This window comes from Blastococcus sp. SYSU D00868 (assembly GCF_054050575.1).
The window spans coordinates 1-45,786 of the sequence record NZ_JBJGZO010000037.1; the positions used below are offsets into that span (position 1 = coordinate 1).

General features: G+C 76.0%; 44 protein-coding genes. 25 read left to right on the forward strand and 19 right to left on the reverse strand.

Going from position 1 to position 45,786, the window contains the following annotated elements; all coding sequences use genetic code 11:
- Nucleotides 1-238 precede the first annotated feature (238 nt).
- The gene (locus ACI79F_RS21690) at nt 239-802 is read left to right on the forward strand and encodes a TetR/AcrR family transcriptional regulator (protein WP_456547280.1); all 564 of its coding nucleotides are present in this window, start codon (nt 239-241) and stop codon (nt 800-802) included.
- A gap of 19 nt (nt 803-821) precedes the next feature.
- Here ACI79F_RS21690 and ACI79F_RS21695 read toward each other — a convergent pair whose 3' ends face one another.
- The 3 genes from ACI79F_RS21695 to ACI79F_RS21705 all read right to left on the reverse strand — a co-directional run bounded on the left by ACI79F_RS21695 (nt 822) and on the right by ACI79F_RS21705 (nt 3,673).
- Nucleotides 822-1,700 carry an alpha/beta hydrolase gene (locus ACI79F_RS21695; protein ID WP_456547281.1) on the reverse strand — a complete coding sequence of 293 codons (879 nt, stop codon included), beginning with the start codon at nt 1,698-1,700 and terminating at the stop codon, nt 822-824.
- 154 nt (nt 1,701-1,854) lie between these two features.
- Nucleotides 1,855-2,586 carry a glutamine amidotransferase gene (locus ACI79F_RS21700; protein ID WP_456547282.1) on the reverse strand — a complete coding sequence of 244 codons (732 nt, stop codon included), beginning with the start codon at nt 2,584-2,586 and terminating at the stop codon, nt 1,855-1,857.
- A 10-nt stretch (nt 2,587-2,596) separates the two neighbouring features.
- On the reverse strand, nt 2,597-3,673 hold the full coding sequence (locus tag ACI79F_RS21705; RefSeq protein WP_456547283.1) for an NAD(P)-dependent alcohol dehydrogenase: 1,077 nt from the start codon (nt 3,671-3,673) through the stop codon (nt 2,597-2,599).
- An 87-nt stretch (nt 3,674-3,760) separates the two neighbouring features.
- Between ACI79F_RS21705 and ACI79F_RS21710 the strand changes: the two genes are divergently transcribed.
- The 4 genes from ACI79F_RS21710 to ACI79F_RS21725 all read left to right on the forward strand — a co-directional run bounded on the left by ACI79F_RS21710 (nt 3,761) and on the right by ACI79F_RS21725 (nt 7,722).
- A complete protein-coding gene (locus tag ACI79F_RS21710) occupies nt 3,761-4,441 on the forward strand; it encodes a TetR/AcrR family transcriptional regulator C-terminal domain-containing protein (RefSeq protein WP_456547284.1) in 681 nt (226 codons plus the stop codon).
- The gene (locus ACI79F_RS21715) at nt 4,438-5,643 is read left to right on the forward strand and encodes an MFS transporter (protein ID WP_456547285.1); all 1,206 of its coding nucleotides are present in this window, start codon (nt 4,438-4,440) and stop codon (nt 5,641-5,643) included. Before ACI79F_RS21710 ends, ACI79F_RS21715 begins: the two co-directional genes overlap by 4 nt.
- A gap of 64 nt (nt 5,644-5,707) precedes the next feature.
- Entirely contained in the window at nt 5,708-6,169 is a 462-nt protein-coding gene (locus ACI79F_RS21720; RefSeq protein WP_456547286.1) for a universal stress protein, read from the forward strand.
- Nucleotides 6,170-6,264: 95 nt separating this feature from the next.
- A complete protein-coding gene (locus ACI79F_RS21725; protein WP_456547287.1) occupies nt 6,265-7,722 on the forward strand; it encodes a PP2C family protein-serine/threonine phosphatase in 1,458 nt (485 codons plus the stop codon).
- A gap of 9 nt (nt 7,723-7,731) precedes the next feature.
- Here the strand turns inward: ACI79F_RS21725 and ACI79F_RS21730 are convergent, their stop codons facing one another.
- Nucleotides 7,732-7,968: a hypothetical protein gene (locus ACI79F_RS21730; protein ID WP_456547288.1), complete on the reverse strand. Its 237-nt coding sequence runs from the start codon at nt 7,966-7,968 to the stop codon at nt 7,732-7,734.
- 173 nt (nt 7,969-8,141) lie between these two features.
- Between ACI79F_RS21730 and ACI79F_RS21735 the strand changes: the two genes are divergently transcribed.
- Nucleotides 8,142-9,026, forward strand: a complete 885-nt coding sequence (locus ACI79F_RS21735) for a universal stress protein (protein WP_456547289.1) — start codon at nt 8,142-8,144, stop codon at nt 9,024-9,026.
- A gap of 32 nt (nt 9,027-9,058) precedes the next feature.
- A complete protein-coding gene (locus ACI79F_RS21740; RefSeq protein WP_456547290.1) occupies nt 9,059-11,899 on the forward strand; it encodes an FAD-binding and (Fe-S)-binding domain-containing protein in 2,841 nt (946 codons plus the stop codon).
- Here ACI79F_RS21740 and ACI79F_RS21745 read toward each other — a convergent pair.
- Nucleotides 11,896-13,455: a sensor histidine kinase gene (locus ACI79F_RS21745; protein ID WP_456547291.1), complete on the reverse strand. Its 1,560-nt coding sequence runs from the start codon at nt 13,453-13,455 to the stop codon at nt 11,896-11,898. The genes ACI79F_RS21740 and ACI79F_RS21745 overlap by 4 nt on opposite strands.
- A gap of 136 nt (nt 13,456-13,591) precedes the next feature.
- Here ACI79F_RS21745 and ACI79F_RS21750 point away from each other — a divergent pair, with 136 nt between their 5' ends.
- Nucleotides 13,592-16,126, forward strand: a complete 2,535-nt coding sequence (locus tag ACI79F_RS21750; RefSeq protein WP_456578943.1) for an HAD-IC family P-type ATPase — start codon at nt 13,592-13,594, stop codon at nt 16,124-16,126.
- Nucleotides 16,127-16,165: 39 nt separating this feature from the next.
- On the opposite strand, the gene ACI79F_RS21755 is transcribed toward ACI79F_RS21750, so the two are convergent.
- On the reverse strand, nt 16,166-16,747 hold the full coding sequence (locus ACI79F_RS21755; RefSeq protein ID WP_456547293.1) for an AAA family ATPase: 582 nt from the start codon (nt 16,745-16,747) through the stop codon (nt 16,166-16,168).
- A gap of 169 nt (nt 16,748-16,916) precedes the next feature.
- Entirely contained in the window at nt 16,917-18,248 is a 1,332-nt protein-coding gene (locus ACI79F_RS21760; protein WP_456547294.1) for a DUF222 domain-containing protein, read from the reverse strand.
- 225 nt (nt 18,249-18,473) lie between these two features.
- On the opposite strand from ACI79F_RS21760, the gene ACI79F_RS21765 reads away from it, so the two are divergent.
- The 6 genes from ACI79F_RS21765 (at nt 18,474) to ACI79F_RS21790 (ending at nt 23,973) form a co-directional block, all read left to right on the forward strand.
- Complete coding sequence (locus tag ACI79F_RS21765) at nt 18,474-19,118, forward strand: hypothetical protein (RefSeq protein ID WP_456547295.1); 645 nt, start codon at nt 18,474-18,476, stop codon at nt 19,116-19,118.
- Between the two features lie 56 nt (nt 19,119-19,174).
- Complete coding sequence (locus ACI79F_RS21770) at nt 19,175-20,203, forward strand: AAA family ATPase (RefSeq protein ID WP_456547296.1); 1,029 nt, start codon at nt 19,175-19,177, stop codon at nt 20,201-20,203.
- Nucleotides 20,200-21,138: a DUF58 domain-containing protein gene (locus ACI79F_RS21775; protein ID WP_456547297.1), complete on the forward strand. Its 939-nt coding sequence runs from the start codon at nt 20,200-20,202 to the stop codon at nt 21,136-21,138. Before ACI79F_RS21770 ends, ACI79F_RS21775 begins: the two co-directional genes overlap by 4 nt.
- Nucleotides 21,135-22,091 (forward strand): VWA domain-containing protein, encoded by a 957-nt coding sequence (locus ACI79F_RS21780; RefSeq protein WP_456547298.1) that lies wholly within the window; start codon nt 21,135-21,137, stop codon nt 22,089-22,091. The genes ACI79F_RS21775 and ACI79F_RS21780 overlap by 4 nt, the downstream gene beginning before the upstream one ends.
- An 86-nt stretch (nt 22,092-22,177) precedes the next feature.
- Nucleotides 22,178-22,750 carry a hypothetical protein gene (locus tag ACI79F_RS21785; RefSeq protein WP_456547299.1) on the forward strand — a complete coding sequence of 191 codons (573 nt, stop codon included), beginning with the start codon at nt 22,178-22,180 and terminating at the stop codon, nt 22,748-22,750.
- 398 nt (nt 22,751-23,148) lie between these two features.
- Nucleotides 23,149-23,973: an alpha/beta fold hydrolase gene (locus ACI79F_RS21790; protein ID WP_456547300.1), complete on the forward strand. Its 825-nt coding sequence runs from the start codon at nt 23,149-23,151 to the stop codon at nt 23,971-23,973.
- Nucleotides 23,974-24,048: 75 nt separating this feature from the next.
- Here the strand turns inward: ACI79F_RS21790 and ACI79F_RS21795 are convergent, their stop codons facing one another.
- From ACI79F_RS21795 to ACI79F_RS21805, 3 genes are read right to left on the reverse strand one after another with little or no spacing between them, the layout of a single operon-like run.
- Nucleotides 24,049-25,827 carry a carbohydrate-binding domain-containing protein gene (locus ACI79F_RS21795; protein ID WP_456547301.1) on the reverse strand — a complete coding sequence of 593 codons (1,779 nt, stop codon included), beginning with the start codon at nt 25,825-25,827 and terminating at the stop codon, nt 24,049-24,051.
- Nucleotides 25,824-26,606, reverse strand: coding sequence for a polyphosphate polymerase domain-containing protein (locus ACI79F_RS21800; protein WP_456547302.1), 783 nt, complete (start codon nt 26,604-26,606; stop codon nt 25,824-25,826). The genes ACI79F_RS21795 and ACI79F_RS21800 overlap by 4 nt, the downstream gene beginning before the upstream one ends.
- The gene (locus ACI79F_RS21805) at nt 26,603-27,229 is read right to left on the reverse strand and encodes a DUF4956 domain-containing protein (RefSeq protein WP_456547303.1); all 627 of its coding nucleotides are present in this window, start codon (nt 27,227-27,229) and stop codon (nt 26,603-26,605) included. The genes ACI79F_RS21800 and ACI79F_RS21805 overlap by 4 nt, the downstream gene beginning before the upstream one ends.
- Before the next feature lie 173 nt (nt 27,230-27,402).
- On the opposite strand from ACI79F_RS21805, the gene ACI79F_RS21810 reads away from it, so the two are divergent.
- The 4 genes from ACI79F_RS21810 (at nt 27,403) to ACI79F_RS21825 (ending at nt 30,414) form a co-directional block, all read left to right on the forward strand.
- Entirely contained in the window at nt 27,403-28,338 is a 936-nt protein-coding gene (locus ACI79F_RS21810; protein ID WP_456547304.1) for a phosphodiester glycosidase family protein, read from the forward strand.
- An 11-nt stretch (nt 28,339-28,349) separates the two neighbouring features.
- Nucleotides 28,350-29,408, forward strand: a complete 1,059-nt coding sequence (locus ACI79F_RS21815) for a glycosyltransferase (protein WP_456547305.1) — start codon at nt 28,350-28,352, stop codon at nt 29,406-29,408.
- Nucleotides 29,409-29,495: 87 nt separating this feature from the next.
- On the forward strand, nt 29,496-30,128 hold the full coding sequence (locus tag ACI79F_RS21820) for a PadR family transcriptional regulator (RefSeq protein WP_456547306.1): 633 nt from the start codon (nt 29,496-29,498) through the stop codon (nt 30,126-30,128).
- Nucleotides 30,121-30,414, forward strand: coding sequence for a DUF2218 domain-containing protein (locus ACI79F_RS21825; RefSeq protein ID WP_456547307.1), 294 nt, complete (start codon nt 30,121-30,123; stop codon nt 30,412-30,414). Before ACI79F_RS21820 ends, ACI79F_RS21825 begins: the two co-directional genes overlap by 8 nt.
- A 20-nt stretch (nt 30,415-30,434) precedes the next feature.
- On the opposite strand, the gene ACI79F_RS21830 is transcribed toward ACI79F_RS21825, so the two are convergent.
- Nucleotides 30,435-31,253 (reverse strand): alpha/beta hydrolase, encoded by an 819-nt coding sequence (locus ACI79F_RS21830; protein ID WP_456547308.1) that lies wholly within the window; start codon nt 31,251-31,253, stop codon nt 30,435-30,437.
- Between the two features lie 121 nt (nt 31,254-31,374).
- Between ACI79F_RS21830 and ACI79F_RS21835 the strand changes: the two genes are divergently transcribed.
- Nucleotides 31,375-31,590: a hypothetical protein gene (locus ACI79F_RS21835; protein WP_456547309.1), complete on the forward strand. Its 216-nt coding sequence runs from the start codon at nt 31,375-31,377 to the stop codon at nt 31,588-31,590.
- Nucleotides 31,591-31,878: 288 nt separating this feature from the next.
- The gene (locus tag ACI79F_RS21840) at nt 31,879-32,280 is read left to right on the forward strand and encodes a hypothetical protein (protein WP_456547310.1); all 402 of its coding nucleotides are present in this window, start codon (nt 31,879-31,881) and stop codon (nt 32,278-32,280) included.
- On the opposite strand, the gene ACI79F_RS21845 is transcribed toward ACI79F_RS21840, so the two are convergent.
- The 3 genes from ACI79F_RS21845 to npdG are packed head-to-tail and all read right to left on the reverse strand — an operon-like array spanning nt 32,264 to nt 35,159.
- A complete protein-coding gene (locus ACI79F_RS21845; RefSeq protein ID WP_456547311.1) occupies nt 32,264-33,313 on the reverse strand; it encodes an acyl-CoA dehydrogenase family protein in 1,050 nt (349 codons plus the stop codon). The two genes, ACI79F_RS21840 and ACI79F_RS21845, sit on opposite strands and share 17 nt — an antisense overlap.
- Nucleotides 33,310-34,473 carry an acyl-CoA dehydrogenase family protein gene (locus tag ACI79F_RS21850; protein ID WP_456547312.1) on the reverse strand — a complete coding sequence of 388 codons (1,164 nt, stop codon included), beginning with the start codon at nt 34,471-34,473 and terminating at the stop codon, nt 33,310-33,312. Before ACI79F_RS21850 ends, ACI79F_RS21845 begins: the two co-directional genes overlap by 4 nt.
- Nucleotides 34,470-35,159, reverse strand: coding sequence for an NADPH-dependent F420 reductase (gene npdG, locus ACI79F_RS21855; RefSeq protein WP_456547313.1), 690 nt, complete (start codon nt 35,157-35,159; stop codon nt 34,470-34,472). The genes ACI79F_RS21850 and npdG overlap by 4 nt, the downstream gene beginning before the upstream one ends.
- An 85-nt stretch (nt 35,160-35,244) precedes the next feature.
- On the opposite strand from npdG, the gene ACI79F_RS21860 reads away from it, so the two are divergent.
- The gene (locus ACI79F_RS21860; RefSeq protein ID WP_456547314.1) at nt 35,245-36,492 is read left to right on the forward strand and encodes an MFS transporter; all 1,248 of its coding nucleotides are present in this window, start codon (nt 35,245-35,247) and stop codon (nt 36,490-36,492) included.
- Here the strand turns inward: ACI79F_RS21860 and ACI79F_RS21865 are convergent.
- Nucleotides 36,438-37,622, reverse strand: coding sequence for an NAD(P)/FAD-dependent oxidoreductase (locus ACI79F_RS21865; protein WP_456547315.1), 1,185 nt, complete (start codon nt 37,620-37,622; stop codon nt 36,438-36,440). The genes ACI79F_RS21860 and ACI79F_RS21865 overlap by 55 nt on opposite strands.
- A 4-nt stretch (nt 37,623-37,626) precedes the next feature.
- Entirely contained in the window at nt 37,627-37,821 is a 195-nt protein-coding gene (locus tag ACI79F_RS21870; protein ID WP_456547316.1) for a ferredoxin, read from the reverse strand.
- 113 nt (nt 37,822-37,934) lie between these two features.
- On the opposite strand from ACI79F_RS21870, the gene ACI79F_RS21875 reads away from it, so the two are divergent.
- From ACI79F_RS21875 to ACI79F_RS21890, 4 genes are all read left to right on the forward strand, one after another.
- Complete coding sequence (locus ACI79F_RS21875) at nt 37,935-39,212, forward strand: cytochrome P450 (protein WP_456547317.1); 1,278 nt, start codon at nt 37,935-37,937, stop codon at nt 39,210-39,212.
- 88 nt (nt 39,213-39,300) lie between these two features.
- Nucleotides 39,301-40,140 (forward strand): mycofactocin-coupled SDR family oxidoreductase, encoded by an 840-nt coding sequence (locus tag ACI79F_RS21880; RefSeq protein WP_456547318.1) that lies wholly within the window; start codon nt 39,301-39,303, stop codon nt 40,138-40,140.
- A gap of 143 nt (nt 40,141-40,283) precedes the next feature.
- The gene (locus ACI79F_RS21885; RefSeq protein ID WP_456547319.1) at nt 40,284-41,549 is read left to right on the forward strand and encodes a cytochrome P450; all 1,266 of its coding nucleotides are present in this window, start codon (nt 40,284-40,286) and stop codon (nt 41,547-41,549) included.
- 138 nt (nt 41,550-41,687) lie between these two features.
- Nucleotides 41,688-42,098, forward strand: a complete 411-nt coding sequence (locus tag ACI79F_RS21890; RefSeq protein WP_456547320.1) for a nuclear transport factor 2 family protein — start codon at nt 41,688-41,690, stop codon at nt 42,096-42,098.
- A gap of 60 nt (nt 42,099-42,158) precedes the next feature.
- On the opposite strand, the gene ACI79F_RS21895 is transcribed toward ACI79F_RS21890, so the two are convergent.
- The 3 genes from ACI79F_RS21895 to ACI79F_RS21905 are packed head-to-tail and all read right to left on the reverse strand — an operon-like array spanning nt 42,159 to nt 45,513.
- A complete protein-coding gene (locus ACI79F_RS21895; RefSeq protein ID WP_456547321.1) occupies nt 42,159-42,983 on the reverse strand; it encodes a mycofactocin-coupled SDR family oxidoreductase in 825 nt (274 codons plus the stop codon).
- 41 nt (nt 42,984-43,024) lie between these two features.
- Nucleotides 43,025-44,581, reverse strand: a complete 1,557-nt coding sequence (locus ACI79F_RS21900; protein WP_456547322.1) for a sugar ABC transporter ATP-binding protein — start codon at nt 44,579-44,581, stop codon at nt 43,025-43,027.
- On the reverse strand, nt 44,578-45,513 hold the full coding sequence (locus ACI79F_RS21905; RefSeq protein ID WP_456547323.1) for an ABC transporter permease: 936 nt from the start codon (nt 45,511-45,513) through the stop codon (nt 44,578-44,580). Before ACI79F_RS21905 ends, ACI79F_RS21900 begins: the two co-directional genes overlap by 4 nt.
- Nucleotides 45,514-45,786 lie beyond the last annotated feature (273 nt).

The window sequence follows — 45,786 nt, forward strand, 5'->3', positions numbered from 1 at the left end:
CCGCGCGGCGGGGGGGGGGGGGGGCGGGCGGGGGGCGGCGGCCCCCCGCCCGCGTCCCCGTCCACCACCGCCGCTCCCCGGCGCGGCGGCACGGGGGTCGCGGGCATCGGGGGTCCTCCGGTCGGGCGCGGTTCCACTTCTAAGTGGCAGTCTCTGCCACACGGCAGACCATGCCAGATTTCGACGACCTTCGACAGGATCCGGCGGACGCCGGTCGAGCACGACGAGGTGAGCGGCCATGGAGGGACTGCGGGAGCGCAAGCGCGCGCACGCGCGGGCGGCGACGGTGGACGCCGCGCTGGCGCTGTTCGCCGAGCACGGCTACGACAAGGTGACCGTCGCCGACATCTGCGCGGCGGCGGCGATCGCCCCACGCACCTTCTTCCGCTACTTCCCGTCGAAGGTCGACGTCCTCGCCGCCCCGGTGCAGGACCTCGCCGACCGGCTCATCGAGACCATCACCACCGCCCCGCTGGGCGTCGACGACATCGAGGTGCTGCGCCGCGGGCTGCGCGAGGTCGGCGAGCGCATCGTGGCCGAGGAGGGGTCGATGGCCCTGCTCTTCCGGCTGGTGCGCAACGCGGAGGAGGTCCGCACCTCGCCGTGGATGTCGCTGGAGGACCACGAACTGCGGATCGCCGGCTTCCTCGCCACGCGCCGCGGCGGCGCGACCCCGGACTGGCGCATGCGGGTCGACGTGGCCCGGCTGCTGGCGTCTTTCCGGATCTGGCTCAGCGACTTCGCCGACCAGGTCTCGGCCGATCCGCTGGTCCACCTCGACGAGGTGCTGGCCCACCGCTGAGCCGGGTCGCGCGCGCGGCTCAGGAGGCCCCGCCGGCGCGGCCGGCGAGGCACTGCTCGCCGAAGGCCAGCACGCGCAGGTGGTAGGCGCGCGCCGTCCGGCCGAGGCTGATGTTGTGGCCGGCGCCGGGCTCGATCGCCGTCTCCACGACGGGCGCCGCGGTGAACAGGGCCGCCACCTCGGCGAGCGCCGCCCGCCCCGGCGACCACCAGGCCTCGTGCTCGGCCAGGACGTAGCGGGTGGGCACGCGCACGCGCGGAGCCAGCCGGGGCAGCTCCTCACCCCAGCCGCCGATGTCGGTCCCCTCGCTGAGCGCGCCGGCCGTCGCCGGCCGCACCGCGCGGCGGCTGCCCGGCGGGTAGAGCTCCTCGTGCCCCCAGATCAGCCGGCCGAGCTCGGTGCCGTCGGGCCGGCCGTCCCCCGGCGACATGACCGCGGAGGCGGCCGGCGACCGGTGCAGCCCGGTGCCGGAGAACTCCAGGCCGAGCAGGTCGCGCGCGCGCCGGTCGGCCGCCATCCGGATCGCGGAGATGCAGCCCATCGAGTGGGCCAGCAGCAGCACGCCGCCCCCGCGGTCGCGGCCGTCGAGGACGGTGTCCAGGACGGCGTACAGCAGGTCGGTCCGCCGCTGCGGCGGCATCGCGGACGCGCCGTCACCGGGGACGTAGCCGGGGCGGTCGGGCGCGACGACGGTCCAGCCCAGGGCCGGGCCCAGCCGCAGCAGCGACAGCCCGGGCTCCAGCGGGTGGTCGAAGTACTCCTTGCCCGAGCCGCCGCCGTGCAGGGCGTAGACGACGCCCCGCGGCCGCTCCGCGTGCGCGACCAGCACCGACACGGGGGTGCCGAGGACCTCGGCGTCCACCCGCTGCGGCGCCGGGCCGGCCGCCACCGCGGTCACGCCCGGAGCCCCCGCGCCTCGTCGAGCACCGCGGCGCCGGCGATGCCGCCGCCCTCGAGCACCAGCGCGCGGCTGTCGGTCCCGGCCATGCCCCGTGGTCCTCCCGCCGCCGCTCCAGCCCCCGGTCACGCTAGGGCACGCGCCGGGGCGCCGGTCAGCGGTAGCGGTCGACGAAGGTCGCGAGCATCCGGCCCGGCTCGGTGACCACCGCGGTCGAGATGCGGGCGACGAGCTCCTCGAGCTCGGCCGGCGGGAAGTACCCCGCGTGCTGGTAGACCCGGGCGCGGGTCACGATGCCGGCCACGTCCAGCTCGGGGTGGAACTGGGTGGCGTAGACGTTGCGGCCGACGCGGAACATCTGCACGGGGCAGGCCGGCGAGCTGGCCAGCAGCACCGCCGACGACGGCAGCACCCGGCAGGCCTCCTTGTGCCCGACGAGGGCGTCGAAGACCTCGGGCATCCCGGCCAGCACGGGGTCGGCCCGCCCGGCCGGGGTCAGCGCGATCGGCACGCACGACACGGGCTCGCCGTACGTGCGGTCGACGACGCCGCCCTGGTGCACGCCGAGGGTCCCGACGCCGTAGCAGGCGCCGAAGAACGGCTTGTCGGCCGGGACCACCCGGTCCAGCAGCGCGGCCAGCTCGGCCTCGACCCGCCGCTGCACCGCCGACTTCTGCGCGTCCGGGTCGCTGGAGGTGAACGGGCTGCCGCCGACCAGGATCCCGGCGTAGTCGTCGAGGTCCACGTCGGGCATCGGCGCGGCCTCCAGGCGCACCCGCCGCAGCTGCGACTCGGTCAGCCCGGTGACGCGGAGGAAGGCGGCGTACTCGTCGTCGGCGGCGGCGTCCTCGGCGCGGGTGGCCAGGAGGAGGAAGGGCCGGCGCACGGCCGCGATGCTAGATCTCCCCGCCCGGTCCGTCGTCGCCGCCGGGAGCGACCGCGACGACCACCTTGCCGCGGGCCGCGCCGTCGAGCAGGTGCCGCAGCGCCGCGGCGGTCTGCTCCAGCGGGAACACCCGGTCGACGGCCGGGGTGACCCGCCCGGCCTCGAGGTGCCCGCGCAGCACCGCCAGGTCGGCGGCGTCCTCGGAGGCGATGAACGTGCCCAGCCGCTGGCGGGTGAACGGGGAGAGCAGCTGCGCCCGCAGCTGGCGACGGATCCCGAGCCAGCGGCCGGCGTCCTCGCCGCCGACGATGACCAGCCGCCCCCGCGCGGTCAGGGCGCGGCGCAGGTCGGTCAGCCGGCGGTTGCCGCCGGTGTCGAGCACGACGTCGTACCGGCGCCGGCCGTCCAGGAACTCCTCGCGGCTGTGGTCGACGACCGCGTCGGCGCCCAGCGACCGGACCAGGTCCAGCTTCGCCGGGCCGGCCACCCCGGTGACCCGGGCCCCGGCCGCCTTGGCCAGCTGCACGGCGAAGCTGCCCACCCCGCCGGACGCGCCGATCACCAGCACCGACTCCCCCGGCTGCACGCGCGCCCGGTCCCGGACGGCCTGCAGGGCGGTGAGCCCGGAGACCGGGACGGCGGCGGCCTGCACGGCGGTCAGGCCGGCCGGGGCGGCGGTCAGCTTCGCCGGCCGCGCCCGCGCGTACTCGGCCAGCGCCGCCTCCCCCACGCCGTAGACCTCGTCACCGGGCCCGAGGCCGGTCACCCCCGGGCCGACGGCCACGACCGTGCCCGCCAGGCTCCGCCCCGGGTTGGCCGCCCGGGGCCGGCGGACGCCGAAGCCGGCGAGCCGGATCGCGTACGGTTCCCCCGCCATCGCGTGCCACGTGCCGCGGTCCACGCTGGCCGCGCGCACCCGGACCAGCACCTCGCCGTCCCCGATCGCCGGCCGCCCGACCTCCGCGACGGCGAGCACGTCCTCGGGCTCGCGACCCCAGCGCTCCTGCACGACCGACCGCATGGGCTCCCCGCCCAGCGCCCGCGACGGCGTCCCCTGCTCGGCCACGACCGACCGTCGTCCTCGCACGGTGCCCTCCTCGAACGCGCCGTTCCTTACGCCGTAAGTCTGGACTTACGCCGTAAGGTCCGTCAAGGACCGAGGAGAGGAGACCGCATGGCGCCGGAGGCACGCAGGGCGCGCGCCGCCCTGAGCCGGGAGCGGGTGCTGTCCGCGGCCGTCGAGCTGGCCGACGGCATCGGCGCGGAGGCGCTGAGCATGCGCCGGCTCGGGGAGGCCCTCAGCGTGGAGGCGATGTCGCTGTACAACCACGTCGCCAACAAGGACGACCTGCTCGACGGCATGGTGGACGTCGTGTTCGGCGAGATCGACCTGCCCGCGCCGGGCGAGCGCTGGCGGGCGGCGATGCAGCGGCGGGCGGAGTCGATGCGGGCGGCGCTGACCCGGCACCGCTGGGCGATCGGGCTGCTGGAGTCGCGCACCTCGCCGGGCGCGGTGACGCTCCGCCAGCACGACGCCGTGCTGGGCTGCCTGCGGGGCGCGGGCTTCCCGGTCGCCCTGGCCGGGCACGCCTTCTCCGCGATCGACAGCTACGTCTACGGCTTCGCCCTGCAGGAGCGGTCGCTGCCCCTCGAGAGCCCGGAGCAGACCGCGGAGCTGACCCGGGCGATGCTGGCGCGGTTCCCGGACGGCGCGTACCCGCACCTGGCCGAGTTCATGGTCGAGCGGACGACGGAGCGCGACTACGACTTCGGCGACGAGTTCGGGTTCGGCCTCGACCTCGTCCTGGACGGCCTGGAGCGGGCCCTCGCCGACGTCCCCGCGCGCGCCTCGTGACGGCCTCCGCCCCGCCGTCCGCCCCACCCCGCCCGGTCCGCGCGGCCCGCGCCGCCGTCGCCGCCTGCTTCTTCACCAACGCCGTGCTGTACGCGGCGCTGGTGCCGCGGCTGCCCGAGGTCAAGGACCGGCTCGACCTGAGCAACTCCTCCCTCGGCGCCGCCCTGGCCGCCCTGCCGCTGGGCGCGCTGCTGGCCGCGCTGTCCTCGGCCGCCCTGATGCGCCGCTTCGGCTCGGCGCGGGTGGCGTCGGCCGGCCTGGTGGCGCTGGCCGCGGCGATCTGGGCCGCCGGCGTGGCGCCGTCCTGGGGCCTGCTGGCGGCGGCGCTGCTGGTGGCGGGGGCGCTGGACGCGGTGGTGGACGTCGCCCAGAACGCGCACGGGCTGCGGGTGCAGCGGCGCTACGGCCGGTCGATCCTCAACTCCTTCCACGGCGTCTGGAGCATCGGCGCGGTCACCGGCGGGCTGCTCGGCGCGGCGGCGGCCGGGCTGGGCGTTCCGCTCGCGGCGCACCTGGGCGCCACCGCCGTCGTCTTCGCCGGGCTCGCGCTGGCCGCCGGCCGCCGCATGCTGCCCGGGCCGGACGACGCCGACCGGGACGACGCGGCCGGCGGCGGCGCGGTCCCCCCGGGCCGGCCGGCGCGGCGGGGGGTCGTCGGCGGCATGGCCGCGCTGGGCGTGCTCGCCGCCTGCGGGGCCTTCGTCGAGGACGCCGGCTCCTCGTGGAGCGCGCTGTACCTGCGCACCGAGCTGGGCGCCGGCGCGGCCGCGGCCGGCCTGGGCTTCGTGGCCCTCTCGGCCGCGATGACCGTCGGCCGGCTCACCGGCGACCGGGTGGTCGACCGGTTCGGCCAGCGCCGGGTGGCCCGGGGCGGCGGCGCGCTCGTCGCGGCCGGCACCGGGCTGGCCCTGGCGCTGCCGTCGGTCCCGCTCACGCTCGCCGGCTTCGCGCTGGCCGGTCTCGGGGTGGCGACGCTCGTCCCGGCCGTCTACGCCGCGGCCGACGCGCTGCCCGGGCTGCGGCCGGGCACCGGGCTGACCGTCGTCAACTGGCTGCTGCGGATCGGGTTCCTGGTCAGCCCGCCGCTGGTGGGCCTGCTCGCCGACGCCGCGAGCCTGCGGGCGGCCCTGCTCACCGTGGTCGCCGCCGGGCTGGTCACCCTGGTGCTCGGGCGGGTGCTGCGGCCGACCGCCGCGGGCTGACCGGGCCGGCGGGGACCGCGCCGTCCGCGCCGTTCGCGCCGTGCCCCGCGGCTACGGTCGCTGCGTGGACCCCGACCGCCCGCCCGGGGCCCCGCGCGGCGCCACCGTCGTCGCGGGGGTCGACGGCTCCCCCACCTCGCTGCGGGCCGCCGCCTACGCCGTCGGGCTGGCGCGCCGGCAGCAGGCCGGGCTGGTGCTGGTCTACGTGCGCGAGCCGGTGCCCGCCGCGGCCGCGCTCGGCGCCGGTCTGGACCCGCAGGCGCTCGTCTCCGCCCGGCAGGTGCAGGACGCCGTGCAGGCCGAGCTGGGGCAGGCGGTCGAGCAGCTCGCCGAACCCGGCGCGCCGCCGGCGGAGTTCGTCGTCCGCGTGGGCAACCCCTACCGGGAGCTGACCGCGGTGGCCCGCGAACGGCGGGCCGACGCCGTCGTCGTGGGTGCCTCCACCTCCCCCGGGCACCGGGTGGCGGGCAGCATCGCGCTGCGCCTGGTCCGCGCCGGCGAGTGGCCGGTGACCGTCGTCCCGTAGGCCGTACCGGACGCCCTCGAGCGCCCCGGCGGCAGGCGTACCCTTCCCCTCCGGTCCCCTGCCGCAGCGGCCTGCGGACGAGAGGGGAGCCGCACGTGAGCGCACCGGCCGACGGCGACGCGCCCGACTGGTTCGGCCCGCTCGTCGCCCGGCTCAGCGCCGCGCTCGGCGCGTCGCCCGGCGACCCGGTCACCTGGTCCGGCGCGCACCCGGAGACCGGCGAGCGGCTCACCGTCACCGTCGAGCCCGCCGACGGCCGGGTGGCGGTGCGGCTGGGCGCCGACGGGGACGGGGCGGCCGTGCCGGCCGCGGCGCTGGACGCGCTGGCCGGCAGCCTCGACGTGACCGAGGCGGCCGGGCAGCTGGCCCGGCTCGTCGTCCCCGGGCTGGCCGACTGGGCCACGGTCACCGTGCTCGGCGAGGACGGCGCCCCCGCCCGCTCGGCGCTCGCCCACACCGACCCGGAGCTGCTGCGCGACGTCGAGACCTACATCTCCCGGCGGCTCACGGCGCCCCGCGACCAGGCGTCGGTGAACGCCGCGCTGCGCTCGGGCGAGCCGGTGCAGATCACCGAGATCGCCACCGACCTCGGGCCCGACGCCCAGCCCGACCCCGAGGTCCGGGCGGCGTGGCGGCGGCTGGACCCGCGGTCGTCGCTGTTCGTGCCGCTGCAGGCGCGTGGCGCGGCCTTCGGCGTGCTGTCGCTGATCAACGGCGGCGACCGGCCGCCCCACGGCCCGGTCGAGATCGCCACGGCGGTGCGGGTGGCCCGCCGGGCCGCGCTGGCCCTGGACAACGCCCGGCTCTACGAGCGGCAGCTGCAGGTCGCCGAGACCCTGCAGCACAGCCTGCTCACCCCGCCGCCGCAGCCGGCCGGGCTGGCCATCGCCGTCCGCTACCGGCCGGCCAGCTCGCACGCCCTCGTCGGCGGCGACTGGTACGACGCCTTCGAGCAGTCCGACGGCGCCACGCTGCTGGTCATCGGTGACGTCGTCGGCCACAACGTCGAGGCCGCCTCGGCGATGGCCCAGCTGCGCAGCGCGGTGCGCACGCTGGCCTACGACCGCCCGGAGAGCCCGGCCGGCACGCTGGTGCGGGTGGACCGGGTGCTCGCCGGCCTGCACGTCGGCACGCTGGCGACCGCGCTGGTCGCCCGGCTGGAGGCCTCCGGTGCGGACGGCAGCCGCACGCTGCGCTGGTCCTCGGCCGGGCACCTGCCCCCGCTGCTGCTGCAGGCCGACGGCGGCACCCGCCTGCTCGAGGCGACCTCCGAGCGGATGCTCGGCACCGAGTTCCCGGCCACCCGCACCGACCACGAGGCGACCGTCCGCCCCGGGGACACGGTGCTGCTGTGCACCGACGGGCTGGTCGAGGCCGGGAGGGTCAGCATCGACGAGGGGCTGACCCGGGTGTCAGCCGCGATCGCCGACCTGCCGGGCCTGGACCCCGGCGCCCTGTGCGACCGGCTGCTGTCCCGGCTGGTGCCCGACCGCGCGGAGGACGACGTCGCCGTCCTCGCCGTCCGCTGCCTGCCGGTCGGCGCCGGCTCCTGACCACCCGGCTCAGCCGGCGATACGGCTGCACTCCGGGCAGCGGGCGGCCGCGCCGACGCGGTGCCAGGCGAGGTCGGACACCGCGGTGACCAGCTCGCCGCACTCGGCGGCGGCGAGGCCGTCGACCACGGGGCGGGACACGGCGTGCGCGCGGCCGACCACGCGGTCGGCGAGTTCCCCGGCGCCGTCCCCCGCGCGGCCCGGGACGGCTGCGGGCGTGCCCGCGACGTAGAGGTCGGCTCCCATGGGCGCACACTGCCGCACCCCGGCGACGGCGCGGCGACGCCCCGGCGACCGCGCGGTGGCGGCCGCGTGGCCGGTCGGTGCCGGTGCGGCGGACCCCCCGCGCGGGAGGGTTGCGCGGCCAGGGCGGCGGAGGACCCTGGAGGGGCACGGGGGCAACCGCCCGGAGGTGCGACGTGACCCTGACGACCCCGACCGCTGCCCACGGCGCCGAACAGGCCGCCGCCCCGCCCGCCGTCGTCGTCGGCAGCGACGGCAGCGCGTGCGCGCTGGAGGCCGTGCGATGGGCGGCGGCGGAGGCCGCCCGGCGAGAGGCGCCGCTGCGCATCGTGCACGCCGCCCCGCACCTGCGGCCGGCCGAACCGGGGGGCCGGACCGACCTGCGCGCCGCCCGCAAGCTGACCGGGACGGCGTACACGACCGCCCGGCACACCGCGCCCGCCGTCGAGACCACCACCGAGGTCGTCACCGACGCGCCGGTCGACGCCCTGCTGCGCGCCGCGGAGGGCGCACAGCTGGTGGTGCTGGGGATCTCCACCACCGGCGCGAACGACGAGATGGTGCTCGCCCCGGTCGCCCAGAAGGTGGTCGCCGCCAGCCCCGCGCCGGTCGTCGTCGTCCCCCGGCAGCGCACGTCCCCCGGGACGGACCGCCCGATCGTGGCGGTGCTCGGCCTCGGCGAGCCGGCCGACGACGAGCCGGTCGCGACGGCGGCCGCCGAGGCGGCGACCCGGCTGGGCCGGCCGCTGATGGTGCTGCACGCCGGCGGCGAGCGGGCGGGCTGGACCGCCGACCCCGCCGCCTGGGGGCAGCGGCACCCCGGCGTCGACGCGTCGCACGTGCCGCTGCCCGGCGCCACCGGCAGCCGGGTGATCATGGCGGCCTGCCCGACGCCGCTGCTGCTGCTCACCGCCGGCCACGGCGGGCTGCTGCACCGGCCGCTGGACAGCCTGCACCGCTGGCTGCTGCGGCACTGCACCTCGCCGATGGAGCTGCTGCCCGCACCGTCCCGGGTCGCGGGGGCGCAGGAGCGGCACGACGACACCAGCGCCCTCGGCTGAAGCCCGCCGGGCGGCCGCCGTAGGGTCGGCCCGTGAGCACGACCGCCCCCGCCGAGACCCGCGAGCTGGCGGAGGCCCTGCGGCGAGCCGGACTGTCCGACGTCGACGACTCGGGCCTGGCCCGGGCGCTGTACTCCTCCGACGCCTCGCTCTACCGGGTGCTGCCGCGGGCGGTCGTCCGCCCGCGGCACCCCGACGAGCTGGTCGCCGCGCTGGAGGTGTGCCGCTCCCTCGGCGTGCCGCTGACCGCGCGCGGCGCGGGCACGTCCATCGCCGGGAACGCGGTCGGGCCCGGCGTCGTCGTCGACACCAGCCGGTACCTGAACGGCGTGCGGGCGATCGACCCGGAGGCCCGCACGGCGACGATCGACCCGGGCATCGTGCAGGCCGCCCTGCAGGCCGCGGCCCGCCCGCACGGCCTGCGCTTCGGCCCCGACCCGAGCACGCACAACCGCTGCACGGTCGGCGGGATGATCGGCAACAACGCCTGCGGCTCCCGGGCGCTGGGCTACGGGCGGACGTCGGACAACGTGGTCGGGCTGGACGTGGTGACCGGCGGCGGGGAGCGGCTGACCCTCGGCGCCGGACCGGGAACCGGGTCGCCGACGCTGGACCGGCTGCGCGAGCTCGTGGCCGGGGACCTTGCGGCGATCCGCACCGAGCTGGGCCGCTTCGGCCGGCAGGTGTCGGGCTACTCGCTGGAGCACCTGCTGCCCGAGCGCGGCTTCGACGTCGCCCGGGCGCTGGTCGGCAGCGAGGGCACGCTCGCGGTGGTGCTCGGCGCGACCGTGCGGCTGGTCGCCGACGCGCCGTTCCGCGGCCTGGTCGTGCTCGGCTACCCGTCGATGGCCGAGGCGGCCGACGCGACCCCGCCGCTGCTGGCGCACGGGCCCACCGCCGTCGAGGGCCTGGACGAGCGCATCGTGCAGCGGCTGCGCGACGTGCCCGCGGCCGTCGTCCCGGAGCTGCCGAAGGGCAACGGCTGGCTGATCGTGGAGCTGACCGGCGACTCGGTCGCCGAGGTGGAGGCGAAGGCGCGCGGCGTGGTCGCCGACGCCGGCGCGGTGGACACCCTGGTGGTCACCGACGTCGCGCAGGCCGCGGCGATCTGGCGGATCCGCGAGGACGGGGCCGGCCTGGCCGCGCGCACCTCCGACGGCCGCCCGGCGCACGCCGGCTGGGAGGACGCCGCCGTCCCCGTCGAGTCGCTGGGCTCCTACCTGCGCGAGTTCGACGCCCTGCTCGGGGAGCACTCCCTGCAGGGCGTCCCCTACGGCCACTTCGGCGACGGCTGCGTGCACGTGCGGATCGACTTCCCGTTCGGCCGGGAGCCCGACCGCGGCCGGGACGCCTACCGGTCGTTCGTCACCGACGCCGCGGCCCTGGTGGCCCGGCACGGGGGCTCGATCTCCGGCGAGCACGGCGACGGCCGGGCCCGCGGCGAGCTGCTCGCGTCGATGTACTCGTCGAAGGTGATCGGCCTGTTCGAGCGGGTGAAGGCCGTCTTCGACCCCGACGACGTGCTCAACCCGGGGGTGCTGGTCCGCCCCGCGCCGGTGGACGCCGACATCCGGGTCGCCGCCGCCCCCCGGCTGCGCACCGGCCTGGCGCTGGCCTACCCGCACGACGGCGGCGACTTCTCCAACGCCGTGCACCGCTGCACCGGCGTCGGCAAGTGCCGGGCCGACCTGTCGGACTCCGGCGGGGTGATGTGCCCGTCGTTCGTCGCCACCCGGGAGGAGAAGGACAGCACCCGCGGCCGGGCCCGGGTGCTGCAGGAGATGCTCGCCCCCGGCGGCCCGGTCACCGGCTGGCGCTCGCCGGCGGTGCACGAGGCGCTGGACCTGTGCCTGTCGTGCAAGGGCTGCTCCCGGGACTGCCCCACCGGCGTGGACATGGCCGCCTACAAGTCCGAGGTGCTGCACCAGACCTACCGCCGGCGCATCCGGCCGCGGTCGCACTACGTCCTGGGTCGGCTGCCGTTCTGGTCGGACCTGGCCGCGCGCACCCCGGGGCTGGCCAACCGCTTCATGCGCTCCCGCCTGGGGGGCCGGCTCGCGAAGTGGACCGCCGGGGTGGACCAGCGCCGCTCGCTGCCGGCCTTCGCGCCGCGCACCTTCCGCGCCGAGTGGGCCGCCCGGGTGGGCGGGGACGACACCGCGACCCACGACAGGCCGCCGGTCGCGCTGTGGGTGGACTCCTTCACCGACCACTTCGCACCGTCGGTGGCGCACGCGGCGGTCGCGGTGCTCGAGGACGCCGGCTACCGGGTGCAGGTCACCGGCGCGGACACCTGCTGCGGGCTCACCTGGATCACCACCGGCCAGCTCGACGCCGCCCGCCGGGTGCTCGCGCCGACCGTGGCCGCCCTCGCCCCGCTGGCCGCGGCCGGCGTGCCGATCGTCGGGCTCGAGCCCTCGTGCACCGCGGTGCTGCGCGGCGAGGCCAAGGAGCTCGTCCCCGGCGCCGAGGAGGTCGCCGCGGCCGTCCGCACCCTGGCCGAGCTGCTGCGCGACACCCCCGGCTGGACCGCGCCGGACCTCACCGGGCTGCCCGTGGTCGCCCAGCCGCACTGCCACCACCACGCCACGATGGGCTGGACGACCGACGAGCGGCTGCTGCGCGCCGCCGGCGCGCAGGTGCAGCGCCTCGGCGGCTGCTGCGGGCTGGCCGGCAACTGGGGCGTGGAGAAGGGCCACCACGACGTGTCGGTCGCGATCGCCGAGCACCAGCTGCTGCCGGCGGTCGACGCGTTGCCGGCCGACGGCGTGGTGCTGGCCGACGGCTTCTCCTGCCGCACCCAGCTCGACGACCTCGCCGGCCGCCGCGGCCTGCACCTGGCGGAGCTGCTGGCCGACCGGCTGCCCCGCTAGCCGGCGACCGGCGCGGGGACGCCGGCCGGCTCCCCGTCGGTCGGCGAGTCGTCGGTCACCGCCTCCTCGGTCGCCGCCTCGTCGTCGTCGGCGTTGGGCTCCTCGACCGTGGCCCACGGCAGCCGGACGGTGACGGCGGTGCGCCCCGGCCGGCTGGCGACCGCGACGCTGCCGCCGTGGGCGGAGACCACGGCCTGCACGATCGCCAGGCCCAGGCCGGTGCTGCCGCTGGCCCGGTTCCGGGAGGCGTCGCCGCGGACGAACCGCTCGAACACGCCGGCCTGCAGCCCGTCGGGGATGCCGGGCCCGTCGTCGACCACCTCGAGCACCGCGACGCCGTCCTCGGCGCGCAGCCGGGTGGTCGCCGTCGTCCCCGGCGGGGTGTGGGTGCGCACGTTGGCCAGCACGTTGGTGAGGACCTGGTGCAGCCGGGCGGCGTCGCCGGGGACGAGGACGGCGGCCGGCGGCAGGTCGACCCGCCAGCGGTGCGCGGACCCGGCGGCGTGGGCGTCGCTGACCGCGTCGAGCACGGTGGCGGTGAGGTCGACGGTGCCGGGCACGATCTCGCGGCCGGCGTCCAGGCGGGCGAGCAGGAGCAGGTCGTCGACGAGGCCGGACATCCGCACCGCCTCGGCCTCCACCCGGCGCAGCGACCGGTCGGCGTCCTCGGGCAGGTCGGTGGTGCGCCGCAGCAGCTCCGTGTAGCCGCGGATCGAGGTCACCGGGGTGCGCAGCTCGTGGCTGGCGTCGGCGACGAACTGCCGCAGCCGGGTCTCCGACGTCTGCCGGGCGGCCATCGCGCCCTCCACCGAGTCGAGCAGCCGGTTCAGCGCGCCGCCGACCCGGCCGACCTCGGTGCGCGGGTCGGTGTCGGCCGCCGGCACCCGGTCGGCCAGCCGCACCTCACCGGAGGCCAGCGGCAGCTCGGCCACCCGGCCGGCGGTGGCCGCGACCCGGTGCAGCGGCCGCAGCGTGCGGCCGATGACCAGGTGCGCGACCGCGCCCGCGGCGAGCAGCCCGAGCAGCCCGGCGAGGACCTCGACGGCGACCAGGCGCAGCAGCGCGGTGTGCACGGGGTCCAGCGGCAGGCCGGTGACGAGCACGGAGCCGTCGCCCTCGCTGCTCGCGACGACCCGGTACTCGCCGAGGGCGCCGCCGAGGTCGACGGTGCGCGGCTCGCCGTCGGCCGGGACGTCCGCGAGCGCGGCGGCCTGCGCGCCGGTCAGCGCCCGCCCGTCCCCGTCGGCCTCGATCACCGCGGCCGCGGTGACGACGCCGTCGGTGATGCTGGCGCCCAGGGTGCCGTCACCCTGGCCGGGGGCGAGCAGCCAGCCGGGGCCGCCGTCGGCGCGGTCGTCGTCCCACGGCGCCTCGTCGGCGTGCGAGGAGCGGTCGGCAGCCGCGTCCAGCCGGGTGTCGACCTCCCCGACGAGCTGGCTGCGCAGCGCCGTCGTGGCCACCACGCCGACGACCGCGAGGACGACGGCGAGCGGCACGAGGAACGCGCAGAGCAGCCGGGCCCGCAGGGAGAGCCGGCGGGAGGACGGGCGTCGCATGACCCCACGGTCGGCCGCCCGCCTGCCGGGTGCCTGGGCGCCGGCGGTGAGCTCGCTGGACGGACCGCCCGGTCCGGAGCGCGCGGCCGCGCGGGGCGGGGAAGACTCCTGGCCAACGGCGGCGGAGGGGGACGGCGTGGACGTGCAGGCGCCCGTTGAGGCCACGGCCACGGCCGGCCTCAGCACCGCCGAGGCCGGGGAGCGGCGCCGTCGCGGGGAGGGCAACGCCACCGTCCGCGGCTCGTCGCGCGGGTACGCGCGGATCCTGCGCACCAACGTCTTCTCCTTCTTCAACGTCATCCTGTTCGTCATCGGCGGGGCGCTGCCGGCGCTGGGGCGGTACAGCGACGCCTTCACCAGCGTCGGGCTGGGCCTGGTGAACGCGGCCATCAGCGCCGTCCAGGAGATCCGGGCCAAGCGCAAGCTCGACCGGCTGCAGCTGCTGAACCGGGGACGCGTCACCGTGGTCCGCGACGGCCGCGACCTCGAGGTCGTCCCCGACGAGGTGGTCCGCGGGGACGTGCTCCACCTGGGGCCCGGGGACCAGGTGGTGGTCGACGGACCGGTCGTGGGGGGCGGGCTGCTGGAGGTCGACGAGTCGCTGCTCACCGGCGAGTCGGAGGCGCTGCTGAAGCGCCCGGGGGACGACCTGCTGTCGGGCAGCTTCGTCGTCGGCGGGGAGGGGCACCAGCTGGCGAGGGACGTCGGCGCCGCCGCCTACGCCGGCCGGCTGACCGCCGACGTCCGGCAGGTGAGCACCGACGCCACGCCGCTGCAGCGGCGGATCGCGTTCGTCGTCCGGCTGGTGATGGTCCTGGTCGCGTTGATGAGCGTGACGATCCTGGCGCAGGCCGCGCTCGAGGGGTTCTCCCTGGTGCGCACCGTGCAGACCACCGCCGTCCTGTCCGGCCTGGTGCCCTACGGGCTGTTCTTCCTGGTCGCGGTCGCCTACACGGTCGGGGCGGCGCGCAGCGCCGGCGAGGGGGCGCTCGTCCAGCAGGTGAACGCCGTGGAGTCGGTGAGCAACGTCGACGTCGTGTGCACCGACAAGACCGGCACGCTGACGACGGGGCGGCTGACCCTGACCGAGGTGCTGCCGGTGGGCCCGCTCCCGGCCGCGGACGTCGAGCGCCTGGTCGGCTCCTTCGCGCGCAGCGTCGCCGCCGCCAACCTGACGAGCGCCGCGCTGGCCGCGGCGCTGCCCGGCGAGGCGGTGCCGGTGGCCGAGGAGGTGCCGTTCTCCTCGTCGCTGCGGTGGAGCGCGCTGCGCACCGGCGACGGCGTGCTCGTGCTCGGGGCTCCCGACCGGCTGGCGCCGCACCTGACCGGCCGGCCGCTGACCGACGCGGTGACCGCCCGGACCGGGCAGGGGCTGCGGGTGCTCGTGGCGGCCCGGGCGGTGGACGCCGGCGCCGCGCTGCGGGACGACGCCGGCCGGGCGCGGCTGCCGGAGCTGGAGCCGCTCGGCCTGGTGGTGCTGGCCGACGAGCTGCGCCCGGGGGTGCCCGAGGCGATCACGCGGTTCGCCGCCGACGGCGTCGACCTCAAGGTGGTGTCCGGCGACGACCCGGCGACCGTCGCGGCACTGGCCCGGCAGGCCGGCCTCGCGGTGGGCGACCCGGTGAGCGGCGCGGGGCTCGACGGCCTGTCCGACGCCGACCTGGACGCCGTCGTCGGCGGTGCGTCGGTGTTCGGCCGCATCGGTCCCGAGCAGAAGGAGCGGCTGGTCGCCTCCCTGCGCCGGCAGGGCCGGTACGTCGCGATGATCGGGGACGGCGTCAACGACGCCCGGGCGCTCAAGCGGGCGCAGGTCGGGGTCGCGATGCGCAGCGGCAGCGCGGTCACCCGCGACGTCGCCGACATCGTGCTGACCGACGACTCGCTGGCGGCGCTGCTGCCCGCCCAGCACGAGGGCCGGCGGATCATCAGCGGCATCGGCGTCTCGATGCAGGTGTTCCTGGTGCGGGTCGGCACGCAGGGGCTGGTCATCCTGGCGGTCACGATGCTGGGGCTGGGGTTCCCCTACTCACCCGCCAACGTGGGCCTCACCCTGCTGACCGTCGGGCTGCCGACGCTGTTCCTGACCGCGTGGGCGCGGCCCGCCCGGCCGGATCCGCACCTGCTGACGAACCTGTGGCGGTTCGTCGTCCCGGCGATGGTGGTCACCGCCGCCGCGGGGGTCGCCGTCTACGCGCACCACTACACGACGTTGCTCGACGGCTTCACCGACGCGGACGGCGTGCCGGACTTCGTCGTCGACGCGTTCGAGCGCTACACCGGCCTGTCGTCGGACGACGTCGGGTTCACCGAGGCCGCCGCGACGATCGGCGCGCAGACGGCGCTGTCGACGTTCGTCTCCTACGCGGCGTTCCTGCTGATCCTGTTCCTCCGCCCGCCGTCCCGGCTCTTCGCGTCGTGGACCCGACCGGACGGCGACCGGCGACCCGCCCTGCTCGTGGTCGGGCTGGTGCTGGCGTTCTCCGCGGGGTTGTTCGTCCCGGCGTTCACCGAGTACTTCGGCCTCACCGACGCCGCCGAGCCGGTGTTCCAGACCGTGCTGCCGGCGCTGGTCGTCTGGTTCGGGCTGCTGAGCGCCGCCTACCGGTTCCGGGTGCTGGAGCGGCTGCTCGGGATCGCGCAGCTGCCGGCAGAGGGCACGCCGGTCCGCTGACCGGCGCCCCCGCCGACCCGGCTCAGCGCCTCGGACGGCTCAGCCGGCGAGCACGCGGGCGAGGGCAAGCCGGTCGGCGTCGGGCCGGCTCACGCGCAGCGCGTCCTCCCCGGCGGCGTCGAGCAGTTCCGGCCAGCGGGTGGCGTGCCGCCGCATCGCGCGGTCCGACAGCGACCGGCCGCGGGCGGTCTGCCCGTCGCGCGCCTCCTCGGGCGGGACGTCGAGGAGCACCACCCGCACCGTCCGGCCGGCGTCGCGGGCGGCGCTGAGGACGGCGGTCCGCCACCGGGGGCTCGTCCACGGGTCGGTGAGGACGACGACCGGGGCGGGACCGGCGATGGCCCGCAGCACCCGCCACCGGTGGGCGAGGTGCACGGCCGGCCGCAGCACCCGGTAGGGCAGCCGCCTGGCGACCCGCCGCACCCGCGCCGCGACGTCCTCGGAGTCCAGCCCGACCACGTCCGGACCGGTGTGGTCCTGTCGGGCGTCGGTGAGCCAGCGCCGGAGCAGGGTGGTCTTGCCGCTGCCGGGCAGGCCGCCCACGACGACCAGCACACCCCCCGTCGGTGGCGTGCGCGAGGGCAGCAGCCCGATCGCGCCGGGCGTCGTCCCGTTCGTCATGCCGGCTCCCTCCTGCCTGGGCACCCCACGGTCCACGCGCCGCATGCGGCCCGGCAGGGAGCCACCTGGGCGTGCGCTGTGAACGTGGGGAGCGAGGCACCACGGACCGGGCGCGCGCCCGTGGCCGCCGGCGCGGTCGCGCGGGCGGCTGGACGGGACCCGGGTGCCGTCAGACGGGGACGAACAGGTCGCCGCGGCTGCGCAGGTCGCCGTCGATGCGCAGGCCGTCGCCGCGGGACGTGGCGCCGGGGGACCTGGCGCCGCGGCTGCGGCGGGCCTCGTCGGCGAGGGAGTCGATCCGGCTGAGGAGCTGGTCGCGGTCGAGGAGGATCTCGGTGCCGTCGGGGCGGTAGGTGTGCCAGGTGCCGTCGGGGTCGCGTTCGATGCGGTAGCCGTGATGGACCTTGCCGTGGTGGCGCTCGCACAGCAGGCCCAGGTTGTCCGGGTCGGTCTGGCCGCCGAAGGCCCAGTGGATGCGGTGGTGGGCCTCGCACCACCAGTGCGGGGCGTCGCAGCCGGCGAACACGCAGCCCTGGTCCCGCAGGTCGAGCAGCTGGCGGAGGGCGGCGGGGACGATGCGGACCTCGCGGCCGCGGTGGATCGGTTCGCCGTCCGGGCCCATGATCACGCGGGCCACCACCGAGTCGCAGGCCAGCCAGCGGGCGCGGGCGGCGGAGATGGTGGCGCCGAAGCCCAGCTCGGCGGCGGTCTTGCCGAGCGCGGGGTCGACCAGGTCGTCCAGGTCCAGCACGGCGGCGATGCCGGGCTTGCGGGTGCGCTGGATCGGCACCGCGCCGGCGGCGAGGGTGTTGTCGGCCCACTGCACCAGCACGTCCCCGCGCAGCTGGGCCGGGGTGCGCTCGTCGCCGGCGCAGCGGGAGGTCGCCGCCATCGGCTCGATCACCGCCTTCACCTTCTCCCCACCGACGGCGTCGAGTTCGGCGATCACGGTCACGGTGCCGTCGGGATGGGTGAGGAACCGCAGCGACCGCCGGGTGATCGGCTCCGGCTCCGGCCCGTCGGGATCGAGCCGGGTCAGGTACTCGGCCACCGCCTCGGTGAGGGTCTGAAAGGTCTGCCCGGCAGCGATCGTCGCCAGGGCGGCATCGACCTCGGCCAGGTCGATGCCCTGCTCGGCCGCCATCGCCGCGTGCTTGGGCGCCACCACCTTGCTGATCTCGGTGACGTGCTCGACCCCGATCGCACCCGAACTGAACGCCGCGGCGGTAGCCGGCAGCAGCGCCAGCGCCCGCCCGCGGTGCACCAGCGCCGCGGCGGCGTTCGACTTCATCCCACCGTGCGTTCGGAGCCAGGACTGCATCGTCTTCACCCCGTCGTGCTCGCACGCCAGCCGCGCATCGGCGACCCGCACCGCGGCGGTCAGCCGCGCTGCCACCCGGTTCTGCTCGGCGACCAGTTCGGCGACCTCGGCCAGCAGCTCGCCGTCGCCCATCGCGCGCAGCCGGTCGACCTCGGCGGCCGGGTCGAGAGTCGAACACATGTACGGATTCTAGCGATCCGGCGGCCCGGCTGACTGATGAAATCCCCAGGTCAGGGATCCGTCCACAGATCCGGCCGACATCTTCCAGCGCTCAGCCGAGCGCCCGACTCACAGGACTCCCGCACGCGGCCGCCAGCCCTCGTCCAGCACGGCCACCGACGGTGGACGCACCGACGGACCGCAGCCGTGCGCTGCGGACCCCAGCACCAGACGAGAGGAATCCCCGTGCAGGAGTGGGTCTTCGACCGGGACGGCGCCCGCACGCCGGCGCCCCCCGGCGCACCTCCCCCGCCACCCGCGGCGCCGCCGGCGGCGGTGACCCGGCCCCGGCGCGGCCGGCGGTGGCTGGTCGCCGGCGGAGCGGCCGCCGCCGTGGTCGCCGCCGGGGCCACGGCCGCGGTCGCGGCGTCCGCGGACCAGCCCGAGGCGGCCGCCCCGGTCGCCGCGGCCGAGGACGCCGCGCAGGACGCGACCGGAGGCGTCCCCCAGCAACAGGGCACCGTGCCCGGCCGCGGGCCCATGGGCTCCGCGCCGCAGGACCAGGGCACGACCGGCGCCCTGCCCCAGGAGGGCGGGACGACGACCGGCGCCACCGTCCAGACCGGCGAGGTCACGGCCGTCACCGCGGACTCCCTGACCGTCACCAGCGCCGACGGCACCGAGGTGACCTACGCCGTCACCACCGACACCGCCGTCGCGACGGCGAGCGGCACGCTCGCCGACCTCCGGGTCGGCGACAGCGTCCTGGTCGAGGCCGTGGTGGACGGCGACACCGCCACGGCGGTGACCGTCCGCGTCCCGGCAGGCTCCGGCGGCGCCCCGGGCAGCAGCGACAGCACCGGCGGCACGAGCGACACGGAGGACGCGTGACCGGCCCCCTCCCCTCCGCACCCCACCCCGTCCCCGAGCACCCGAGGAGCACGCCCGTGCCCGATCCCCGCCCCACCCCCACCGCCCTGCTCGACCGCGCGCTGGTGGAGGTGAAGAAGGTCGTCGTCGGCCAGGACCGGATGGTGGAGCGGATCGCCGTGGCCCTGCTCGCTCGCGGCCACTGCCTGCTCGAGGGCGTGCCCGGGGTGGCGAAGAGCCTCGCGGTCGAGACGCTCGCCCGCACCGTCGGCGGCACCTCGGTCCGGCTGCAGTTCACCCCGGACCTCGTGCCGAGCGACATCGTCGGCACCCGCGTCTACCGGCCGAGCCAGGAGCGCTTCGACGTCGAGCTCGGCCCGGTGTTCGCCAACCTCGTGCTCGCCGACGAGATCAACCGCGCGCCGGCCAAGGTGCAGTCGGCGTTGCTGGAGGTCATGGCCGAGCGGCAGGTCTCGATCGGCGGCGTCACCCACGCCCTGCCGGACCCGTTCCTCGTGCTGGCCACCCAGAACCCCGTGGAGAGCGAGGGCGTCTACCCGCTGCCGGAGGCCCAGCGCGACCGGTTCCTGCTCAAGGTCGTCGTCCCGCACCCGACGATGTCGGAGGAGATGGAGATCGTGCGGCGCATGTCGGTGCGCCCGCCCCGCGCGCAGCAGGCGCTCTCCCTCGCCGAGCTCGTCTCGCTGCAGGACGCCGCCGAGCAGGTCTTCGTCCACCACGCCATCGCCGAGTACGCGGTCGCGCTGGTGATGGCGACCCGGGAGCCGGCGCAGTGGCGGCTTCCCGAGCTGGCCCGCCTGGTCGCCGTCGGCTCCTCGCCGCGCGGCAGCCTCGGCCTGGTCCGCGCCGCGCGGGCGCTCGCGCTGCTGCGGGGCCGGGAGTACGTCGTCCCCGAGGACGTCGCCGATCTCGCCGTCGACGTCCTGGCCCACCGGCTGGTTCTCTCCTACGAGGCGGTCGCCGACGGGGTGACGGCCGAGGACGTCGTCCGCCGGGTGCTCGCGACGATGCCCCAGCCGACCACCGTCGCGCCGTCGCAGCACGTCACCGTCGCCCGGCCGGACCTGCAGCGGGACGCCGCGTGAGCGCCCTCCCGCCGCCGCACGTCCCCGAGGCGCAGGGTCGCCGGCTGTCGCTGGAGGTGTCCCGCCGGCTCGACGGGCTGCTGCAGGGCGACCACGCGCGGGTCGTCCCGGGGGCGGGCAGCGAGCCGGCCGAGGCGCGGCTGCACGCGCCGGGCGACGACGCCCGCCGGATCGACTGGGCGGTGACCGCCCGCACCGGGGAGACCCACGTGCGGACGACGACCGCCGACCGGGAGCTGGAGACGACGCTCGTCGTCGACCTGACCGCCTCGATGGCGCTGGGCACCCGCCGGTCGGAGAAGCGCGACCTGGCGCTGGCCGTGGCGAGCGCGCTGGTCCACCTCACCAGCGGCCACGGTGACCGGGTCGGCGCGCTGCTGCTCACCGGGGACGGCGTCCGGCGGGTGCCGGCGCGGGCCGGCCGCGAGGCGGCGCTGGCGCTCCGGCACACGCTGCTGACCACCCCGCGGGCCGCCGCGGGCCGGGGCGCGGGCCTCGCCGACGCGCTCACCGCGCTGGGGCGGCCGCCGCGCCGGCGCGGGCTCGTCGTCGTCCTCGGCGACCTCGTCGAGCCCGGCCGCGGATCCGGCGAGCCCGGCTGGGCGCGGCCGCTGCAGCTGCTCGCCCAGCGCAGCGACGTCGTCGTCTGCCAGGTGCAGGACCCCCTGGAGACCGAGCTGCCGGCGGTCGGCACGCTGCACGTGGTCGACGTCGAGACCGGCCGCGAGATGGAGGTGCGCAGCACCCGCGCGGTCCGCGACCGGTACCGCGCCGCCGCGGCCGCCCGGACCGAGCGGCAGCGCGCCGCGGTGCTGGCCGCCGGCGCCGGGCACGTGCTGCTGCGCACCGACCGGGACTGGCTCCCCGAGCTGGCACGGCACCTGGCCGCCCGCCGGGCGGGGATGCGGGCGGGCCGACGCGGGGCCTCGGCATGAGCGACCTGACCTTCGAGGCACCCTGGCGGCTGCTGCTTCTGCTGGTCGTCGCCGGCGTCGCGGTCGCCTACGTGCTGGTGCAGCGGCGCCGGACGGCGACCGCGGTCCGGTTCGCCGACGTCGACCTGCTCGAGTCGGTGGCGCCCCGCGCCCCGCGCTGGCGCCGGCACCTGCCGGCCGGGCTCCTGGTGGCCGCCCTGGCGTTCATGGTCACCGCCTTCGCCAAGCCGGCGGCCGCGGTGGAGGTGCCCCGCGAGGCGGCCACGATCGTGGTGGCCATCGACACCTCGGCGTCCATGCAGGCGACCGACGTCGCGCCGTCCCGGTTCGCGGCGGCACAGGCGGCGGCGGTCGAGTTCGTCGAGGACCTGCCCGACGGCGTCGACGTCGGACTGGTCAGCTTCTCCGGGTCGGCGTCCCTGGACGTCGCCCCGACCGGCGACCACGAGGCCGTGGTCGCCGCGATCGAGGACCTGCAGATGTCCGAGGGGACGGCGATCGGCGAGGCGGTGGCCGCCTCCGTGGCCGCCGCCGCGCAGGCGGCCACCGCCGACGCCGAGGAGCCGACGCCCTCGTCGGTCGTCCTCCTGTCCGACGGCACCAACACCCAGGGCCGGTCGATCGAGAGCGCGGCCGAGGTCGCCACGGAGGCCGGCATCCCGGTCTACACGATCGCCTACGGCACCGGCGAGGGCGCGGTCAGCGTGCAGGGCCAGGCGGTGTCGGTGCCGGTGGACACCGCGGCGCTGGCCTCGCTGGCCTCCGCCACGGGGGGCACCGCCTACACCGCCGCGAGCAGCGACGAGCTCGAGGACGTCTACGCGGACATCGGCGAGCAGGTCGGGACGACGACCGAGCGGCAGGACGTCTCCTCCGCCGTCGCCGGGATGGCGCTGCTGGTGACCCTCGGCGCGGCCGGCGGGTCGCTGGCCTGGTCGCCGCGCCTGCCCTGACATCCACAGGCCCGTGCCAGGTCCGTCACAGGTTCGGGTCCCAGACTGCGAGAACGGCCGGACCGACCGGCCCACAGGAGGACATCGTGCGCAAGAAGCTGATCATCGCCGGCGCCGCGGGAGCGCTGACCCTGGCCGGTCTCGGCGTCGCCCTGCCCGCACTCGCCGACGACGACCCCGCCCAGACCGGGACGACGTCGGAGGAGCGCATCCGCGACGCGCTGTCCGACCTGGTCGACAACGGCTCGATCTCCCAAGAGCAGGCCGACGAGGTGGCCGCCACGCTGAGCGACGCGGGCTTCGGCGGTCACCACGGCGGCTGGGGCGGCCACGGGTTCGGCGGGGACCTCCTTGCCACCGCCGCGGACGCCATCGGCATCAGCGAGGACGACCTGCGTTCGGAGCTGCAGGCCGACGACGCGTCGCTGGCCAGCGTCGCCCAGGCGCACCAGGTCGACCCGCAGGTCGTCATCGACGCGCTCGTGCAGGCGGCCACCGAGCGGATCGAGCAGGCGGTGACCGACGGCGACCTCACCCGCGAGGAGGCCGACGAGCGGCTCGCCGACCTGGAGGCCCGCATCACCGAGCGGGTGAACAGCACCGACGGCCCCGGCGGCCACCGCGGCGGCTGGGGCGGCCACGGCGGCGACCACGACTGACCCCCACCTCCACCGAGCGTGTGCGCTCGGGCCGCGATCGGGCCCCCCGATCGCAGCCCGGGCGCACACGCTCGTCGGCGTTCGGCCCTGCACGAGGCGACGCCCCCGCACGCTGCCCTCCCGGAACCCCATCCCCCGCATCGGTCCCCCGTGACGGGGCGCGGCGGCATCCGTCACGGCGCGCAGCGGGTCCACGTCCCAACCCGCCCGGGCCCCTTGGACGACCGCACCCCCGGCCAGCACGATGGGCGCCCCGGGATCCGGCCCCCTGCGCCCGCCTGCACCGTCTCGCCGATCCCGCCGGGCGGTCCCGCCGGCGGCCCGTCGCCCCGTGGTGGCGCGCGTCGACCGGACCGGCCCGCAGCTGCGTCCCCGCACACCGCACCGGGAGGAAGAGCATGGGCACGATCACCACCGCCGACGGCACCGAGATCTTTTACAAGGACTGGGGCAGCGGTCAGCCGATCGTCTTCAGCCACGGCTGGCCGCTGTCGGCCGACGACTGGGACACCCAGCTGCTGTTCTTCCTGCAGCAGGGCTACCGCGTCATCGCCCACGACCGGCGGGGGCACGGGCGCTCGAGCCAGACCGCCGACGGCCACGACATGGACCACTACGCCGACGACCTGGCCGCCCTGACCGCCGAGCTCGACCTGCGCGACGCCATCCACGTCGGCCACTCGACCGGCGGCGGCGAGGTGGTGCACTACATCGCCCGGCACGGTGAGGAACGGGTGGCCAAGGCGGCGATCATCAGTGCGGTGCCCCCACTGATGGTGCAGACGGAGAGCAACCCCGGGGGCCTGCCCAAGAGCGTGTTCGACGGCCTGCAGGCGCAGGTCCTGGCCAACCGCTCGGTCTTCTACCGCGACCTCCCGGCCGGGCCCTTCTACGGCTTCAACCGGGAGGGCGTCGAGCCGGTCGAGGCGATCATCCAGAACTGGTGGCGCCAGGGGATGATGGGCGGCGCCAAGGCGCACTACGACGGCATCGTCGCGTTCTCGCAGACCGACTTCACCGAGGACCTGCGGAAGATCAGCGTGCCCGTGCTGGTCATGCACGGCGAGGACGACCAGATCGTGCCCTACGCCGACTCCGCGCCGTTGTCGGCCGAGCTGCTGGCGAACGGCACCTTGAAGTCCTATCCGGGCTTCCCGCACGGGATGCCGACCACGCAGGCGGACACGATCAACGCCGACCTGCTGGAGTTCTTCCGGTCCTGAGCAGGGCCCCTCCCGCCGGACGCGACGGCGGCGCCGCCCCCGTGGGGACGGCGCCGCCGTCGGGTACAGCGCGGGTCAGTTGCCCGGCGGCATGCCGCCGCGGCCGCCGCCCCCGCCGCCGCCGGGCCCGCCGCCCATCCCGCCGGCCAGCGCGGTGCCGGCGGTCACCGTGGTCAGCTCCGACGCCCCCTCGGCCGAGCCGCCGGAGGAGAGCCCGCCGACCTCCTCGCCGGACGCCGTGCCCCCGGTGACGATCGAGTAGGTGGCGCTCCCGTCCACGTCGGCCGAGGAGTAGGTCAGCGTGCCCATCGACTTCTGCGCGGTGAAGGCGGCCAGCACGTCCCCCGACTCGTCGACCACCTGCACCACGGTGCCGGCGGAGACCGTCGACCCCAGCGACGCGGAGACCCAGCCCTGCGCGGAGTCGGTGGACGGCGACATCGACATCTGCCCGCTGTCGGTGACCAGCAGCACTCCCCCGTCGACGGTGAGCCCGCCGTCCAGGTCCAGCCCGCCGTTGCCGCCCTGGGTGGTGCCGTTGACGACGACGGTGCCGCCGGTCATCGCGCCCGCGCCGATCGAGTCCAGTCCGTCGCCCTGGGCGTCGACAATGAGGGTGCCGCCCGAGACGGTGAGCTGCCCCGAGCCGCTGGAGAGGTTGACGCCGTCGTCGTCGGCGGTGACGTCGAGCGAGCCGCCGCTGATCGTCATGGTCGCGCTCTCCAGCGCCTCGTAGGAGCCGGTGACGGTGAGGGTGCCGCCGGAGACGGTCAGGTCCGCCTCGGCGTGCACGCCGTCGTCCCCGGTGGCCAGGGTCAGCGCCCCGTCGGTGACGCTGACCGCGCCGTCGGAGTGGACGGCGTCGTCGGCGGCGTCGACCTCGACCGTGCCGCCACCCACCACCACGCTGACGGTGCCCTTGAGGCCCTTGGCGGAGACGTCGTCGGCGACCGTCTGCCCCGCGCCGCCGCCGGCCTGCACCGTCAGCGTCCCGCCGCCGACCAGGACGTCGGTCGCGGCCGAGACGCCGTCCCCGCCGGCGGTCACGTCCACGGTGCCGTCGGCGACGTACACGTAGCCCGCCGCCGCGTCCTCGGCGTCGTCGGACTTCAGCCCGTCCCCGCCGGCGGTCACGGTGAGGTCGCCATCCCGCACGATGAGGAAGTCCTTGCCGCGCACGCCGTCGTCGACCGCGTCGACGGTGATCGAGCCGCCGGCGATCACCAGGCCGTCCTTGCTGGCGATCCCGTCGTTCGCGTTGCCGGCCACGGTCAGCGAGCCGTCGCCGGTGATGACCGTGTCGGCGGTGGAGTACAGCGCGGCGTTGGGCTCGGCGTCGTCGGCGGCGTAGTCGGCGCCGTCGGACAGCGTGTTGGTCGAGCCGTCGGCCAGGACGACGGCGACCGAGCCGGCGTCCATCACCGCGATCGCCGCGGTGGACGACGAGCTGATGTCGGCACCGTCGAGCACCAGCCGGACCACGCCGTCGTCGGGGCTGTCCACGACGACCTGGCCGTCGAGGTTGCCGCTGAGCCGGTAGGTGCCCGAGGCGGTGATGGTGACGGTGTCCCCGTCGACGGTGACCGCGTCGGAGTCGGCGGTGGCCGAGTCGCCGGTGAGCGCGACGTCGACGACGTCGGCCTCGTCGTAGGAGACGTCGACCTCCTCCGGCGACACGTTCTGCGCCAGGGCGTCGGCCACGGTGACGCCGGTGACCGCGGCGACCTCCTCGGCCGACACGCTGCTGGTGCCGCCGCCGGAGGCGGTGGCCGCGGCCTCGGCGGTGCAGCCGGCCAGGAGGGCGGCCATGAGGGCGCCGGCGACGGCGGTGCGGGTCTTCTTCAGGCGGGTCATGCCGGGATCCGATCGTCGGAGGTGCAGGGGGTGAGGGCGGAGAAGTGGCGGCGCAGGACCGGCCACCAGCGGTTGTCGGGCAGGTCGCCGCGGAGCGCGGCCAGGCCGGTGCCGTACTTGGAGATGCGGGCGGGCCGGTGGCCGCTGCGCCACAGCACCCGGTCGGCCGCCGAGGCGCCGGCGCCGGTCTTGGTCTCGACGACCGCGAGGCCGGGCAGCCTCAGCGAGGCCCCGCCGGGCAGCGACCAGGTGAGGCCGGTGTCGACCGTGACCCGGTCGTCGGTCGCCGGCAGCAGCAGCGTGGTGCGGCGGTAGGCGGTGTGCAGCACGGGGTGCAGGTCGGCGCTGCGGACGCCGGGGTGGCCGGCGCCGGCCAGCGCGGCCTCGACGAAGCCGGCCCAGCCGCCGTCGTCGGGCACCCGCTGCTTGACCGTGGCGCCGCGGGCGCCGCGGGTCTTGACCTCGACGAAGGCGTCGCTGGAGTCGAGGTAGGTGCGCCGGCGGACCTTGAAGCGCCGCCGGCGGCCCCGGGCGGCCAGGTGGTAGCCGGTCAGCTCGGCGGTGTCGAGGTAGAGCGAGGCGTAGCCGAAGTCGCGGGCGCCGCCGTCGTCGAGCACCCGGGCGCCCTCGGCGCGGCCGAGCCGGGCAACGAGCCGGTCGGCGGCCGCCACCGGGAGCACGTACTTGCGGTCGACCCGCGTCTGCCGGGCGGCGCGCGCGACGAGCTCGGCGAGCCCGACCGGCGCCAGCGCGCCCGCCGCGGGCAGGGCCGCGGTCACCGCTGCACCGGCACCGACAGCGGGTGCCCGTTCAGCCGGGCGGCCGGGCCGCCGTCGAGGAGCGCGGCGGCCGCCGAGCGGCGGGGCGTCTCGAACCGGACGTCGACCCAGGTCGTGTCGTTGACCATGTCGACCCGCTGCACCGTCACCTGGTGCACGCGGGCGCCGAGCAGTCCCTCGAGGTGCGCGACCAGCGCGCGCTCGTCGGGGAAGGCGGCGTCGAGCACCATCACCTGCTGCCGGTAGCGCGACAGCAGCCGGGGGTGGCCGGCGGCGTACATGACGGCCACCACCAGGGCCATGAGCGACGCCGAGAGGACGACGTCCGCCGTCCCGAGGCCGCCGAGCAGGCCCAGCGCCAGGGCGGAGAAGAAGTAGGCCACCTCGTGCTGGTCCAGCTCGGTGGACCGCAGCCGGATGATCGCCAGCACGCCGAACAGGCCGAGGCCCACCCCGGCACCCACCCCGCTGGTGGCCAGCGCCGCGGACACCGCGAGGACACCGACGTTCACGGCGAGGTAGGCGATCACCAGGTCGCGGCGGCGGTGGCGCGGGAAGTAGACGGCGAAGGTGAGCAGGCCGATGGCGAGGACGTCGGCGGCGAAGAGAACGATCTGGTTCATCCGGCTTTCCAGGGGTCGACGGCGGGACGACCAGCAGGTTGCCGAGGGGATCCGGCACGCCCCTGGGACGCAGCTGGGAGTCGCCTGGACGCACCGTCGTCGGCCCCTCACGCACAGCGACTTCCCAGGCGCACGGCAGGGGTGGCCCGGGGGCCACCCGGTGCCCTGGGGCCATGCCGAAGCCCCGCCGCCTCCGCCGCGCGCTCATCGCGACCGCCACCACCGTGACCCTCGCCGCCGGCGGGGGGACGGCCTGGGCGCTCGACCGGTTCGTCATCGACCACGTCGAGATCGCCGACGTCTCCGCCTACGAGGCCGCGCAGGGTGTCTCCGACAGCACCGTCGACACCTCCGGCGGCACCGTCACCGGCGACACCTACACCTCCGACGGAGCCACGGTCACCGTCTCCACGGTCAGCTACGGCAGCGGCGACGACACGGTCACCTACTACGTCGCCGACGTCGTCCTCTCCGACGCCACCGCGCTGCAGTCGGCGTTCGCGAACGACCAGTACGGCACCAACATCACCGAGACCGTCTCGGACATCGCCGAGGACAACGGCGCCGTGTTCGCCGTCAACGGCGACTACTACGGCTTCCGCGACACCGGCATCGTCATCCGCAACGGCGTCGTCTACCGCGACGAGGGCGCCCGCCAGGGCCTGGCCTTCTACCGCGACGGGCACGTCGAGGTCTACGACGAGACGACGACGACCGCGCAGGCGCTCGTCGACGCCGGCGTCTGGAACACCCTGTCGTTCGGCCCGGCGATCGTCGAGGACGGTCAGGTCGTCGACGGGATCGAGGACGTCGAGGTCGACACCAACGTCGGCAACCACTCGATCCAGGGCGACCAGCCGCGCACCGCCGTCGGCGTGCTCGACGACAACCACCTGGTCTTCGTCGTCGTCGACGGCCGGCAGAGCGGCTACAGCGAGGGCGTCACCATGACCGAGCTCGCGGCGATCATGACCGACCTCGGCGCGACCACCGCCTACAACCTCGACGGCGGCGGCTCCTCGACCATGTATTTCGACGGCGAGGTCGTGAACTCGCCCAGCCAGGGCGAGGAACGCGGGGTCTCCGACGTCCTCTACGTCGCGGGCTGAGGACGGCGACCGTGATCGTCCTGGTCCCCGCCTACGAGCCCGACGCCCGGCTTCTCGCCCTCGTCGAGGCCCTGCGCGCCGCCGACCCGGCCCTGCACGTGCTCGTCGTCGACGACGGCAGCGGTCCGGCGGCCCGGCCGGTGTTCGCGGCCGTGCGGGCGCTGGGCTGCACCGTCCTGGGCCACCCGGTCAACCGGGGCAAGGGCGCGGCCCTGCGCACCGGCCTCGCGCACGCCGCCGCCGCCTGGCCCGGCGAGGAGGTGGTGACCGCCGACTCCGACGGGCAGCACTCCGTGGTCGACGTCCTCCGGGTGGCCGACCGGGTGCGCCGCACCGGCGCGACGGTGCTCGGCGTCCGCGGCTTCGACGGCGCCGTGCCGGCGCGCAGCCGGCTGGGCAACTCCGCCTCCCGGGTGCTGTTCCGGCTCGCCACGGGCGTCGCGCTGGCCGACACCCAGACCGGGCTGCGGGGGTACCCGGCGCACCTGGTGCCGTGGCTGCTCACCGTGCCCGGCGACCGCTTCGAGTACGAGCTGCGGGTGCTGCTGCAGGCCGCGCGCCGCGGGCTGGCGGTCGAGCAGGTGCCGATCGCGACCATCTACCTGGAGGGCAACGCCTCCTCGCACTTCCGGCCGCTGGTGGACTCGGCCCGCGTGTACGCGCCGCTGCTCGCCTTCCTGGCCTCCTCGCTGGCGGCGTTCGCCGTCGACACGGTCGCGCTGCTGGCGCTGCACGCCCTCACCGGCGCCCTGCTGGTCTCCGTGGCCGGCGCCCGGCTGCTCAGCGGGACGGCGAACTTCGCGGTCAACCGCCGCTACGTCTTCCCCGGCGGACGGCGGGACCGGCGGGCGGCCGCGCTGCGCTACGCCGCGCTGGCCGGCTGCCTGCTCGCCGCCAACTACGGGCTGCTGGCCGCGCTCACCCGCGCCGGCGTGCCGCTGCTCGCCGCGAAGGTGCTCACCGAGGCGCTGCTCGTCGTCGCGAGCTTCCTCGTGCAGCGGGCCGTGGTCTTCGGCGTGCGGGACCGGGTGCCGGCGCCGGCCCCCCGCCGTCCCCTCGAGCGGGTCTGACGGATGCCGTCCGGAGACCTTGACGCATGACAGTAGCGATGTATCGTTACTGTCATCCGATACAACAGGAGGAGCACCATGAACCCCATGCGAGGACACGCCGGACACCCCGGCTCCCGCTTCCACCACCCGCGCGGCGGCCGTCCCGGCCCCGGCTTCGAGGGCGGCCCGTTCGGCCCGGGCGAGGGCCGCGCGTTCGGTCCCCGCGAGGGTGGCCCGTTCGGTCCCGGCCGGCGCGGCGGTTCGCACCACGGCGGCCGCAGCCGCCGCCCGCGCGGTGACGTGCGCACCGCGGTGCTGCAGCTGCTCGCCGAGCAGCCGATGCACGGCTACCAGCTGATGCAGGCGATCGCCGAGCGCAGCGGTGGTCGCTGGACGCCGAGCCCCGGCGCCATCTACCCGACGATCAGCCAGCTCGAGGACGAGGGGCTGGTCACCGTCACCGCCGACGCCGGCCGCAAGCTGGTCGCGCTGACCGACGCCGGCCGCGCCCACCTCGACGAGCGCCGGGCGACGTGGACCGACCCCTTCGCCGAGGACCGGGGCGCCGAGGCCGGCCCGGACCTGCGCGGCCTGACGATGGGCCTGCACGGCGCGGTCAAGGAGATCGCCCGCACCGGCACCGACGCGCAGCGCGCCGAGGCCGCGCGGATCCTGGCCGACGCCCGCCGGTCGCTGTACCTGCTGCTCGCCGACGGCCCGGAGGCGCCCCGTGACTGAGCCCCTCACCGCCCGCGCCGACGTCGCGACCGCGACGCCCGAGCGCTACGCCAAGCAGCTGGCCGCCCACCTGGGCCGGCGCAGCGAGGTCCGCGAGGAGGCCGACGGCATCCGCATCGTGCTGGCCGTCGGCGACTGCCTGCTGCGCTCCCGTGAGGGCAGCCTGGAGCTGCTCGCCACCGCGCCCGGCCCGGACGAGCTCGAGCGGGTGGAGTCGGTCGTCGGCTCGCACCTGGAGCGGTTCGGCCAGCGCAACGAGCTGCAGGTGGTCTGGGTCCGGGGCTGAGCCCCTCGTCCCGGCAGGCCTCAGCCCCGGCGGGCCAGTGCCTCGTCGATGAACGCCGTGACGTCGGCCAGGACCTCGTCGGCGTTGGTCTCGTTGAACACCTCGTGCTGGGCGCCCGGGTAGATCCGCTCGGTGTGCCGCCCGCTGCCCAGGTGCGCGACGCCCGACCGGCTGCCCTCCACCGGCACCAGCCGGTCGTCCGCGCCGTGCACCCACAGCAGCGGCAGGTCGCCGAGGCCGGGGCCGGCGTCGACCGCCGCGAGCGCCCGCTGCCAGGCCTCGAGCATCGGCCGCTTGAAGGGCCCGTGCCAGACCAGCGGGTCGGCCTCGTAGGCCTCCCCCACCGCCGGGTCGCGGGACAGCGTCGTGCTGTCCAGCGGGACGTCGGGGATCTCCGGCAGGCCCAGCAGCACCTCGACGGTGGCGAACGCGCCGACGACCGGCCCGGACAGCACCAGCGCGGCCAGCGTGTCGCCGTACCGCTGCGCGTAGCGCGCCGCGATCAGCCCGCCCATCGAGTGCCCGATGAGGACGACGGGCAGGCCGGGGTGCTCCCGGCGGGCCCGCTCGTCGACGAGGTGGAGGTCGTCGACGACGGCCTCGACGTCGGCGAAGACCACCCGCTCGCCCTCGCTGCGCCCGTGGCCCGCGTGGTCGACGGCGTACACGACGGCGCCGTTCGCGACGAGCGCGTCGGCCACGTGCCCGTACCGGCCGACGTGCTCCCCGTAGCCGTGGGCGAGCAGCACGACGTGGCGCGGGTCGCCGTCCCCCTGCCACGTGCGGGCGGCCAGCTGCCCGGCCGATCCGTCGAGCGTCCAGTCGCGGGACGTGGTCACGTGCACCTCCTCGTGCGGCCGCGCCGCGCGGCCGGCCCCATCCTGACGGGACCGGCCGCGCGCCGCTGGACCGGCCCCGAGGGTCACGTGGTGCGGACGCCGCAGCTGCGGCCAGGTGTGGGTGGGACAGCCCGACGGCGACGAGCAGCGAGGCGCCGTCGGAGACTGGGCTGACCCATCCCGCACGGCGCCGACGACCGGCAGATCCCGCTGGAGATGGCGCACCGCAGCCACGACGCCCGAGCACATCGGCCTCGACCACCTGCCGTACGTCAGCACCTTCATCGCCGACTGGGTGGCCGACACCTTCAGCGAGCTGCGGTCCGCCGGGCGCTGACCCCGGCGGTCTCCGCGGAGCTCCCGGTGCGCGGGACCGGGAGCCCCGCGGGCGCGCGGCGCAGGACCTCGGCGTAGAGCCGCTCGTAGCCGTCGGCCATCACCGCGGGCGCGAACCGGCTCCGCGCGGCGGCGGCGCAGTCGGCGGGGTCGATCTCGTCGAGCCGGCGCAGCGCCCCGGCGGGCCGCGGCCGAGGGCCTCGGGCTGGCCGCCGTCGACGACACCCCGGACGTCGCCCGGGCGCTCAAGACCCGGTGGCGACACGGGCCGGGCGACCACGGGGCCGACGTGGTGTTCCAGTGCCGCGGGCAGGCCGCCGCGCTCGCCACCGCGCTGCGGCTCGCGCGCCCGCAGGCGTCGGTGGTCGACCTCGCCTTCTACACCGGCGGCGCCGCCGACCTGGCGCTCGGCGAGGAGTTCCACCACAACGGGCTGTCGGCGCGGTGCGCGCAGATCGGCCGGGTCCCCCGGGGGCTGGCCCACCTCTGGGACCGGGCCCGGCTCTCCCGGGAGACCCTCGACCTGCTGCGCGCCGCGGGCGACCTGGTGCGGGCGCACCTGCTCACCGACGTCGTCCCCGTCGAGGAGGCGCCGCAGCTGTTCGCCGACCTCAGCGCCCGGCGCCGGCACGTGCTGTCGGCGGCGCTGCGCTACCCGGCGGCCCGACCCGCGGTCAGACCGCCCGGGTGAGCGCGGCCCACAGGCCGTCGCCGCCGGCGGCCACCAGCCCGGCACCGAGCACCGGCGCCCAGCCGGCCTCGCCGCCGGCCTCGTCGCGCCAGGACCAGCAGCGGCGGGTGAGGTGGTGCAGCCGGTGCTCCTGGGTGAAGCCGATGGCGCCGTGCACCTGGTGGGCCAGCCGGGCGACGACCTCGACCGCCGCGCCGGCGCGGACCTTGGCCGCGGCCGCGGCGAGCAGCACGCCCTCGCCCCGGTCCAGTGCCTGGACGGCGGCGTCGGTGAGCGCGGCGGTCGCGGTGACCTCGCCGGCCATCTCGGCCAGCTCCATCTGGATCGCCTGGAACCTCGCGAGGGGGCGGCCGAACTGGACCCGCTCGCCGGCGTACTGCACCGTCCAGGCCAGCACCTGCTCCAGCGCCGCGGCCAGCTGCACCGACCGGGCCAGCGCGTAGCGGGCGCGGAACGCGTCGGCCTGCCCCGCGGTCAGCCGGGCGCCCGGGGCGGACGTCCCGTCGAGGGGCAGCGTGCCGCGCGGCTCGCCGGCCAGGTTGGCCGCCGACGCGACCGGCAGCCCGGCCGTGTCGACCAGCGCCAGCACCGGCGCCTCCCCCGGGCCCGCCAGGACCGCGACCGCGGCGGCCACCCCGGCCCACGGGACGCCGGTCGCGGTGCCGGTCAGCCGGAACCGCCCGTCGCCGTCGGGCTCGGCGGTCACCCCCGGGGCGACGGCGACGGTGAGCGGCTGCTCCACCGGCGGCACCGGCAGCCCCGCCGCGATCAGCGCGGGCGCGGCGACCAGCAGCTGCTCGGCCAGCGGCACCGCGGCCGCCCCGGCGGCGAGCGTGCGCACGATCGCGACGGCGTCGGCCGGCTCGCCGCCCGACCCGCCGGCGTCCTCGTCGATGCCGACGCCGGTGAGGCCGGTGTCCACGAGGGCCTTCCAGAGGCCCTCGTCCCAGGGCCGGTCGGCGGTGAGCACGAACGGCTCGTGCCCGGACAGGATGTCGCGGACGGTCTCGACCACCAGGTCCTGATCGCTCATCGGAGTCCCAGCCCCCTCGCCACGATCCCTCTGAGGATCTCGTTGGTGCCGCCGCGCAGCGTGTAGCCCGGCGCGTGCAGCTGCGCCTCGGCCAGCGCCCGGCCCAGCGGATCCGGGGAGTCCAGCGACGCCGGCACGTCGACCACCCGGCGGACCTCGTCCACCACGTCGGCCTCGAACGTGGTCCCCACGTCCTTCACCAGCGCCGCGGGGATGTTCGGCAGCTCGCCGCGGTCCAGCGCCGCCGCGATCCGCAGCGACAGCTGCCGCAGCGCCAGCAGCCGCGCCGACAACCGGCCCAACGCCGCCAACTGCGCCGCATCCTGGGTCTCGGCGGCGCGGCGGGCGAACTCGGCCAGCAGCGGATAGGTGGACAGGAACCGCTCCGGCCCCGACCGCTCGAACGCCAGCTCGGCGGTCACCTGGTGCCAGCCCGCCCCCTCCTCGCCCAGCAGCATGTCCCCGGGCACGACCACGTCGTCGAAGACCACCTCGTTGAAGTGGTGCCCGCCGTCCAGGATCCGGATCGGGTTGATGCTGATCCCCGGCAGCGACAGGTCGACCAGCAGCTGGCTGAGCCCCGCGTGCCGGTTCGCCGGATCGGCCGGGGAGGTGCGCACCAGCACGATGCCGTAGTGCGAGTGGTGGGCGTTGGACGTCCACACCTTCGCCCCCGACACCACCCAGTCCCCGTCGCCGTTGCGCGACGCGCGGGTGCGGATCGAGGCCAGGTCCGAACCACTGTCGGGCTCGGACATGCCGATCACGAAGAAGCACTCCCCCGCCGCGATCCGCGGCAGGATCTGCTGCCGCTGCGCCTCGGTGCCATACCGCAGCAGGTTCGGCCCGGACTGCCGGTCGGCGATCCAGTGCGCCGCCACCGGCGCCCCGGCGGCCAGCAGCTCCTCGGTCACCGCGTACCGCTCCATCGCGCTGCGCTCGTGCCCGCCGTACTCCTTCGGCCAGGTCATCCCCAGCCACCCGCGCTCCCCCAGCTTGCGGGAGAACGCCGGGTCCACCCCCGACAGCCAGGTGTCCACGTGCGGGGTGAACGTCCCCGCGGCCAGCTCCGCCGCGACGAACTCGCGGACCTCCAGCCGCACCGCCTCCGCGGCCGCCGACCGCGGCGCCGGGGCGAGGGTGAGCGACGCGGCGCTCACGCCCGGGCCCGGGCCGGGTCGACGTGGGTCATCAGCACGCCGGCGCGGGTCCTGTACCGCTTGTTCACGGCGATGATCACGGCGGTGAACGGCTCGAGCACCCGCGCCTGGCGCAGCGCCCCGACCTCGACGCCCGGCCGGCCGGTCACCGCGGCGGCCAGCTCGACCACGCGGGCGCGGGCGGCGGCGTCGTCCCCGGCGACGAGCACGTCCTCCCCGGACAGGTCCCGGTCCAGGTCGGCGACGCTCGGCGCCGACAGGTGGTGGAAGGCCGCGGTCACCGTCGACGCGGGCAGCAGCGCGGCCACCTGCTCGGCGGCGCTGCCCTCGGCGACGGCCAGGCCGTGCGGGCCCCGGGCGTCGAAGCCCAGCGGGTTGATGCAGGAGACGACCAGCCGCCCGGCCAGCACGGGGGCGAGCTCCCGGATGCTGTCGCCGCTCTCGTCCCACGGGGTGGCCAGCAGCACGACCTCCGCGGCGCCGGCGGCGTCGGCGTTGCCGGCGCCCTCGACCCGGGCCTGCACGCCGGCGGCGGCCAGGGTCTCACGCAGCTCGGTCGCCGCGGCCTGCGCGCGGGCGGCGTCCCGGGAACCGAGGACGACGGGGTGCCCGCTGCGGGCCAGGCGCAGGGCGAGCGCACGACCCAGCGCGCCGGTGCCGCCGAGGACGGCGATGGTGTCGCTCATGACGGGGCTTCCTCCAGGGGACGGGAGACGGAGCCGCTGGACCGGGATTCCCCTGCGGCGAAAACTAGGATAAGCATTACCAGCGATGAGCGGAACCCGCGGGGACGGCCCCCGACCGTCCGGCCGGCTCCCCGTCCTCGCCGTCGCCACGGCGGCCATGGGGCTGGGGTGCACGCCGGCGTTCCTGGTCGGCTACCTGGGCCCCGACGTGCGCGACAGCCTGCAGCTGTCCGGCGCCCAGCTGGGCCTGCTGGTCGGCCTGTTCTACGGCGCCACGGGCGTCACCTCCCTGGCCGCCGCCCGGCTGGTCGACCCGCTCGGCCCGCGGGTGAGCATCGTCGCCGACCAGGTCCTCGTGGCCCTCGCGCTCGCCGCGGCGGCCCTGTGGCCGGCCTTCGGCACCCTCGCGGCGGCCAGCGCGCTGGCCGGCGCCGGGTACGCCTTCGCCAACGCCGGTACGAGCGTCGCGGTCACCTCGGTGTCGCGGCCGGAGCAGGCCGGCGCAGCGGTGGCGGTGAAGACCGCCGGCATCCCGCTCGGGGCGACGGTGCTGGCGCTGGCCGGGCTGCCGCTGGCCGACCGGATCGGCTGGGAGGGCGTCGCCCTGCTCCTCGCCGGCCTGCTCGCGCTCAACGCGGCGGCGGGTGCCGTCCTGCTCCCCCGCGTCGGGGCGGTGCCGGTCGCCGTCCCGGGCACCGACGGGCGGCTGCCCCGGCGCTTCGGCTGGGTGGTCGGGGCGTCGTTCCTTTACGTGCTGGGCTCGCAGCCGCTGTTCTCCTGGCTGGTGATCACACTGGTCGACGCCGGCGTCTCCCGCTCGGTCGCCGGGGCCGTCTCGGCGTCGGGCACCGCCCTCGGCGCGGTGGTGATGGTGCTGGCCGCCCGGCGGGCCGACCGCGCGGGCCCGCGCCGGCGGGCGCTCACCGCCGCGGGCGTGGCCGGCACCGCGGTCGTCGGCACGGCGCTGGTCTGGACCGGGTCGCACGTGGCGCTGGCGCTGCTGGTGGTCGGCGCGGTCATCGCGATCCTGGCCGACCTGGTCGGCTCCGGTTTCGCCCACGGCGTCGCCATCGACCGCGCGCCGCACGCGGTGGGCCGGGCGACGGCGGTCATGTCCAGCGGCTACTACCTCGGCGCCCTGGTCTCCCCGCTGGCCTTCGGCGCGGCCGCCGACGCGACCGGCTCCTACGACGCGTCGTGGGCGCTGACGGTCACCGCGATGACCTGCTGCGGGCTGTGCTTCCTCGTCGTGCACCGGTGGGTGCGCCCGCCGGCGGCTCAGCCCGCCAGCGCCTCGTCCCACGTCGCGCCGGCCAGCAGGAGCTTGCGGTAGGGCAGCAGCTTGGCGACCGCGCTGAAGCCGACCACCGCCTGCAGCCGCCCCCCGCCGCCGGTGACCGCGACGAAGGAGCCGTCGAGGTCGCCGTGCACCACGCGCAGCTCGTCCTGCGGCCGCACCCGGCCGAAGACCTGGAGCTTGCCGCCGAGCTGGTCGGTCCAGACGTAGGGCACCGGGTCGTGCACGGTCGGCGTCCCGGTGAGGTTGGCCGCGACCACGCCGGCGGTCTCGACCGCGTTGGTCCAGTGCTCGACCCGGAGCTCCTCGTCGTACCGCGGGGCGCGCCAGCGGGCGACGTCACCGACGGCGTACACGCCCTCGGCCCCCCGGGCGGCGAGGTGCTCGTCGCAGACGACGCCGTCGCGCAGGTCGAGGCCGGAGTCGGCCAGCCAGCCGGTCTCCGGCACGGTGCCCAGCCCCAGGACGACGACGTCGGCGGGCAGCAGCGTGCCGTCGACGAGGCGGACCCCGGTGACCCGCTCGTGCCCCTCGACCGCGGCGACGGCGGCGCCCAGGCGCAGGTCGACCCCGGCCGCGGCGTGCCGCCGGGTGAACGCCTCGCCCAGCACGGGACCCAGGCCGCGGACCATCAGCGTGGGCAGCGGCTCGACGACGGTGACCGGCCGGCCGAGCTGCCCGAGGGTCCAGGCGAGCTCGGCGCCGATGAAGCCGCCGCCGACCACCACCACGCGGGCACCGTCGGTGCAGGCGGCGCGGATGGCGGCGGCGTCCGCTGCGGTCCGCAGCGGGAACACCCCCGGCCGCGGCTCGAGCTCGGGCAGCACGCGGGGGTTCGAGCCGGTGGCGACCACCAGCGCGTCGAAGTCCAGCGCCTCCCCGCCGTGCAGGCCGACCCGCCGGGCGCCGAGGTCGAGGTCGGTCGCCCGCCCGGTCACCAGGCGGACGCCGAGGTCGGCCAGCTCCGCGGAGGTGACCAGCGGGGCGGCCGCGGCGGCGGGGTCGGCGAGGAAGCCCTTGGACAGCGGCGGGCGGTCGGCCGCCACGCCGTCGGGCGCGCCGGACTCGTCGCCGACGAGGACGACCTCGGCGTCGCTGCCCCGGCGGCGCAGCCCCTGGACGGTGCGGACGCCGCCGAGCGACGCCCCGACGACGACGATGCGCACCGGGTCAGTCGAGGACCGTGATGGCCCGCTCGGGGCACGCGTCGGCCGCCGTCCGTGCGTCGGCCTCCAGCCCCTCGGGGACCGGGTCGAGCTGGACGATGGCGTGGGCGTCGTCGGGGTCGAGCTCGAAGACGTCCGGCGCGCTCATGTGGCAGACACCGTGCCCCTGGCAGATGTCCAGGTCGACCGAGACTCGCATCGCTTCTCCCTCGCGGAGGGGCCGGCGCAGGGACTGCGCACGGACGTTGACAGGCACAAACTAGGATAAGCATTATCACAGGTGCGCCGTGCCACAGAGAAGACGAGGACGAGATGAGCACTGAAGACCGCAGCCCCGTCGTCGAGTTCGACCACCACTCCGCCGAGCACGCCGACGACACGGTGGGCAGCTACCGGCGGCTGCGCGAGACCACCCCGGTGGCGTGGACGGAGAACCACGGCGGCTTCTGGGTGCTCAGCGACTACGACTCGGTGTTCGAGGCCGCCCGCGACGACGACGTCTTCTCCTCCCAGCGGCTGGACCAGTACGGCGGCCCGGGGCTGTCGGTGGTCATCCCCAAGACGCCGATGCACTTCCACATCCCGATCGAGCTGGACCCGCCGGAGTTCCGCTCCTTCCGCAAGGTGGTCAACCCGGTCGCCTCGCCCGCGGCGGTGGCCAAGGTCGAGGACATGATCGTCAAGTGGACGACGTGGTTCATCGACGAGCTGATCGAGACCGGTGAGGCCGACCTCGCGCAGGTGATCGGCGTGCCGGCGATCTGCACGATCGACTGGCTCGGCCTGCCGGTGGAGGACTGGCAGATCTACGCCCGCTCGCACCAGGCGACGCTCGCCGAGCCCACCGACAGCCCGCTGTACAAGCAGGCCATCGAGGTCGACCTCCCCTACGGCACCGAGCAGATGCGGGCCACGATCGCCGCCCGCGCGGCCGAGCCGCGCGACGACGTCATCAGCTACCTCGTGCAGCAGGAGGTCGACGGCCGGCCGATCACCCAGGAGGAGGTCTTCTCGATCGTCGAGCTGCTGGTCAGCGGCGGCGTCGGGACGACGGCCTCGCTGGTCAGCCAGGCCCTGGTGTGGCTGTACGAGCACCCCGACGTCCGGCAGGAGCTCATCGACGACCCGTCGCTGCTCGACCGCGCGATCGAGGAGTTCCTCCGCTTCTTCTCCCCCACCCAGGCGCTGGCCCGCACGGTCGTGCAGGAGACGGAGTTCCACGGCAGCTCCATGCACGTCGGCGACCGCGCGCTGCTGGCCTGGTCGTCGGCCAACCGCGACCCCAAGCAGTTCGACAACCCCGACGAGATCGACATCCACCGCTGGCCGAACCGGCACGTGTCCTTCGGCGTCGGGGTGCACCGCTGCGCCGGCTCGCACTTCGGCAAGCGGATGGCCAAGGAGATGCTCAAGCAGGTGCTCGAGCGGATGCCCGACTACGTGGTCGACGTCTCCGGCCTCAAGCGCTACCCGCGCCAGGGCGTGAACAAGGGCTGGCAGCGCATCCCGGCGACCTTCACCCCGGGCGAGCGCCGGCTGCCGCCGGGCGCCGTCCCCGCGGGCGTGTCCGCCGCCTCCGCCCGCAGCTGACCGACCCAGCCGACCGCACCGACCCACCGATCAGGCCGCACCGCCGCGGCCGGGGACCCCGGGGAACCGGAGAACAGGAGCGCACGCCATGGCAGGACGCATGGAGGGGAAGGTCGCCTTCATCACCGGCGCCGCCCGCGGCCAGGGCCGCAGCCACGCCATCCGGCTGGCCCAGGAGGGTGCCGACATCATCGCCGTCGACATCTGCCAGGACATCGAGACGGTGACGCCGTACTACCCGCTGGCCACCGAGGAGGAGCTGGCCGAGACCGTGAAGCAGGTCGAGGCGCTCGACCGGCGGATCGTGGCGCGCAAGGCCGACGTCCGCGACCTCGACGGCCTGCAGAAGGCGTTCGACGAGGGCGTGGCCGAGCTCGGCCGGGTCGACGCGGTCGTGGCCAACGCCGGCATCGCCACCTACGGGCGGGCGTGGGAGCTCTCCGGCGAGCAGTGGAAGGACATGATCGACGTCAACCTCACCGGCGTCTTCCACACCGCCAAGGTCGCCATCCCCACGATGATCGAGGCCGGCCGCGGCGGCTCGATCATGTTCACCAGCTCGATCGGCGGCCTCAAGGGCATCCAGCACGTGGGGCACTACGTGGCGGCCAAGCACGGCATCGTCGGCCTGATGCGGACGCTGGCCAACGAGCTGGGCCCGTACAACATCCGGGTCAACACGATCCACCCCACGAACGTCGACACGATCATGATCCAGAACCCGGGCACCTACGCGATGTTCTCCCCCGGCGACCCCGAGCCCAGCCAGGAGAAGGCGATGCCGGGGTTCATGAGCCTCAACACCCTCCCGGTGCCGTGGCTGGAGCCGGTGGACATCAGCAACGCGGTGCTGTGGCTGGCCAGCGACGAGGCGCGCTACGTCACCGGCGTGACGCTGCCGGTGGACGCCGGCGCCTACGTCAAGTAACGCACCGGAGCAACGAACGACGACGCCGCGGCGGGGCTCCCGCCGCGGCGTCGTCGCACCCCGGGCCTTGTGATGCAGCACACTCCCTGCATATGGTGACCCTGTTTTCGCAGAGCCGCGACAACCGGAGCACAGGAGCCCGCATGAGCCAGTCGACCGTCGCACCGCAGGCCCCCGACATCCTGTCGGCCGAGTACATCGCCGACCCCTACCCCTTCCACAAGGTCCTGCGCGACCACCACCCGGCCACCTACCACGAGGCGACGCAGAGCTGGCTGATCAGCCGCTACGCCGACGTCTCGGGCGCCTTCCGCAACCCGGCCTTCTCGAGCAAGAACTACGACTGGCAGCTGGAGCCCATCCACGGCCGGACGATCCTGCAGATGGAGGGCAAGGAGCACGCGACCCACCGGGCGCTGCTCAACCCGTTCTTCCGCGGCAAGGGCCTCGAGGCGTTCCTGCCGGTCATCACGCACAACGCCGCCGAGCTGGTCGAGCAGGCGGTGCGCCGGGCGGCCGACGACCTGATCGACGGCATCGCGCGGCGCGGTCGCGCGGACCTCGTCGCCGAGTTCACGACGTGGTTCCCGATCAACGTGATGGTCGACATGCTCGGCCTGCCCAAGAGCGACCACGAGCGCTTCCACCGCTGGTACCACTCGATCATGGCCCACCTGAACAACCTGGCGGGCGACCCGGCGGTCACCGCTCAGGCGGACCAGACCCGCGAGGAGCTGCGCGAGTACATGCTCCCGATCATCCGGGAGCGCCGGACGGGCGACGGCGACGACCTGCTCTCCCGCCTGTGCCGCGCCGAGGTCGACGGCGAGCAGATGTCCGACGAGGAGATCAAGGCGTTCGTGAGCCTGCTCCTGGTCGCCGGCGGCGAGACGACGGACAAGGCGATCGCCAGCATGGTGCGCAACCTGCTGGACAACCCCGAGCAGATGGAGGCCGTGCGCGCCGACCGCAGCCTGGCCGACGCGGTCATCGCCGAGACGCTGCGCTACACGGGCCCGGTGCACATGATCATGCGGCAGACCGAGCAGCCGGTAGAGATCGAGGGGACGACGATCCCCGAGGGCGCCACCTGCATCCTCATGCTCGCCTCGGCCAACCGGGACGAGCGGCACTTCGCCGACCCGGACCGGTTCGACATCCGCCGTCCGGACCTCGACGTCGCCAAGGCCTTCAGCGGCGGCGCCAACCACGTCCAGTTCATCCTCGGCCGGCACTTCTGCGTGGGCTCGCTGCTGGCCCGCGAGGAGATGACGGTGGCGCTGAACCTGGTGCTGGACCGGCTGCCGAACCTCCGCTACCAGGAGGGCTTCACGCCCCGCGAGGTCGGCCTCTACACCCGCAGCGTGGAGAGCCTGCTGGTCGAGTTCGACGTGCCGGAGACCGCCTGACCGCACCGACGGCCAGAGCCCCGGGCTGCCAGGTGGCGCCCGGGGCTCTGGTCAAACAGGCGAACCATGCATAGGGTAAGCCCGATCACACCCCGCCCCCCGCCGACGGCGTCGTCGGCCAGTCCAGGGAGACGAGCCATGTCCTCTCGCGGTGCCATCGAGAACGTCCTCAACCGCTACTCCATCGCCTACGACCAGAACGACATGGCCGAGATGGCGGACACCTTCGCCGACTCCGCCGTCCTCACCATGCGCATCGCCGGCGGCGACCTCATCGGGCCCTTCGAGGGCAAGGAGGCCGTCATGAAGCTGATGACCGACAGCCTGGCCAGCCAGACCGACCAGCGCCGGCACGTCACCACGAACCTGGCGATCCGCAAGGAGACCGACGACTCCGCCTCCGTCGAGTCCTACCTGACCCTGATCTCCGTGCAGGACGGCAAGGCGACCCTGCTGTCGACCGCGCTGTACCAGGACGAGCTGGTCAAGGAGGCCGACGGCGCCTGGCGGTTCACCAAGCGGCACATCGAGCTCGACCTGCCCTACTGAGGTCCCGCACGACGAAGGGGGGAGGCGCCGGCGGCGCCTCCCCCCTCTGTCGTGTCCGGCCTAGCGGATGAGCGCCCCCGCGTCGACGGGCAGCGCGACGCCGGTGACGAACCGGGCCTCGTCCGAGGCCAGGAAGAGCACCGCGTTGCTCACGTCGTCGGGCTCGACCCAGCCGGTGTCCAGGGCGTGCATGCCCCGCATGATGTCGACGACGTCGTCCCGGCCGGGCGCCTCGAGGTCGGGCCGGAAGAGCTTGTAGATCGCGTCGTTGAACAGCAGCCGGGTGTCGACGTTGGTCGGGTTGACGCAGTTGACCCGGATGCCCTGGGGGGCGACCTCGTTCGCCAGCGCCCGCATGATGCCCACGAGGCCGTGCTTGGCGGCGGTGTAGTGGGTGTTGTTGGGCAGCCCCTTCGCCGAGGCGATCGAGCCGGTGAGGACGATCGACGCGCCGGGGCCGAGGTGCGGCAGCGCCGCCCGGATCGTCTTGAAGACGCCGGTGAGGTTGATGTCGATCATGTCCTGCCACGTGTCGTCGGACATCTGCGCCATGGGCGCGCTGCCGCCGACGCCCGCGTTGGCCAGCACGACGTCCAGGCGGCCGAGCTCGGCGACGGCGCGGTCCACCAGCGCGCGCAGCGCCTCGCCGTCCCGGACGTCCACCTTGTCGGCCACCACCCGCCGGTCCTGCTGCTCGACCAGCCGGACGGTCTCGGCGAGGTCCTCCTCGGTCGCCAGGTCGTAGCCGATGGTGGCCACGTCGGCGCAGGCGTCGGCCAGGACGAGGTCGGCGCCCTCGCGGGCCAGCCGGAGCGCGTGGTTGCGCCCCTGGCCGCGCGCCGCCCCCGTGACGAACGCGACCTTCCCCTCGAACCGCTGGTGCACGTGCTCTCCCCTCTCTCCCCCGGCCGCGGGCGCGGTCGGCGTCAGGCCGACGCCACGGCGGCCTCGCCGCCGTAGCAGTGGTGCAGGATCTCCGGCTCGGTGACCTGGTCGCCGGTCAGCTCCGCCACGACGCGGCCCTCGCGCAGCACCACCACGCGGTCGGAGACGGCGGCCAGCTCGGGCAGGTCGGAGGAGATGAACAGGACCGCCTTGCCGGCGTCGGCGAGCTCGCCGACGATCCCGTAGACGTCGGCCTTGCCCTCGACGTCGATGCCGGCGGTCGGCTCGTCGAAGACGAAGACGTCGGCGCCGTGCACCAGCCACTTGGCCAGGACCACCTTCTGCTGGTTGCCGCCGGACAGCGTGCCGACGGCGACCTCGGGGCCGCGCGCCTTGATGCCCAGCCGGCCGATCATCTCCTGGCTGGCGGCGCGCTCCCGGCCGGCGCTGGGCCGGGGCAGCCAGCGCAGCGCCCGGTACCGGCTCAGCGTGGGCAGCGTGGTGTTCTGCCGGATGCTCTGGGCCGTGTCGTTGCCCTGGTGCCGGCGGTCCTCGGGCAGCAGGGCGATGCGCTCGCGCATCGCCGCCCGCGGCGACCGCAGCGCCACCTCCCGGCCGCGGACGGCGATGGTGCCGCCGTCGGGGGCGTCCACGCCGAAGAGCACCCGGGCGAGCTCGGTGCGCCCGGCGCCGACCAGCCCGGCCAGGCCCAGCACCTCCCCCTCGCGCAGCACCAGGTCCACCCCGTGCAGCGCCGGCGCCCGGGTCAGCCCGGTGACGCGGAGCAACTCGGCGCCGGCCGGCCGGCCGGCGCGGTCCACGTGCACCGTCTGGCTCTCGCTCGCCCTCGCCTCGCCGGTGATGCCGGCGACCAGCGTCGTCTTGGTGAGGCTCGCGGTGGCCCGGTCCCCCACGACCGCGCCGTCGCGCATGATCACGACCCGGTCGGTGGCGCCGAGGATCTCCTCCAGCCGGTGCGACACGTAGACGATCGCCACGGAGGCGTCGGCCAGCTGCCGGATGACCTCGAGCAGGTGGCTGATCTCGTCGTCGGTCAGCGAGGCGGTGGGCTCGTCGAGGACGACGACGCGCGCCTCCCACGCCAGGCAGCGGGCGATCATCACCATCCGCTGCTGCGCGACGCTGAGCTCGTCCACCCGAGTCCGCGGGTCGACCTCGAGGCCGAGCCGGGCGAGCACCGCGCGGGTCCGCCGGTGCAGCTCGCGCCAGTCGACGAACAGCCCGGCCCGCCGCGGGTGGGGCAGCCCGAGGAAGACGTTCTCCGCCACGCTGCTGCGCGGCACCAGCGCGAGCTCCTGGTGGACGACGGAGATGCCCAGCAGCGACGCGGCGTGCGAGGAGGCCAGGGTGACCGGCTCGCCGTCGACCAGGATCTCGCCGGCGTCGGGGGTGACGAGCCCCGCGAGCATCTTGATGACGGTGCTCTTGCCGGCGCCGTTCTTGCCCACCAGCCCGAGCACCTCGCCGGGGGCGACCGAGAACGACGCGTCGTCCACGGCCAGGACGCCCGGGTACTCCTTGCGCAGTCCGCGCACCTCCACGACCGGCGGGACCGCCGGTGCCGCGGCCGCGGTCACGCGTGCTTCCTCTCCAGCCGGCTGATCAGCATGGCGGCGACCAGCACGATGCCCTGGATGATGTTGATCCAGGCGGTGGCGATCTGGAGCATCTGCAGGCCGGTCTGGATGACACCGAGGAACAGGACCGCGACCACGGTGCCGGGCACGTTGAACGTGCCGGGCCGGAAGGTCGCCGAGCCGAGGAAGGCCGCCGCGTAGGCCGGGAGCAGGAACGGCACGCCCGCGTTGGGCTGGGACGAGCCGCCCTGCGCCGTGATCAGGATGCCGGTGACGGCGGCGGCGACCGCGACGATGACGAAGCCGAGCACCCGCAGCCGCTTGACCGAGACGCCGGCGAACCGGGCCGCGTCCGGGTTCCCGCCGACGGCGTAGATCCGCCGTCCGGTCTCCGTCTGCTCCAGGAACAGGTACATGACGACGGCGACCAGCAGGGCCAGCCAGATCTGGATGTTCACGCCGAGGATCGCGTCGCTCTGCCCGAGGTCCTTGTAGCCCTGCGGGACCCCGCTGAACAGCGTCTGCTGGTTGGTGAACAGGTACTCGACGCCGAGCAGGATCACGCCCATGGCGAGGGTCTGCACGAACGACGAGGCCCCGAGGTAGGCGATGAAGACGCCGTTGACGAGGCCGACCAGCACGCCGATGCCGAGCGCCAGGAGCACACCCACCGGCCAGGCCACGCCGTGGAGGGTGATGAGGGCGAGGGCCGACGCCCCGCCGAGACCGACCATGGCGCCGATCGAGAGGTCGAACTCCCCCAGCGCGAGCGGGACCGTGAGCCCGATGGCGAGGATCGCCGGGGCCGCGGCCTGCTGCAGGATCGCGTTGAGGTTGTTGGTGGTGAGGAAGCTGTCGGGGCGGGCGATGCCGAACGCCACGACGACCAGCAGGAGCGCGACCAGCACGCCGCCGCGGGCGACGAGCGTCACCCAGCTGGGCCGCCGGCGTCGCGGTGGACGGACCTCCCTCCCGCCGACCGGGCTCCCCCCGGGGTCCGTGCCCGTCGCGGTCGCCGCGCCCACGGCGGCGGGGTCCCGCCCGGCCGGTGCGTCGGTCTGTCCTGTCGCCACTGCTGCTCCTCGACGGGTGGTGGCCCGGGGGGGGGGGGGGGGGGGGGGGGGGGGGGGGGGGGGGGGGGGGGGGGGGGGGGGGGGGGGGGGGGGGGGGGGGGGGGGGGGGGGGGGGGGGGGGGGGGGGGGGGG

Excerpts from the sequence above, each read along its gene's own strand:
- ACI79F_RS21690 (WP_456547280.1), top strand. The coding sequence starts at position 239 with ATGGAGGGACTGCGGGAGCGCAAGCGCGCGCACGCGCGGGCGGCGACG.
- ACI79F_RS21710 (WP_456547284.1), top strand. The coding sequence starts at position 3,761 with ATGGCGCCGGAGGCACGCAGGGCGCGCGCCGCCCTGAGCCGGGAGCGG.
- ACI79F_RS21730 (WP_456547288.1), bottom strand. The coding sequence starts at position 7,968 with ATGGGAGCCGACCTCTACGTCGCGGGCACGCCCGCAGCCGTCCCGGGC.
- ACI79F_RS21745 (WP_456547291.1), bottom strand. The coding sequence starts at position 13,455 with ATGCGACGCCCGTCCTCCCGCCGGCTCTCCCTGCGGGCCCGGCTGCTC.
- ACI79F_RS21755 (WP_456547293.1), bottom strand. The coding sequence starts at position 16,747 with ATGACGAACGGGACGACGCCCGGCGCGATCGGGCTGCTGCCCTCGCGC.
- ACI79F_RS21760 (WP_456547294.1), bottom strand. The coding sequence starts at position 18,248 with ATGTGTTCGACTCTCGACCCGGCCGCCGAGGTCGACCGGCTGCGCGCG.
- ACI79F_RS21780 (WP_456547298.1), top strand. The coding sequence starts at position 21,135 with ATGAGCGACCTGACCTTCGAGGCACCCTGGCGGCTGCTGCTTCTGCTG.
- ACI79F_RS21790 (WP_456547300.1), top strand. The coding sequence starts at position 23,149 with ATGGGCACGATCACCACCGCCGACGGCACCGAGATCTTTTACAAGGAC.
- ACI79F_RS21795 (WP_456547301.1), bottom strand. The coding sequence starts at position 25,827 with ATGACCCGCCTGAAGAAGACCCGCACCGCCGTCGCCGGCGCCCTCATG.
- ACI79F_RS21805 (WP_456547303.1), bottom strand. The coding sequence starts at position 27,229 with ATGAACCAGATCGTTCTCTTCGCCGCCGACGTCCTCGCCATCGGCCTG.
- ACI79F_RS21810 (WP_456547304.1), top strand. The coding sequence starts at position 27,403 with ATGCCGAAGCCCCGCCGCCTCCGCCGCGCGCTCATCGCGACCGCCACC.
- ACI79F_RS21820 (WP_456547306.1), top strand. The coding sequence starts at position 29,496 with ATGCGAGGACACGCCGGACACCCCGGCTCCCGCTTCCACCACCCGCGC.
- ACI79F_RS21845 (WP_456547311.1), bottom strand. The coding sequence starts at position 33,313 with ATGAGCGATCAGGACCTGGTGGTCGAGACCGTCCGCGACATCCTGTCC.
- npdG (WP_456547313.1), bottom strand. The coding sequence starts at position 35,159 with ATGAGCGACACCATCGCCGTCCTCGGCGGCACCGGCGCGCTGGGTCGT.
- ACI79F_RS21860 (WP_456547314.1), top strand. The coding sequence starts at position 35,245 with ATGAGCGGAACCCGCGGGGACGGCCCCCGACCGTCCGGCCGGCTCCCC.
- ACI79F_RS21870 (WP_456547316.1), bottom strand. The coding sequence starts at position 37,821 with ATGCGAGTCTCGGTCGACCTGGACATCTGCCAGGGGCACGGTGTCTGC.
- ACI79F_RS21875 (WP_456547317.1), top strand. The coding sequence starts at position 37,935 with ATGAGCACTGAAGACCGCAGCCCCGTCGTCGAGTTCGACCACCACTCC.
- ACI79F_RS21880 (WP_456547318.1), top strand. The coding sequence starts at position 39,301 with ATGGCAGGACGCATGGAGGGGAAGGTCGCCTTCATCACCGGCGCCGCC.
- ACI79F_RS21885 (WP_456547319.1), top strand. The coding sequence starts at position 40,284 with ATGAGCCAGTCGACCGTCGCACCGCAGGCCCCCGACATCCTGTCGGCC.
- ACI79F_RS21890 (WP_456547320.1), top strand. The coding sequence starts at position 41,688 with ATGTCCTCTCGCGGTGCCATCGAGAACGTCCTCAACCGCTACTCCATC.